41 protein-coding genes and 1 tRNA gene (1 of these 42 only partly in view) are annotated in these 42,440 nt (G+C 59.8%); 25 read left to right on the forward strand and 17 right to left on the reverse strand.

Going from position 1 to position 42,440, the window contains the following annotated elements:
• Window positions 1-58 carry the start of a tRNA glutamyl-Q(34) synthetase GluQRS gene (gene gluQRS, locus ACQZ6F_RS21265; protein WP_449093740.1) on the reverse strand. 824 nt of this gene lie to the left of the window's left edge, so 58 of the gene's 882 nt are visible here — the first part of the coding sequence; its start codon is at window positions 56-58; the stop codon falls past the left edge of the window.
• A gap of 43 nt (window positions 59-101) precedes the next feature.
• On the opposite strand from gluQRS, the gene ACQZ6F_RS21270 reads away from it, so the two are divergent.
• Window positions 102-746 carry a DNA-3-methyladenine glycosylase family protein gene (locus ACQZ6F_RS21270; RefSeq protein ID WP_449093739.1) on the forward strand — a complete coding sequence of 215 codons (645 nt, stop codon included), beginning with the start codon at window positions 102-104 and terminating at the stop codon, window positions 744-746.
• Between the two features lie 111 nt (window positions 747-857).
• Window positions 858-1,415, forward strand: coding sequence for an HNH endonuclease (locus ACQZ6F_RS21275; RefSeq protein WP_068389162.1), 558 nt, complete (start codon window positions 858-860; stop codon window positions 1,413-1,415).
• Between the two features lie 266 nt (window positions 1,416-1,681).
• Here ACQZ6F_RS21275 and ACQZ6F_RS21280 read toward each other — a convergent pair whose 3' ends face one another.
• The 7 genes from ACQZ6F_RS21280 to ACQZ6F_RS21310 form a co-directional block, all read right to left on the reverse strand.
• Window positions 1,682-2,194 (reverse strand): disulfide bond formation protein B, encoded by a 513-nt coding sequence (locus ACQZ6F_RS21280; protein WP_077471737.1) that lies wholly within the window; start codon window positions 2,192-2,194, stop codon window positions 1,682-1,684.
• Window positions 2,195-2,211: 17 nt separating this feature from the next.
• Window positions 2,212-2,805, reverse strand: a complete 594-nt coding sequence (locus ACQZ6F_RS21285; RefSeq protein WP_077471736.1) for a YqaA family protein — start codon at window positions 2,803-2,805, stop codon at window positions 2,212-2,214.
• A 227-nt stretch (window positions 2,806-3,032) separates the two neighbouring features.
• Window positions 3,033-3,200: a hypothetical protein gene (locus ACQZ6F_RS21290; protein ID WP_169055364.1), complete on the reverse strand. Its 168-nt coding sequence runs from the start codon at window positions 3,198-3,200 to the stop codon at window positions 3,033-3,035.
• A 387-nt stretch (window positions 3,201-3,587) separates the two neighbouring features.
• Window positions 3,588-4,583 (reverse strand): OmpA family protein, encoded by a 996-nt coding sequence (locus ACQZ6F_RS21295; RefSeq protein WP_449093738.1) that lies wholly within the window; start codon window positions 4,581-4,583, stop codon window positions 3,588-3,590.
• Window positions 4,584-4,812: 229 nt separating this feature from the next.
• The gene (locus ACQZ6F_RS21300) at window positions 4,813-5,169 is read right to left on the reverse strand and encodes a DUF6693 family protein (protein ID WP_449093737.1); all 357 of its coding nucleotides are present in this window, start codon (window positions 5,167-5,169) and stop codon (window positions 4,813-4,815) included.
• Between the two features lie 359 nt (window positions 5,170-5,528).
• Window positions 5,529-5,613, reverse strand: a tRNA-Leu gene (locus ACQZ6F_RS21305).
• Window positions 5,614-5,753: 140 nt separating this feature from the next.
• A complete protein-coding gene (locus tag ACQZ6F_RS21310; protein ID WP_077471734.1) occupies window positions 5,754-7,052 on the reverse strand; it encodes an MFS transporter in 1,299 nt (432 codons plus the stop codon).
• A 235-nt stretch (window positions 7,053-7,287) separates the two neighbouring features.
• Here ACQZ6F_RS21310 and ACQZ6F_RS21315 point away from each other — a divergent pair, with 235 nt between their 5' ends.
• Window positions 7,288-7,875 (forward strand): TetR/AcrR family transcriptional regulator, encoded by a 588-nt coding sequence (locus ACQZ6F_RS21315; protein ID WP_449093736.1) that lies wholly within the window; start codon window positions 7,288-7,290, stop codon window positions 7,873-7,875.
• A gap of 10 nt (window positions 7,876-7,885) precedes the next feature.
• Here the strand turns inward: ACQZ6F_RS21315 and ACQZ6F_RS21320 are convergent, their stop codons facing one another.
• Window positions 7,886-8,680, reverse strand: coding sequence for a class I SAM-dependent methyltransferase (locus ACQZ6F_RS21320; RefSeq protein WP_449093735.1), 795 nt, complete (start codon window positions 8,678-8,680; stop codon window positions 7,886-7,888).
• A gap of 179 nt (window positions 8,681-8,859) precedes the next feature.
• Entirely contained in the window at window positions 8,860-9,840 is a 981-nt protein-coding gene (locus ACQZ6F_RS21325) for an aldo/keto reductase (RefSeq protein ID WP_449093734.1), read from the reverse strand.
• Between the two features lie 324 nt (window positions 9,841-10,164).
• Here ACQZ6F_RS21325 and lepB point away from each other — a divergent pair, with 324 nt between their 5' ends.
• Together lepB and ACQZ6F_RS21335 are read left to right on the forward strand one after the other, a co-directional pair.
• Window positions 10,165-11,037 (forward strand): signal peptidase I, encoded by an 873-nt coding sequence (gene lepB, locus ACQZ6F_RS21330; RefSeq protein WP_449093733.1) that lies wholly within the window; start codon window positions 10,165-10,167, stop codon window positions 11,035-11,037.
• Between the two features lie 106 nt (window positions 11,038-11,143).
• Entirely contained in the window at window positions 11,144-12,784 is a 1,641-nt protein-coding gene (locus ACQZ6F_RS21335) for an AMP-binding protein (protein WP_449093732.1), read from the forward strand.
• On the opposite strand, the gene ACQZ6F_RS21340 is transcribed toward ACQZ6F_RS21335, so the two are convergent.
• The 3 genes from ACQZ6F_RS21340 to secA all read right to left on the reverse strand — a co-directional run bounded on the left by ACQZ6F_RS21340 (window position 12,771) and on the right by secA (window position 18,359).
• On the reverse strand, window positions 12,771-14,042 hold the full coding sequence (locus ACQZ6F_RS21340; RefSeq protein ID WP_449093731.1) for a GNAT family N-acetyltransferase: 1,272 nt from the start codon (window positions 14,040-14,042) through the stop codon (window positions 12,771-12,773). The genes ACQZ6F_RS21335 and ACQZ6F_RS21340 overlap by 14 nt on opposite strands.
• Before the next feature lie 3 nt (window positions 14,043-14,045).
• Window positions 14,046-15,473 carry an oligosaccharide flippase family protein gene (locus ACQZ6F_RS21345; protein WP_449093730.1) on the reverse strand — a complete coding sequence of 476 codons (1,428 nt, stop codon included), beginning with the start codon at window positions 15,471-15,473 and terminating at the stop codon, window positions 14,046-14,048.
• Between the two features lie 165 nt (window positions 15,474-15,638).
• Window positions 15,639-18,359: a preprotein translocase subunit SecA gene (gene secA, locus ACQZ6F_RS21350; RefSeq protein ID WP_077471728.1), complete on the reverse strand. Its 2,721-nt coding sequence runs from the start codon at window positions 18,357-18,359 to the stop codon at window positions 15,639-15,641.
• A gap of 245 nt (window positions 18,360-18,604) precedes the next feature.
• Between secA and ACQZ6F_RS21355 the strand changes: the two genes are divergently transcribed.
• The 4 genes from ACQZ6F_RS21355 (at window position 18,605) to mutT (ending at window position 22,144) form a co-directional block, all read left to right on the forward strand.
• Complete coding sequence (locus tag ACQZ6F_RS21355) at window positions 18,605-19,528, forward strand: peptidylprolyl isomerase (RefSeq protein WP_449093729.1); 924 nt, start codon at window positions 18,605-18,607, stop codon at window positions 19,526-19,528.
• A gap of 174 nt (window positions 19,529-19,702) precedes the next feature.
• Window positions 19,703-20,944 (forward strand): bifunctional glutamate N-acetyltransferase/amino-acid acetyltransferase ArgJ, encoded by a 1,242-nt coding sequence (argJ, locus tag ACQZ6F_RS21360; RefSeq protein WP_449093728.1) that lies wholly within the window; start codon window positions 19,703-19,705, stop codon window positions 20,942-20,944.
• Between the two features lie 10 nt (window positions 20,945-20,954).
• Window positions 20,955-21,734, forward strand: coding sequence for a GNAT family N-acetyltransferase (locus ACQZ6F_RS21365; protein ID WP_449093727.1), 780 nt, complete (start codon window positions 20,955-20,957; stop codon window positions 21,732-21,734).
• Window positions 21,731-22,144: an 8-oxo-dGTP diphosphatase MutT gene (gene mutT / locus ACQZ6F_RS21370; protein ID WP_449093726.1), complete on the forward strand. Its 414-nt coding sequence runs from the start codon at window positions 21,731-21,733 to the stop codon at window positions 22,142-22,144. Before ACQZ6F_RS21365 ends, mutT begins: the two co-directional genes overlap by 4 nt.
• A gap of 2 nt (window positions 22,145-22,146) precedes the next feature.
• Here the strand turns inward: mutT and ACQZ6F_RS21375 are convergent, their stop codons facing one another.
• Complete coding sequence (locus ACQZ6F_RS21375) at window positions 22,147-22,422, reverse strand: hypothetical protein (protein ID WP_449093725.1); 276 nt, start codon at window positions 22,420-22,422, stop codon at window positions 22,147-22,149.
• Between the two features lie 439 nt (window positions 22,423-22,861).
• Here ACQZ6F_RS21375 and ACQZ6F_RS21380 point away from each other — a divergent pair, with 439 nt between their 5' ends.
• On the forward strand, window positions 22,862-23,179 hold the full coding sequence (locus tag ACQZ6F_RS21380) for a hypothetical protein (protein ID WP_034481918.1): 318 nt from the start codon (window positions 22,862-22,864) through the stop codon (window positions 23,177-23,179).
• A gap of 80 nt (window positions 23,180-23,259) precedes the next feature.
• Window positions 23,260-23,442 carry a Flp family type IVb pilin gene (locus tag ACQZ6F_RS21385; RefSeq protein WP_077471723.1) on the forward strand — a complete coding sequence of 61 codons (183 nt, stop codon included), beginning with the start codon at window positions 23,260-23,262 and terminating at the stop codon, window positions 23,440-23,442.
• Between the two features lie 35 nt (window positions 23,443-23,477).
• Here ACQZ6F_RS21385 and ACQZ6F_RS21390 read toward each other — a convergent pair whose 3' ends face one another.
• Window positions 23,478-24,362 carry a class I SAM-dependent methyltransferase gene (locus ACQZ6F_RS21390; RefSeq protein ID WP_449093724.1) on the reverse strand — a complete coding sequence of 295 codons (885 nt, stop codon included), beginning with the start codon at window positions 24,360-24,362 and terminating at the stop codon, window positions 23,478-23,480.
• A 94-nt stretch (window positions 24,363-24,456) separates the two neighbouring features.
• On the opposite strand from ACQZ6F_RS21390, the gene ACQZ6F_RS21395 reads away from it, so the two are divergent.
• Genes ACQZ6F_RS21395 through ACQZ6F_RS21415 form a run of 5 tightly spaced genes read left to right on the forward strand, consistent with a single transcriptional unit; the run spans window position 24,457 to window position 27,414 of the window.
• On the forward strand, window positions 24,457-25,233 hold the full coding sequence (locus ACQZ6F_RS21395) for a ComF family protein (protein ID WP_449093723.1): 777 nt from the start codon (window positions 24,457-24,459) through the stop codon (window positions 25,231-25,233).
• A gap of 29 nt (window positions 25,234-25,262) precedes the next feature.
• Window positions 25,263-25,520: a glutaredoxin 3 gene (gene grxC, locus ACQZ6F_RS21400; protein ID WP_449093722.1), complete on the forward strand. Its 258-nt coding sequence runs from the start codon at window positions 25,263-25,265 to the stop codon at window positions 25,518-25,520.
• A gap of 24 nt (window positions 25,521-25,544) precedes the next feature.
• Window positions 25,545-26,402 carry a carbon-nitrogen hydrolase family protein gene (locus tag ACQZ6F_RS21405; protein ID WP_449093721.1) on the forward strand — a complete coding sequence of 286 codons (858 nt, stop codon included), beginning with the start codon at window positions 25,545-25,547 and terminating at the stop codon, window positions 26,400-26,402.
• Entirely contained in the window at window positions 26,399-26,827 is a 429-nt protein-coding gene (locus ACQZ6F_RS21410) for a DUF1178 family protein (protein ID WP_077471718.1), read from the forward strand. The genes ACQZ6F_RS21405 and ACQZ6F_RS21410 overlap by 4 nt, the downstream gene beginning before the upstream one ends.
• On the forward strand, window positions 26,827-27,414 hold the full coding sequence (locus ACQZ6F_RS21415) for a DUF3291 domain-containing protein (protein ID WP_449093720.1): 588 nt from the start codon (window positions 26,827-26,829) through the stop codon (window positions 27,412-27,414). The genes ACQZ6F_RS21410 and ACQZ6F_RS21415 overlap by 1 nt, the downstream gene beginning before the upstream one ends.
• 23 nt (window positions 27,415-27,437) lie before the next feature.
• Here ACQZ6F_RS21415 and ubiG read toward each other — a convergent pair whose 3' ends face one another.
• Complete coding sequence (ubiG, locus tag ACQZ6F_RS21420) at window positions 27,438-28,184, reverse strand: bifunctional 2-polyprenyl-6-hydroxyphenol methylase/3-demethylubiquinol 3-O-methyltransferase UbiG (protein ID WP_449093719.1); 747 nt, start codon at window positions 28,182-28,184, stop codon at window positions 27,438-27,440.
• A gap of 261 nt (window positions 28,185-28,445) precedes the next feature.
• On the opposite strand from ubiG, the gene ACQZ6F_RS21425 reads away from it, so the two are divergent.
• From ACQZ6F_RS21425 to ACQZ6F_RS21465, 9 genes are all read left to right on the forward strand, one after another.
• Window positions 28,446-29,072 carry a hypothetical protein gene (locus tag ACQZ6F_RS21425; protein ID WP_077471809.1) on the forward strand — a complete coding sequence of 209 codons (627 nt, stop codon included), beginning with the start codon at window positions 28,446-28,448 and terminating at the stop codon, window positions 29,070-29,072.
• A 171-nt stretch (window positions 29,073-29,243) separates the two neighbouring features.
• A complete protein-coding gene (locus tag ACQZ6F_RS21430) occupies window positions 29,244-30,518 on the forward strand; it encodes an aspartate kinase (protein ID WP_068396552.1) in 1,275 nt (424 codons plus the stop codon).
• Between the two features lie 100 nt (window positions 30,519-30,618).
• Complete coding sequence (gene ptsP, locus ACQZ6F_RS21435) at window positions 30,619-32,886, forward strand: phosphoenolpyruvate--protein phosphotransferase (protein ID WP_077471715.1); 2,268 nt, start codon at window positions 30,619-30,621, stop codon at window positions 32,884-32,886.
• A gap of 90 nt (window positions 32,887-32,976) precedes the next feature.
• Window positions 32,977-34,056: a peptide chain release factor 1 gene (prfA, locus tag ACQZ6F_RS21440; protein ID WP_449093718.1), complete on the forward strand. Its 1,080-nt coding sequence runs from the start codon at window positions 32,977-32,979 to the stop codon at window positions 34,054-34,056.
• The gene (prmC, locus tag ACQZ6F_RS21445; protein WP_449093717.1) at window positions 34,053-34,928 is read left to right on the forward strand and encodes a peptide chain release factor N(5)-glutamine methyltransferase; all 876 of its coding nucleotides are present in this window, start codon (window positions 34,053-34,055) and stop codon (window positions 34,926-34,928) included. The genes prfA and prmC overlap by 4 nt, the downstream gene beginning before the upstream one ends.
• Before the next feature lie 349 nt (window positions 34,929-35,277).
• The gene (locus ACQZ6F_RS21450) at window positions 35,278-35,976 is read left to right on the forward strand and encodes a DUF4167 domain-containing protein (RefSeq protein WP_449093716.1); all 699 of its coding nucleotides are present in this window, start codon (window positions 35,278-35,280) and stop codon (window positions 35,974-35,976) included.
• A gap of 178 nt (window positions 35,977-36,154) precedes the next feature.
• Window positions 36,155-36,532 (forward strand): HIT family protein, encoded by a 378-nt coding sequence (locus ACQZ6F_RS21455; protein WP_449093715.1) that lies wholly within the window; start codon window positions 36,155-36,157, stop codon window positions 36,530-36,532.
• Between the two features lie 246 nt (window positions 36,533-36,778).
• Window positions 36,779-39,379, forward strand: coding sequence for an ATP-dependent chaperone ClpB (clpB, locus tag ACQZ6F_RS21460; protein ID WP_449093714.1), 2,601 nt, complete (start codon window positions 36,779-36,781; stop codon window positions 39,377-39,379).
• 136 nt (window positions 39,380-39,515) lie between these two features.
• On the forward strand, window positions 39,516-40,028 hold the full coding sequence (locus ACQZ6F_RS21465) for an AAA family ATPase (RefSeq protein WP_449093713.1): 513 nt from the start codon (window positions 39,516-39,518) through the stop codon (window positions 40,026-40,028).
• A gap of 35 nt (window positions 40,029-40,063) precedes the next feature.
• On the opposite strand, the gene ACQZ6F_RS21470 is transcribed toward ACQZ6F_RS21465, so the two are convergent.
• A complete protein-coding gene (locus ACQZ6F_RS21470; protein ID WP_077471711.1) occupies window positions 40,064-42,004 on the reverse strand; it encodes a M23 family metallopeptidase in 1,941 nt (646 codons plus the stop codon).
• Window positions 42,005-42,440 lie beyond the last annotated feature (436 nt).

Consider the following 42,440-nt stretch of genomic DNA (forward strand, 5'->3'; position numbering starts at 1 on the left):
GGCCATTCGGGCTTGGGGCAAAGCGGAATTTCGGCTTTTGACGGGGAATCTCGATCATGCTTTCTTCTGCCACGAATTTGAACCGGGGACTACGAGACACCATGCAGATCATTCGAGACGAGGGCGACATCGAACGTGGGTTGGCGGCCCTGCTGGAGCTTGATCCGCGCCTGCGTCCCGTTGCCGCAGAGGCGGGGGCCATACCCCTGCGTCTGCGTCAAGCGGGCTTCGAGGGGCTCGCCCATATCATCGTTTCGCAAGTCGTGTCCCGCGCCAGTGCCGATGCGATCTGGGGGAAGATGATCGCCGGGATGGGGGAGGTGACCGCCGAGGGCTATGCCGGCCTGGAGCCGGAGGCATGGCGAAGCTTCGGCCTGTCGCGAATCAAGCACGACACTTTGGCGCGCGTGGCGGATGCCGTCGTCGGAGGCGGTCTTGATTTGCATGCGCTTAGCGCCGAATCACCTGAGAAAGCGCTGTCCGAGCTGATGGCGATCAAGGGAATCGGGCCCTGGACGGCTGAGGTCTACATGATGTTTTGCTGCGGTCACGCAGATGTGTTTCCGGTCGGCGACGTGGCGCTGCAGGCCGCGGTCGGCATGGCTTTCGGCCATGCAGAAAGGCCGCTCGCCAAGGCTTTGGCCCGGGAAGCCGCGGTTTGGGCGCCCTGGCGCTCCGTTGCGGCCCGGCTTTTCTGGGCTTATTATGCCGCGAAAACACGGCGAGATGCGCTGCCTATAGTTTAATCAGCAGCTCTTGTGGATTCGCCTTTACGTACTGAATTTATTCGACTTCACAATCCTGTAACAACCGGCCTAATATACAGGTGCAGATGCCGAATCGATCAGGAGGGTTCCTTGACGATTGCAGTCTCCCCGCAGTCCTTGCCGGCGCTCGTCCTGAACGCTGACTATAGGCCGCTGAGTTACTATCCCTTGTCGCTCTGGTCCTGGCAGGACGCGATCAAGGCGGTCTTCCTTGACCGTGTGAATATCATTGCGGAATACGATCACTCAGTGTCGTCACCGAGCTTCTCGATGCGACTGCCGAGCGTCGTTTGCCTCAAGACATATGTGCAGCCATCCCGTAATCCCGCCTTCACTCGGTTCAACGTGTTCCTACGTGACCGGTTTGAATGCCAGTATTGCGGCGCGCATGACGACCTGACCTTCGACCACGTCATCCCGCGCGCCCATGGCGGCGAGACGACCTGGGAGAACGTGGTCGCGGCCTGCTCACCGTGCAACCTGCGCAAGGGCAGCAAGCTGCCGAAGCAGGCCGGCATGTTCCCGGCGCAGAAGCCATACCAGCCGACGGTGCAGGATCTGCACAATAACGGCCGGCTCTTCCCGCCGAACTACCTGCACGACAGCTGGCTCGACTATCTCTACTGGGATTCGGAATTGCAGCCGTAAGATCATCCTGGCGATCTTGCACGAGGGGAGTGCAGCACCACCTCTGTCCCTTTCGGGACATCTCCCCCACATGGGGGAGATCGGGTAACTCGCGGTGCTCTCCCGCCTCAAGCAGACATCGGATCTGCTGAAATTGCAGCCTACAGTCTTACGAGTGCGAGCGGCATACTCCTAACGATCTCCCCCCATGTGGAGGAGATGTCCCGAAAGGGACAGAGGGGGTATCAGAGGCGCAACATGTGAGAGATGCCGCCGTTTGGCCCAGATCAGCCAGCCTTCTTCGCACCAACAAAGGCGATCGCAGCCAGGATGACGCTGGCGATGACGTTCCATCCGGCCATCGACAGACCGAGGACGCGCAGCGCTGCTTCCGTGCAGGAGGGACCCTTGATGGTCGAGAGTTCGTTCAGGAGGTCACCGGCATTCTGTGTCATGCTGCTGGCTGTTGTCGAGCAGGTCGTCGGGCCTGCCCAGAAGTGCCATTCCACGCCGGCGTGATAGACGCCGATACCGCCGCCGACAACCATCATCAGGCCAGCGATGATCAGCAGTCCGCGGGTGATCCAGGACGGCAGGCCGGCAACTGCCGTCAGCGCGGCGATGATGGCGACCGGGATGCCATAGTAATAGGGCTGGCGCTGGTCGAGGCAGAGCGCGCAGGGTATGTAGCCGCCGATATGCTGGAAGCCGAGCGCCGTGCCGATGACGATGATCATGCCGATCGTCAGGAGAGCGCTATAGCCGAGGCCGGCGCGGGAAGAGGTCGAAGTCGTGGACATGCGCGGGGGCTCCTTGGTCAACTTGCCAGGGCAAAATGGAAGATGCCGTAGAGGGCAATGAGTATGGCAGCGGCGGCCATTGCGATCTGGCCGAGGCGCTTTTCGATGAAGTGGCGGATGGATTCGCCATAGCGGCGCAGCAGGAAGGCCAGCAGGAAGAAGCGGGCGCCGCGGGCGACGATGGCCGAGATGATGAAGAGGCCGAGATCGATATGGGCGACGCCGGATAGGATCGTCACCACCTTGATCGGCGGCAGATGCGCCAGGCCGGATGTGACCAGCAGCAACAGAACCCATTCATAGGTAACGCCGGCGCTCATCTGGTTGAAGGCGTCGAGCTTGCCGTAGAATTCCAGGATCGGCTTGGCAATGGCCTCGAAGGCGTAATAGCCGAGTGCCCAGCCTGCAATGCCGCCGAGCACGGAAGCGACCGTCGCCGTCAGCGCATAGCGCCAGGCGCGCTCGGGCCTTGCTAGCGACATCGGCAGGAACAGCACGTCCGCCGGGACGAGGAAGACGGAACTCTCGACGAAGGCAATAACGGCCAACCAGATTTCCGCCGATTTGCGGCCGGCAAGCGACATGGTCCAGTCGTAAAGTCTTCGAAGCATGCGGCCCCCTATTGCTGCGTTGCAAACCTTTAGGGGGCAGGATTATGGCTGTAAATGGTCGCTGGCTGACGGAACCCGCACAAAATCAAAATTTTTCGTGATGGTGGGGCCTCAAAACGCCTATTTTGCTAACGGATTGACGGATGGTTGCTCAGGCTGGCTCACATTGCGCACAGCCTGGATACATCACAATTCTCGGCGATGGAGCGTGTTGCCCATGCTCAGGTTCAGCGTTTGGTCTGCGGACGGATGGGGCGGCCTCGCTCGATCCTGAGAGCTTTGAGAAGTCCGGACTTTTCAAGTCGCGCCGCCACGTTGCCGCTGGTGATCTCCCGGAACACCGTGTCGGTCTTCTCGCGGATCGGAGAGATGAACAGTTTCCGATGTTTGGTCATGATCACACCCCCAGGTGGAGTGTTGGAAGGCTAACCATGAGGACGGCCGCGATTCCGGCCATCAGGACGGACGTCTCTATCAATAACAACGCAAACCTGCGGCCACTGATGATGAAAAGAGAATTTTCCATCTCAACTCCTTGTTATAATTATTTTCTAAGAGATGGCCACCATATCACATAGTTTTAGAAAAATTTCATATATTATTAAAAATAGGGAATTTTTATTTTTCGGATGTGAGTGCATCCATATTAGCTCTAGCAAAGATCGTCGCAATCGATGCGACGGCTCGAATGAAGTTGGTGCCGGATCGATTCGGGACGCAAGGCCAAAGAAAAAGGCGGCTGTGAGCCGCCTTTGCCTGTCTTGCTATCCAGTGAGCGGATGCTACTGTCGATGGAGCTCCACGCGGCGGTTCTTTGCGCGTCCCTCTTCATTGTCGTTCGGTGCCACGGGCGACTGCAGGCCTTCGCCGCTTGCCTTGAGACGATCCTGCGCAACACCATAGGTGCTGACCAGATCGGCGACGACAGCGTCTGCCCGTTCCCTCGACAGTTTCAGGTTGAAATCGGCGCCGCCGATATTGTCGGTGTAGCCGACCACGGAGAGCTTCTCGTTCGGCTGATCCTTCAAGAATTTGCCGATTTCATCGAGGCTTGGACGCGAGTCCGGCTTGATCACCGCCTTGTTGAAGTCGAAGTGAATGCCGTAGAGTAGCACCTTGCCCGAGGTATCGAGCGCCTTGTTGATGTCAGACGCCGTGACCAGAACCATCTGGTTTTTCAGCTCGCCGACCTGCAGCGTGTCGAGACGAACATAGACCTGGCCCTTGACCGCTTCGAATTCCGGCACATAGCCGTCTTCGAATTCAATCACATAAAGCGCGAGATAGGTCTTGGCGCCGCCTTCTTCCTTCACGGCAGCCACATAGCGTGCCTCGTCAGGACTGAAGCCGAAAAGCTGGCCGCCGGGGCCCTTTTCTCCGAAGACATCTTCCAGCCGGCTGGTATCCTCCTGCTTTGCCTGAAACAGGATCTTGTAGCCTGCGGACTGCAGATCGTTCAGGTAGTTGCGGAACACCTCGGCCGAGGACGGTCCGGCAGGAACGGAGTAGACGTTCTGCGCCAGGCGACCTTCCAGCTCTTCCTTGCTGGCAAAGCCAGACTTGTCCGGATCATCCTCGTTCTTGACCCATTTTCCCGTCGGCAAGGTGTATTCCGCGAAGTTGCGCCCATCGCACAGCTCGATCGATGAACCTTCGAAGCGCTTGATGCCGGGAAAATCCTTGCAGCCCGCCTTGTCGGCAGCGAAGACCGATGACGAGACGGAAACCGCCGTCAACACGATGGCCGCGAAGACCCCGCTTAAGAGTTTCGATGTCATGATTACCCCCAAAATGACAGAGTGACGCGTCATCGGCGATCCAAATGCGCCAGGCCACCCGATGTCGCGATTGCTTTATAGGGGCGTAAAGTGCATCTCGCAATATGGGAAATGAGGTACAGGAAATGGCATTGCCGGCGCGTTTGGTTGACAGGTGCGGGGGTTTCGGGGCTTGGATCAACCGCGGTGGCCTCGCCTCGGTTTTAACGCAGCCCCGGAGGCGCCTGCCTCAATAATACTCGACGCGCGTCTCATTGAGCACGACGCGGATGACCCGATAGACATACAGGAAGCTGGCAAGACCAAGGGTCACGATGATCAGAATGGCCCAAAGAATGACGTGTCCTATCGAGTGACCAATATTGAAGGTGCAGTTAAAACGACCGATTGGGCGACCGGAACCATCCAGCAGTTCGGTTTTATTCAGGACAGTCCGGTTAAGGTAATAGGGAAATACGATCAGGGCCAGGCCGAGCGTGACGATCGTCAATATGATCCGGAGAACGACGCTGCCGATCGCTTCAACTATGCTGAATGTGCATCTCAGTCGGCCGATGCGAGTCGTGGCTACAGTGATTTCGGACAATTTATTCACCTTTCAAAATACTAGCGGATGCTTAGGTCAGGTTCGATAGATGCAATGAAAAACGCTATTCCGGAATGGTGCATACCATTATCGAAAATCGCGTAAAAGTGGTATTTATAAATATTTTCTACTTCGGGATTGGCATGGGTGAACCATATCCCGGCATGTTGAGTGCAATGGAAGGTGAACCAGGCGCGATCCAATATGGCGTTTAAGAATCGCCTTCATATATTTCGCAATGCGACGGTATTCGCGCCGCCGTCAAAATGACGCGCGCAGATCGAGCTTTAGATTCCCGCCGAGGCAGCACCTGCTGTTGGAGCAATGCTGGTAGCGGCGGCGATCATGCTGGTGATTGATGGTGCCCCATGCCGGAGTCGAACCAGCACTTCTTTCGAAACTCGATTTTGAGTCGAGCGCGTCTACCAATTCCGCCAATGGGGCAACGGATCATGACGAGGCGGCTGTCTAGCATGTGATCGGCGGGGCGCGCAAGCCGGGTTCGGCACATATTGCGAGTGTTTCCGCAGGGTTGCGGTTTGGCCCATGGCGTTGATGACGCCATGGGCTTTTGCTTTCTAATCTCAGTGCGCCAGGGCCGGGCCCTTGGTGGTGGAGCCGGACTTTTGCAGGGTGATCGCCAGGATCGCGGCGAGCAGGCAGAAGGCGCCGGCGACGAAGAAGGCTGGCAGGTAGGTGTTGAGCTCGGTGCGCGTCAGGCCGGCACCATAGGCGGCGGTGGCGGCGCCCAGCTGGTGGCCGGCAAAGACCCAGCCGAAGACGAGGCCGGCCTTTTCGCGGCCGAAACGGTCGGCGGCGATCTTGACGGTCGGCGGCACGGTGGCGATCCAGTCGAGGCCGTAGAAGACCGCGAAAATCGACAGGCCGTAGAAGGTGAAGTCGCTGAAGGGCAGGTAGACCAGCGACAGGCCGCGCAGGCCGTAATACCAGAAGAGCAGCCAGCGATTGTCGAAGCGGTCGGAGAGCCAGCCGGAGCCGATCGTGCCGAAGAAATCGAAGATGCCCATGACGGCGAGTACGCTGGCGGCTGCGACCGGCACGATGCCGAAATCGCCGCAGAGCGTGACGAAATGCGTCTGGATCAGGCCGTTGGTCGACAGGCCGCAGATGAAGAAGGTGGCGAACAGGATCCAGAAAGTGGAGGTGGTGGACACCTCTCTCAGGATCGACAGCGGCGAGGCGAGCGCGGCCTTCAGGTTCTTGGTGGCCGGCGGCGGCGGTGTGACGTGGATCTCACCGACCAGCGGCAGGTTGACGTCCGAAGGGCGGTCGCGCATCAAAAGCAGCACGATGAGGGCGGCAACGACGATCATGCCGCAGACGAAGATGACGGTGGTGCGCCAGCCGTAGCGCGTCGTCAGCTCGGCCATCAGCGGCAGAAACACGAGCTGCCCGGTTGCGGAGCTGGCCGACAGCATGCCGATGACGAGGCCGCGATGCTTGGTGAACCAGCGTGTCGAGACGGTCGCCGCCAGCACCATGGCGGTGAGGCCGGTGCCGAAGCCGACGATGATGCCCCAGCAAAGCAGCAACTGCCAAACCTGCGTCATGAACAATGAGCCGATGAAGCCGACGCTGATGGTCGCAAGCGCGAAGACGATGACCTTGCGGACGCCGAAATAATTCATGAAGGCGGCGGCGAAGGGTCCCATCAGGCCGAATAGCAACAGCCGGACGGCGAGTGCCGAGGAAATGGACGACGTGCTCCAGCCGAACTCGTCCTCCAGCGGCTTGATGAGCACGCCGGGTGCGCCCATGGCGCCCGCGGTGACGAGCATGGTGAGGAAGGTGGCGCCGACGACGACCCATCCGTAATGGATGTTGCGCCGGGCGAGCGTCGAAGCAAGAGCAGTCGAGACCATGGGGTGCGTTCCAATAGAGTTTCTTAATCTTGGCATCAGGAGCGGAGGGGCGATGAAAGCGCTTAATCGCGAAAGGCCAGGGGTACCGTTTCGCTTGTAGCGCCAGGCCGCTCTTCCGGCTTGAACGTTTGTGTAAAGGCGTTTAGATGATAGCGATCATATTTGTTGCATATTCATGATGGTCATCATATAAATTGTCAATACAGATTTATTGAAGCTCTGATGGAGTTTTTTGATGAGAGTGAGCCGGGAAAAATTTGCCGAGAACCGCGAGAAGATTCTTTCGGTTGCAGGGGAGCTTTTTCGCGAAAAGGGTTTTGACGGCATCGGTGTCGCCGAGATCATGAAGGCGGCCGGCCTGACGCATGGCGGTTTCTACGGCCATTTCGAATCGAAGGACGAGCTGGCTAGCGAGGCCAGCAAGGCGCTGGTATCGCGCTCGCTCGAGCGCTGGAAGGAAGTGGCGGCGAGTTCGCCGGATCAGCCACTAGAGGCGCTGCTCGCCCATTATCTCTCGCATCGCAACGTCGTGGAGCATGCGACAGGCTGCGTTTTCGCCTCGCTGACCCAGGAGGTCAGCCGTCATGGCCCGGAAATGCAATCGACCTTTACCGGCGGCCTGATGGGGCTGGTCGAAGTCCTTGAAGATATCGTTCCGGGCGAGACGGCGGAGGACCGGCGCCGTCGGGCCTTCGCCAGCCTTTCGGCCATGGTTGGCGCCGTCATCCTGGCGCGCGCAATGGACGATACGGCGCTCTCACACGAATTCCTGTCGGCAACCCGGCAGGAGCTGACGCCTCCGCCGGGCAGCGACAAGGATTGATCGATCCTTTTTAGTCGCGGAAGGCGAGCAGCCCGTTTGCCTCGACGATCTCCTTGAACTTGCCGTCGGGTGCGGCGGCAAGCAGTTCTGCCCGCAAGGCGGCTTCGAAATCGGCGGCCTTGTCGCCCAGCGCCTGTGGCGAGGTCGACGACATGGAGAAGACGCGGCCGACGATATCCTCGATATCCCTCGTATATTCCGTGACGACGCCGATGCGTTCGATATTGCGGAAGGGCGAGGCCAGCAGCATGGCTTCATGCGGCGCCCAGGCCTTGCTCTTGCGCAGCAGGCGGTCGGCATTGCGTTCCGGCGAATAGGTTTCGGCCAGCGGCTCGACGATCCCGCGCCAATCCGGCTCCGCCAAAATGCTCTTGTCGTGGAAAAGCACGACCGCGCCGCCCGGCTCGATCAGCCTGTCCAGTGCTTCAAGCGTTGCCGGCCTGTCCATCCAATGGAATGAGCGGCCCATGACGCAGAGGTGCAGCTTGCCGATTTCAGGTCCGAGATCGTAGGACGAGCCCTGCTTGACGGTGATGTCGACGCCGGCATCCTGAGCGCCGGCTTCGGCGGCGGCAAGCATTTCCGGCTCCGGATCCATGGCGATGACGGTTGCGCCCTGCAGCCGGGCGAAGGCGATGCCGAGCTGGCCGGGGCCGCAGCCAAGGTCGAGCACATGATCGCCGGCTTTCAAGCCACTGCGCTCGGCGACGCGGTCAATCAGCCTGTCCGGATAGGGGATGCGGTAGCGCAGGTAATAGGCCGCAGTCGATTGAAAGCGCCGCGCTATGAAGGGAACTGTGGTCATCGGATATCATCCTCGGGGCTAGGAACCTCGATCTGTTAAGCCTCAACTGTGACCCGTTCGTGAAGTCACTTTTGCGCGATTTGCCGCGGGGTCATTGGCTTCGGAGGGCTGGGGTGAGGGGGCCGGGCAAGTCCGATGCTGCAACGGTGAATGCGCCTGACCAGCTCCAAAAGCTCCGGTCACTTAAAGCCAGCAACGCCATGCGGGATATAAGGTGCTTCCAGCGTCTCGATTTCCTCCGGCGTTAATTTGACGGCCAGGGAAGCGACAGCATCGGTGATGTGGCCAGGCTTCGAGGCGCCGATGATCGGGGCGGTAACGGCGCTCTTCTGCAGGATCCAGGCGGTTGCGACCTGTGCGCGGGCGATGCCGCGGGCCTTGGCGATGGTGCCGACCGCATCGACGATCTTATGATCGGCGTCGACAGCCTGGGTGTAGAGCGTCTTGCCGAATTCGTCGGATTGCGTGCGTGCGGTCGCTTCGTCCCAATCGCGGGTGAGGCGGCCGCGGGCAAGCGGGCTCCAGGGGATGACGGCGATCTTCTGGTCCTCGCAGAAGGGCAGCATCTCGCGCTCTTCCTCGCGGTAGAGCAGGTTCAGATGGTCCTGCATGCTGACGAATTCGGTCCAGCCGTTGAGGCGCGAGGTGTAGATCGCCTTGGCGAATTGCCAGGCATGCATCGACGACGCGCCGATATAGCGGGCCTTGCCGGCCTTGACGACATCGTGGAGCGCCTCCAGCGTTTCCTCGATCGGTGTCGTGTAATCCCAGCGGTGGATCTGGTAGAGGTCGACATAGTCGGTGCCGAGACGGCGCAGGCTGTTGTCGATCTCGTCGAAGATCGCCTTGCGAGACAGTCCAGCGCCGTTCGGGCCCGGACGCATGCGGTTGAAGACCTTGGTGGCAAGCACGATGTCGTCGCGGCGGGCGAAATCCTTGATGGCGCGGCCGACGATTTCCTCCGACGAGCCGTTGGAATAGGTGTTGGCCGTATCGAGGAAATTGATGCCGGCCTCGATCGCCTGCCGCAGCAGTGGGCGGCTGCTCTCTTCATTCAGTGACCACGCATGGGTGCCTTGGTTGGGGTCGCCATAGGTCATGCATCCCAAGCAGATGCGAGAGACCTCAAGACCGGTTCTGCCAAGCTTCACGTATTCCATCGATATTCTCCGTCCGTTCGAGTATCCGGCGCAAGAGCGCTCCGCCGCCGAGGGGCGAACGAATGTGTGATCGACAGCAGATTAGCGGAGCGAAACGCTGTCGTGCAGATCGATAATTTACAACAGGCTTAGAGTCGGCGCCAAATAAATCGAGCTGTGATTTGTGGGGATTGTGGTGACAACTCATTTGAGGGTCGCGACAGGTTGTGTACGACTGGAAGCCCAATCAATCGGCGAGTTCTTATGCGTTTTTTCCAATTCTTCCGTAACCGCCGTCCCTTCGCTGCCGCTATCATCGGTCTTATTTTCGGGCCTGCGATCGTCATGGCCTATCTCGGCAAAGCTCGTTTGGCTGTCGGCTATTTGTTAATCGCCAATCTCGCCGTCTTTTCCCTGAACATCTTGTTTCCCCATTTCACGCCGGCACAGGCTGTCGGGATTGTTTTCGTTTGCATCAATCTGATCGGGTGTTTCCACGGTTATGTCGCTGCCCATGCCAGTCTCTATGGTGGGCGATATCCGTGGTTTTCGCGTTGGTACAATATTGCGCTTCTTTTTTGGTTCGCTCCTCTGTGCTTCGCTTTTGCTATTCGCACATTCGTCGTTCAGCCGTTCACCATACCGGCCGGTTCCATGATGCCGACGTTGATACCGGGCGACTACGCACTTGTGACCAAATTCCACTATGGCTATGGGCGTTACTCTTTCCCATATCGTCCCGGTTGGATACCCCTGAAGTTATTCGGTGCGCAGCCAAAGCGGGGAGATGTCGTTGTGTTGGCGCTCCCTCCGCAACCGGAAATCGATTACGCAGAACGCGTCATGGGATTGCCTGGCGATCACATTCAGATGAAGGCTGGGATCGTCTTCATCAACGGAAAGGCCGTGCCTCGCGACGCCGAGGGTACGATCGTGTCGAACTACGATATGCAGCCCGGCGAGCTCCCCGTTTTCGGCGAGGTACTGGACAACGGCGCCCGCTACCAGACTCTCGATATCTCAATAGATTCGCGAGGAGACAATACCCGTGAATACATCGTGCCCGGGGGACATTATTTCGTCATGGGTGACAATCGCGATAATTCCAACGACAGCCGGTTCGAGGTGGGGTTTGTGCCGGAGGCGAACATCTATGGCAAGGTCTGGTTGCTATTCCGCCGCGATGGAGTGAAGACTGGCTGGATCCTCGTACATTAGGCTGGCGGTCGCCTTTCCGTATGAATAGCGGCAATTCCAATTGTTTTCTTGAATAGCCTGCTCCGGAGGTGTTAGCTGCACCGCACCATTTTTCCGGATATTCCGCATGAAATTGCCCCCGCGTGATACTTATGAAGCCCTCTATCGTGATTTTCGTTGGGAGATTCCGGCGAAATTCAACATTGGGCATGCCGTTTGCGATGCCTGGGCCGAAGGTGAGCCGGACCGGATCTGCCTGCAGCATTTCAATCCGGACGGCAATCACCTTTCCATGACCTATGGCCAGTTGCGGGATTGCTCGGCGGCATTCGCCAATGCGCTGACGGCGCTTGGCGTGCGTGCCGGTGACCGGGTGGCGCTGTTGCTGCCGCAGAGCTTCGAAACGGTCATCGCCCATGTGGCGATCTACAAGATGGGAGCGATCGCGCTGCCGCTGGCGTTGCTGTTTGGCGCCGAGGCGCTGGAGTATCGGCTGAAGGTCTCGGGTGCATCGGTGATCGTCACCAACCGCTTCGGCCTTGAGCGATTGCGGCCGATCCGGGACCAGCTGCCGGATCTGGCGCGCGTGATCAGCATCGACGGTGCGGAGGATGGGGTCTCAGGTTTTGCCGATCTGGTGGCCGCGTATCCGTCGCTTTTCGAGATAGCCGATACCGGTCCCGACGATCCGGCATTGATGATCTTCACTTCGGGCACGACAGGGCCGCCGAAGGGCGCTCTGCACGGCCATCGCGTCCTGCCGGGGCACATTCCCGGCATGCAGTTCGCCCATGAGGGCTTTCCGCAGGCCGGTGACAGGCTCTGGACGCCATCCGACTGGGCCTGGGCAGGTGGCCTCTTGAACGCATTGCTGCCGAGCTTGATGCTTGGCGTGCCCGTCGTGTCTTCCCCGGCGCAGAAGTTCGATCCGCATATGGCATTCCGCATCATGGCGGAGATGGGCGTGCGCAATGCCTTTATCCCGCCGACAGCGCTGCGGCTGCTGAAGGCGGTCGACAATCCCCGGGCGCATTATGATCTGAGACTGCGCAGCATCGGTTCGGCCGGCGAGGCGCTCGGCCGCGAGACCTTCGAATGGGCGCGCTCAGTGCTCGACATCAACGTCAACGAGTTCTTCGGCCAGACGGAATGCAATTTCGTGCTGTCCTCCAGTGCCGCCTTCGGTGTCAGCCGCCCCGGCGCGACGGGCAAGCCGGTGCCCGGCCATCGGGTCGCGGTCGTCGATGCCGATGGCGTCGAGGTGGCCCTGGGGGAAAGCGGGCAGATCGCGATCAAGCGGCCCGATCCCGTGATGTTCCTCGGCTATTGGCAGGATGAGAAGGCGACCGAGGCGAAGTTCGCCGGCGACTGGTTGCTGACAGGCGATATCGGGCGGCAGGATGCGGAGGGCTATATTTCCTTCGTCGGCCGCGACGATGATGTCATCACGTCTTCCGGCTATCGCATCGGCCCGAGCGAGATCGAGGATTGCCTGAGCGGTCACCCGGCCGTGCAGCTTGCCGCGGCGGTGGGCAAGCCGGATGCGGTGCGCACCGAAATCGTCCGGGCCTATGTCGTCCTAGTTCCCGGCCACGAGCCGAGTGAGGCGCTGGCCGCCGAGATCCGTGATTGGGTGAAGACGCGGCTTTCCATGCATGAATATCCGCGCGAGATCGAATTCGTCGATGCCCTGCCGCTGACGACATCGGGCAAGGTGATCCGCCGTCTGCTGCGAGAGCGGGCAGCTTCCGAAATCAACGCTTCGTAAGCGACAGGATCTTTTCGCGCAGCAGTTTCGCCATGTTGCGGGTGCTGCGATACATATGCAGTTGCGCGGCGATCTGCCGGACATCGCGGTCGCCGTTCTGCGTCAGGCCGATGATCAGCGTGCCCATGTCTTCGCGCTCGTGCCAGAAGCGGCTCATGATCGGATGATCGGCGACCGCGCAGGAGTCGGAGCGGACGACGTTTGCATCGTCCAGATGCCATTCCGTCAGCTCACCCATCAGCAGTTTGCCCGGCGAATAACGGGCATAGGCCTCGTCATAGGCCGTCTTCCAGGTATAGGCCTCGCCGCCCATGATCAGCACGATCATCGAGGCGATGGCCTTGCCGTTGAGGTCGATGGTGTGGATACGGACGGCATCGACGGCCGCGAGGTTGGAGATCGCCTCGCGGGCAAAGGCGGCATGGTGGCGATCGGTGACCAGCGCGCTGCGCTTCTTGCCCTTCCAGCCACTCGCTTCGAGCGTCAGATATTCTTCCATGCGCGCGTGGATGTCGCGAGGTTGGCGGGCGACGTTGTAGGCGACATCGCCCTGCGTTTCCAGCAGCCGCCATTGCCGGCGCATTTCGCGCAGATGGGCATTGGAGATCGTTCGCTTGAGATAGGCGATCGCATCCTCGTTGCTGTGGAGCATGGGACGCTGGAAGGTGTTTGCCACGGTGATGGGCAGGTTGCGGCCGATGGCGACGATCTTGGCCATCTGTGCGAAGCGGCCGTTCAGGCGAACGTCCGGCAGCACCAGCGCTGTGGGAAGGCGCAGGTCGTGGTTCGCCAGTCCTTCGAAGAGATTGTCGAGCGTTTCGCCAGCGTCCTCGGCATCGACCAGCGGCGTGCCGAGCGGACCGAAGGAATTCGACCAGACGCGGATGATCGACGGGCCGATCGCAAAGCCGGGCTTGTCAACCGTGAAGGGCATCAGCAGGCGCATGCGGCTGCGCGTGCCGTTGTTGTCGCGCATCAGCGCCAGACGAACCTGGCGATCCTCAAGGCGCGGCATGGCCGGCGCCAGGAAGCGGCCCGAAAAGAAGACATTCGGCTCCATGGCGCGGTTGGAAAGAAAATCCAGTTCGTCCTGCAGCTCATAGCCGAGTTTGCCGGGATAGAGGCAGAGCTCACGTCCGGCCCGGCCGACCTCGACCCTGGCCTCGGCCTTCGGCGTGTCGAAATGCAGCGCTGCGAGCGTATGCGTCAGTGCATTCACCTGGCTGTCCGTCGTTTCGGTATAGGGCGGGCGCGTCATGGTCTAGAGAGCCCCGTTCGTTGCTGGTGGCGCCGTCGGACGGCGGATGAGTGCGAAGAGCGTGATGCCGAGCGCATGGCGTACGGCGAGATGCAGCAGCAAGGCCTCGACCGCCATGGCACCGGCGCCGGCAATGGCCGCGCCTTCGATGCCGAAATGCGGGATGAGGATGATGTTCAGCCCGATATTGGCGACGAGCGTGACGGCATAGAGATAGACGCAGAGCATCTGCTTGTCGGCCATGGTCAGCAGCACTTCGGCGGGGCCGACCAGCGCCTTGACGAGAATGCCGGCGAGGAGAATGGCCATGACCACCTGGCCACCGGTGAAGGCGGCACCGAAAAGCGAAAGCAGGAATTCGCCGGCGGCGAGCACCGCAAGGCCGACGGCAAGTGCTGGAAAGAAGGTCCAGCGTGTGGCTTCGGTGGCGAAGGCGGCAAGCTTGCTGCGGTCGTTTTCCGCGATAATGGTTGCGAAGCGCGGGCCGATGGCGGCTTTGACGGCGAAATAGACGAAGTGAACCAGCGCCATGGTCTTAGCGGCGGCGAAATAGACGGCCACTTCCTCCGGATCGAGGAAGATCCCGACGACGATGACATCGGCGTTGGTGAGGAGATATCCGACGCCTTCCACCAGAAATATCGGAAAGGCAACGGCGAGCCAGACGTTGAACTCGATGGTTTTTGCGCCGCTCGGGTAATGGCGGCGCAAGCGCAGCGAGACGACCAAGTATTGCAGCAAGACGCTGGTGAAGGCGCCGGCCAGTGCCGCCGTCATGGCGGTGACGGCATCTCGAGGTGCGCCGGCAAGGACGGCGCCGATCATGAAGAGCAGTATCAGCGTCGGGCGGATCAGGAAGGTCGGGCTCAAGGCCATGACCGGCCAATGCCGGGCGCGCGCCGTACCGTCGAGCACGTCCCCAAGTGCTATCATCGGCACGGCAATGAGGCCAAGGAAGATCGGCATGATGTAATAGTGCTCGATCGCGCCGCTGAAAGCATAGACGAGGGCCGCGCCGATCAGCGCCAATGTGCCGGAGACGGCAACGACAAACAGACGTGCCGTGGCATTCAGGCCGCGGACGGCATCATGATTGCCGTTGGCATCGTAGAGCGGCAGAAAACGGATGATGGCTGTCGGGAAGCCGAGGCAGGCAAGATTGCCGAACAGGATCATCAGCACCCAGACGAAGACGAAGACGCCATATTCAAATCTGCCCATCAGCCGGGCAAGGATGATCTGCGACAGGAAGGCGAGGGCTGCGCCGGCAATCCGGATGGTGAAGGCGATCAGCGCCATGCGCTGGGAGACGGCCTTTTCATCATTGCCGGTAAAGAGGCTGGCAAGTTTGCGCAGATATGGCGATAGCGCGGTCCGCAATGCGGACGGCAGCATTCTCTCCGCTGTTTGAAAGACCGCCATGATCAACACGCAATACTTTTAATATGATCCGAACCTCACGATAGTTTTGGCAGAGGAGGGTTAAGAATAGGTTCTTGCGAACCTTCGAAAACAACATAGGGGACGGCCCGCTGCTGCAATAAAAAATGCCGCCCGGAGGCGGCATCCTATTGATCTAGCAAAAAGAACGAAGCCTCAGACGACTTCCGTGCTCTCGAATGCACCGTGACAATGCTTGTATTTCTTGCCGGAGCCGCATGGGCAGGCTTCGTTGCGACCGATGCGACCCCAGGTTGCCGGATTTTGCGGATCGCGACTTTCCGGAGACACGAAGTTCTCGCTTACGAAATTCAGAGGGGCGAATTCATCTTCGCCCGTGGTGGCGTCGATGTGACGACCCTGCATCGGCGGCGTCTCCGGCTCGGCCGGCTGCTGTACGAGTTCGACGCGCGACAGCTGACCGGTGACGGCCTGGCGCAGGTTGTTCAACAGGGACTGGAACAGCTCGAAAGCTTCCGCCTTGTATTCCTGCAGCGGATCGCGCTGGGCATAGCCGCGGAAGCCGATGACCGAGCGCAGGTGGTCGAGGTTGACGATATGTTCGCGCCAGAGATTATCCAGCGTTTGCAATACGATGGACCGCTCGACATAGGTCATGATCTCTGGGCCGAAGCGCTCGGCCTTTTCGGCAGCAGCCTTTTCAGCCGCTTCGGTCAGGCGAGCCCGGATGTCGTCCTCTCCGATGCCCTCTTCCTTGACCCAGTCGTGGATCGGCAGGTCGAGGTCGAAGAAGTTGACGACCCCCGCGTTCAAGCCGTCGGCATCCCACTGCTCCGCATAGGCGCGCTCGGGAATGTGCTTGGAAACCAGATCCTCGATGACGTCATGGCGCATGTCGCCGACGGTTTCGGTGAGATCGGTTGCATCCATCAGCTCGACGCGCTGCTCGAAGATGACCTTGCGCTGGTCGTTCAGCACGTCGTCATACTTCAGAACGTTCTTGCGGATATCGAAATTGCGGGCTTCGACCTTCTTCTGCGCACGTTCCAGCGCCTTGTTGATCCAGGGATGGACGATGGCTTCGCCTTCCTTGAGACCGAGCTTCTGCAGCATGCCGTCCATACGGTCGGAGCCGAAGATGCGCATCAGGTCGTCCTGGAGCGAAAGGTAGAATTTCGAGCGGCCCGGGTCACCCTGACGGCCGGAACGGCCGCGCAGCTGGTTGTCGATGCGGCGGCTTTCATGGCGTTCGCTGGCGATGACGTAGAGGCCGCCGGCGGCAATCGACCGCTGCTTGAGTACCTTGATTTCCTCGGCAATCCGGGCGATCGCAGCATCGCGTTCCGGACCGGGCTCGACGTCGTGCAGATCGCGCTCGACGCGCATTTCGAGGTTGCCGCCGAGCTGGATGTCGGTGCCGCGGCCTGCCATGTTGGTGGCGATCGTTACCGCGCCGGGAACGCCGGCCTGGGCGACGATATAGGCTTCCTGTTCATGGTAGCGGGCGTTCAGAACCTGGAAGTTGTTGAAGCCCTGCTTGCGCATGAGATCGGCGAGGAGCTCTGACTTTTCGATCGAAGTCGTGCCGACGAGCACCGGCTGATCACGCTTATGCGCATCGAGGATCTCGGCGATGATCGCCTTGAATTTCTCTTCATGCGTACGATAGACCTCGTCGTCCTCGTCGATACGCTGGATCGGCAGGTTGGTCGGCACTTCGATCACGTCGAGGCCGTAGATGTTGCCGAATTCTTCGGCTTCTGTCGCCGCCGTACCGGTCATGCCGGCAAGCTTGCCGTACATGCGGAAATAATTCTGGAAGGTGATCTGCGCCAGCGTCTGGTTTTCCGGCTGGATCTGTACCCGTTCCTTGGCTTCCAGAGCCTGGTGCTGGCCATCCGAATAGCGGCGGCCCGGCATCATGCGGCCGGTGAATTCGTCGATGATGACGACTTCATCGTTGCGGACGATATAGTCCTTGTCGCGCTGGAAGAGCTTGTGAGCCTTGAGCGCATTGTTGATGTGGTGAACGATCGCGACGTTCTCGACGTCGTAAAGCGATTCACCCTTCAACAGGCCGGCTTCGGTCAGCATGTTTTCCAGCTTCTCGGTGCCTTCTTCGGAGAAATTGGCCGAGCGCTGCTTTTCGTCGATCTCGTAGTCATCCTTGGTCAGGCCGGGGATGAAGGCGTCGATCGTGATGTAGAGATCGGAACGGTCGTCGAGCGGGCCGGAAATGATCAGCGGCGTACGGGCTTCGTCGACCAGGATCGAGTCCACTTCGTCGACGATGGCAAAGCTGTGGCCGCGCTGAACCATCTGGGCGCGGTCATATTTCATATTGTCGCGCAGATAGTCGAAGCCGAGCTCGTTGTTGGTGCCGTAGGTGATGTCGCAGGCATAGGCTTCGCGGCGTTCGTCATCGGACAGGCCGTGAACGATGACGCCGGTGCGCATGCCGAGGAATTCATAGAGACGACCCATGGTGGCGCTGTCGCGCTGTGCCAAGTAGTCGTTGACCGTGACGACATGAACGCCCTTGCCGGCAAGCGCGTTCAGATAGACCGGCAGCGTTCCGACCAGCGTCTTGCCTTCACCGGTCTTCATTTCGGCGATGGCGTTGGAATGAAGGATCATGCCGCCGACGAGCTGTACGTCAAATGGTCGCATGCCGAGAACGCGGCGCGAAGCCTCACGGGCCACCGCGAAGGCGGGAACGAGGAGGTCGTCGAGGGTCTTGCCATCGGCGAGCTGCTGGCGGAACTCAACCGTCTTGGCGGCCAAAGCTTCGTCGGACAGCGCACGCATCTCTTGTTCGAGAGCGTTGATGGCAACGACATTCGGCTGGAACGACTTAACGCGACGGTCGTTGGACGAGCCGAACAACTTGCGGGCAATTCCACCTAGGCTGACCATGTCACTGGTCCTTTCTGAGATTTCATCCGGCCGTTCCCTGCTTTATCCATTCCCAAAAAAACGGGAGTATAGCACAAAACGGCCGGAAACTGTTCTGGACGCGAGGTTGCGTGACAGATAAGAGGGGGGTCGATTGATGTCAACGGGATTTGGCCGATACACAAAGGCCACATTCTCCTGCTGAAGGCTTTTTCACGCCGGAATCATATCTATCGAGCCGGTCGAGATCACCGAAGGGTTATTTTATGTTGAAGTACAACAAACTTGCTGCGGTTGCTTTCGCAACAGTCTTTACCTTCCACGGGCCGGTTTTTGCGGCTGACGCCAAGGATGCGGTTGTCGCCAAGGTCGGCGATGTCGAAATCCATCAGTCCGAACTCGATCTGGCGATCGCCAATCTCGATCCGCAGCTCGGTCAGCTGCCGGACGATCAGAAGAAGGTCGCCGCGCTTTCCGCTTCGATCGATGTGAAGCTGCTTTCGCAGAAGGCTGCTGCCGAGAAGCTCGACCAGACGCCGGATTTCCAGGCTCACATGGCCTATCTGCGTGACCGCGAGCTGCACAATGCCTATTTCAAGGCGCATGTTGCCGACGCCATCACGGATGCCGAAGTCAAGGCTCGCTACGACAAGGAAGTCGCCGCACTTCCGAAGCAGGAAGAAGTGCATGCCCGTCACATCCTGGTGAAAACCGAGGATGAAGCCAAGGCAGTCATCAAGGAGCTCGATGGCGGCAAGGACTTCGCAGAACTTGCCAAGGAAAAGTCCACCGACCCGAACAAGGCTGACGGCGGCGATCTCGGCTATTTCGGCCATGGCCGCATGGTCAAGGAATTCGAAGACGCTGCCTTTGCCCTGCCGGTCGGCACCTACACGAAGACCCCGGTCAAGAGCGATTTCGGCTGGCACGTCATCAAGGTCGAAGACAAGCGCGTTGCTCCGCCACCGCCGTTCGACCAGGTCAAGGACCAGGTTCGTCAGCTCGTCATGCGCGACAAGTATCTTGAGCTTCTGAACAAGGCCAAGCAGGACAGCAAGGTTGCCATCAGCGACCCGGCGCTCAGCAAGGCCTATGAAGACGCGCAGAAGCAGCAGGATGCGGCACCGGCGGATGACGCCATCGCTCCTGCCGACGGTGCGGCAGCGCCCGACACGCAGCCGCAGCAGTAATTGATAGCAGTCAAGCAATCAGGGCCCGGTTTTCCGGGCCCTTCACTGGAGCCGGATGATTTTAGGTCGCATTGACCTAAAATCTGAATCCGCTCCAGAATCAAAGAAGCAGAGCATGATGTTGTCCGAAAACCGCCTACACTTTTCGGCATCATGCTCGTTCAGGTGGCTCTCATGTCCGGTTCCGTTTCTCCACTCGCTCCCAAAAGCTTCGTTTCCATGCCGGCCCTTCGCGGCGTTCGCATGACCACGGCGTCTGCCGGTATCAAGTACAAGAACCGGACCGACGTCCTGCTGATGGTTTTCGATAAGCCCGCAGCCGTCGCCGGCGTGTTCACCCGCTCGAAATGCCCTTCGGCTCCTGTCGATTTTTGCCGGACGAACCTGGCGCATGGCAGCGCCCGCGCCGTTGTCGTCAATTCCGGCAATGCCAATGCCTTTACCGGGTTGAAGGGCCGCCAGGCGACAGAACTGACCGCCAAATCTGCCGCCGCCGCTGTCGGCTGCGGTGAAAACGAAGTCTACCTCGCCTCGACAGGCGTGATCGGCGAGCCCCTGGACGCGACCAAGTTTGCCGGCGTGCTCGACACGATGGCCAAGGATGCTGTCAGCGATTTCTGGTTCGAAGCGGCAAAAGCGATCATGACGACGGATACTTATCCGAAGGTCGCGACCCGCAGCGCCGAGATCGGTGGCGTCAAGGTTACCATCAACGGCATCGCCAAGGGTGCCGGCATGATCGCGCCTGATATGGCGACGATGCTTTCCTTCGTCGTCACGGATGCGGATATTTCGTCTTCCGCACTGCAAACGCTGCTGTCCGAAGGCGTCGGCCCGAGCTTCAATTCCATGACGGTCGACAGCGATACCTCGACCTCGGATACCCTGATGCTGTTTGCCACCGGCGCCGCCTCGGCTGACGGACAGGAGCATATCGACAGCGCCAGCGATCCGAAGCTTGCGGCTTTCCGCATAGCGCTCAACGAACTCCTCAAGGATCTTGCGATCCAGGTCGTCCGTGACGGCGAGGGTGCCACCAAAATGCTCGAGATCACCGTGACCGGTGCCGAGAATGATAGCGCCGCCAAGCGCATCGCGCTTTCGATCGCCAATTCGCCGCTGGTCAAGACCGCGGCTGCCGGCGAAGACGCCAACTGGGGTCGCATCGTCATGGCGGTCGGCAAGGCCGGCGAAATGGCCGATCGCGACAAGCTTGCCATCTGGTTCGGCGATGTCCGCGTTGCCGTCAACGGCGAGCGCGACGCTTCCTATTCCGAAGAAGCGGCCTCGAACGTGATGAAACAGCAGGATATCCCCGTGAAGGTCGATCTCGGCCTCGGCAATGGCCGCGCGACGGTCTGGACCTGCGACCTCACTAAGGAATATGTTGCCATCAATGGCGACTATCGGAGCTGATACCTAGCTGATGCATGCGCAGTCCACGATAAACAAGCTGCCGCTGGTGCGCAGGCTCGAAGCCGTTGGCTTTCGGGCCTGGCCTGCCTCATCCGTGCAGTATGACGGCAGCTGGCAAGTTCGGCTGACGGCGGGTCACCCTTCCAAGCGGCTCAATTCGGTGGTGCCGCTCGATCCTTCCGATCATCGCGATCTCGAAATCCGGCTGACGAAGGCGCAGCGCAAGTTCGAAGCCTATGGCAGGCCGATGGTTGTGCGCGAAACGCCGCTTGCCTCGCCACAATTCATCGATCTGCTGCGTGGGCGCGGCTGGACGCGGTTTGAAGAAACGCTTGTTATGACCGCCGATCTGATCGACCTCGAACTGCCTGACATGCTGGACCATCTGCCGAGCCACGATGTCGGCCGTTACGTCGATGCCAGTCTGTTGGTCGACGCGGCCGATCCTGCATTGAAGCCCGCGCTGGCGGAAGTGGTCAGCAGCATCAAGCCGCCTTCCGGCCTTTTCGTCATCGAGAATGATGATGCCGGGCCGGTGGCGACGACGCTCTGCGTGCAGGACAATGATCTTGCCGGCATCATGTCGGTTGCGGTCTCGCCGCAGCATCGGCGCAAGGGGCTGGGTGCGGAGATCCTGACCTCGGCCCTGCGCTGGGCGCGGATGCGCAGCGCCAAGACGGCTTGGCTTCAGGTGGGCGCCGACAACGCACCCGCTCTGGCGCTTTACGAGCGTTTCGGATTTCGCGAGGCCTATCGCTACTGCTACTGGCGTTCCTCGGAGGAAGCATGAGCGAGGCCGGCCGCAAGATCATTCTCGTTGCTGCCTGCGCGCTCATCGATACGGATGGCCGCATCCTTCTCGCGCAACGCCCCGAGGGCAAGTCGCTGGCCGGCCTCTGGGAGTTTCCAGGCGGCAAGGTCGAGGCCGGCGAGACGCCGGAGGAGACATTGGTGCGCGAGCTTGAGGAAGAGCTCGGTATCCAGACCAAGATTGCTTGCCTGGCGCCGCTGACTTTCGCCAGCCACACCTATGAAACCTTCCATCTGCTGATGCCGCTCTACATCTGCCGGCGTTACGAAGGCATCCCGCATGGTCGGGAAGGGCAGGCGCTGAAGTGGGTGCGGCCGCAGGCCCTGCGCGACTACCCGATGCCGCCGGCCGACGAGCCGTTGATCCCCTTCTTGCAAGATCTGCTGTAAGCTCAAATTTCCTTGAAGCGGAAGTTCGATTTCACGAGCTGATCGAGATTGTTCGCCATAGCCTCTCGATGGGAAGGCTCTGTCTTCGGTGTTCTCCGTAGCAACTCCGTCAACATTTCGGATTGTCTGGCTGAATCCCGGCGGATTGCCTCGAGATGTTCGAGCATCAATCCGAAGGTAAAAATCACGGCACCGCAAAATGCATACATAAGGGTGACGACCAGCCCCGGAACCAAACCGCCGATGCCTCCGAGGAAAAGCATCCAGATGCCGATCATGATCGCAACGGCTATGACGATGCCGCCGACGGCTTTAAACAGAACCACCATATATTAGCCTTTATGCAACTTATGATAACAATTTGCCTTCATAGGTTGCATCAAGGTATGTGTAGGTCAATCTCAATTTATTGGTGTTTGCGAGATTTACTTGTTCTTTTACGTGTTGCTGCCGGAGATGTTTGAAGTCCGATGATGTGTGGGATTTCTTTTGGGCTCTCGAAGCAAGCGTTTAGTGCGTCCGGGGACGGCACATCGCAAACAGGGTTAACGAAAATTAGCCATTTAATATCAGGCCTGTAACCCGAATCGGCCGGTGTCCCAGAATTTTACGTCTCATTAATTTGCATGTGGATATTAAGGGATCGTTTATGACCTTCTGGCATTCAATGCTCTCAATCAAGCAGGTTGTTGGGTGCGTTAAAGAAGGCTTGACATAATGGACGACGATTTCTGGAAAGCTGTTCAGGAAAAAGAGCAGTCCTATTCCACGTCGCGCAAGACGGGCGCGTTGAATATCGCTTTGCTGTTCGGTACGGCGGCGGTGGCGCTTTCGCTTATCCTGACGCCAATGCTCTCCGACAAATCCAAGTCGCGCGTGCTTGCAAGTGCACCCGATCTCGACAATATTACCACCGGGTCGATCCCGCAGACTGAAAACGGCAAGCGTTATACCATCCGCCGCAGCGTGCTGCAGCATGAGCCGGGTTCGGTCTGCATCGTTCAGGGGTACGGCGCGGATAGCGGCTGCCAATAAAGCTTAAGCATAGCCTGCCAGATGCCATGACAGCATCGGATTCACGAGATGTTGATGTCCAATGCTGGAGCTTTGAGCGTATGCGTTCCGTACGGCGTTTTTTTAATGACAAGACCGGTGCAACGGTCATCGAATATGGGCTGATTGCTGCCCTCATGTCGGCAGCGATCATCAGCGGTGTCGGCGCCTTTGGCGGCAGCCTCGCGAATACGTTTAGCCTATTGTCCAATACGGTTCAGAATTCCACCGCCAACCAGAACTGAGGCGATTGCGAGCTGCATTCGCTTCAGTCGACTGATTATTGCTTGAGTTTGTGCTCCTCGACCTTCAGGGCATCGGCGAGCCGTGCCTTTGCCGAGCCCGGCCGCTGCGGCTTCTGCTGGCTCTCATGCGGTGTCCAGCCGGATACATAGATGATCGAGAACGTCGCCCTGATCCTGCCATCCGCATCGGAATAGCGCTCGGCATAGAGTTCGGCCGCGCGCAGGAAGAAGGCGCGCGTCAGCGGCTTGCGGCTGCGATCGGCAAGCGGGTTGGTCATGCCCATGGCTCGCAGATCGCGCATCAAGGCGAACAGATTGTCGTACCGTACCGTATAGGTCTCCGCATCTATGACAGGCAGGGTGAAGCCGGCCCGTTGCAGCAGGCTGCCGACATCGCGAACATCGGCGAAAGGGATCACGCGCGGGCTGGCGCCGCCCGTCAGTTCGATCTCGGTTGCCAGCAGCACGTCGCGCAATTCCTGCAGGGTTCCCAGGCCGGGGATGGCTGCCAGGAAGAGGCCATCGGCCTTCAATGCCCGGCGGATCTGGATGAAAACGCCTGGAGTATCGTTGGTCAGATGCAGGCTGAGCGGCGACAGGACGAGATTGACGGAGTCCGTCGCCAGCGGCAACTCCTCCAGCGGTGCCTCGATGATTGTCTCGTCTGGCTGGGCAAAACCGGTCTCGTTTTCGATCCTGCGGAGATTGCCGATCTTGCCGGTGGCCAATGCCAGCCGCGCTGCGATACCGGTTGCGCCATGAAGCTCCACGGCCTCGTCGAAATGCCGCTCCGTGACGCCAAGTCGCTCGGCCAATTCTTGCGCCGCGATATCGAGAAGAAACGCCGCCTTCGTATCTCCCTGCCTCAGCGCCCGGCGCTTGCGGACAGCGAGCAGCGATTGGTCGAACACAGTTTCCATGGCGGTTTCCTGCAATCTCATCAGTTAGGCGAGGTGTGGCGGGTACGGGCGTTTTCCTTCGCAAAGCCTGCGGGAAAAAGCTAGTGTCAATCATATGGGGATGATGGTGCGTGAAATCACGTTGTCGATGCTGCGGTTCGGGCTCACACGGCCCTGGCTGGCTTTGGCCGATCTGGTCTACCCGCCGGCCTGTCCCGGCTGTGGGGTTTCCGTCGGGGCGCATCGCGGTCTTTGCGCTGCCTGCTGGTCCCGCATCCGTTTCATCGAGCGGCCCTATTGCGAGGTTCTCGGCAGCCCGTTTTCGCATGATCTTGGCGCGGGCATCCTCAGTGCCGAGGCGATCGCCGATCCCCCGGTTTTCGACCGGTTGCGCTCCGCTGCCGTCCATGACGGTATCGTCCGCGATCTCGTTCTCAGTCTGAAATATCGCGATCGTTCCGATCTCGCGCCGATGATGGCCGGCTGGATGCTGCGCGCCAGCGATGGGACGGTCGCTGCCTGCGACGCCATCATTCCGGTGCCGCTGCATCGGGCGCGGCTGTTTACGCGCAAGTATAATCAGGCAGCCGAGCTTGCCCGCCATATCGCCCGCCTTTCCGGAAAACCGCTGCTCGCCGCGACGCTGCTGCGTGTCAAGCGCACGACCCAGCAGGTCGGTCTCGGCGCCAAGGCGCGGCAGGACAATGTGCGTGGGGCTTTTGCTCTTTCCGAGCATCGGGCTGCCGATGTGTTCGGCCGGCGTATCGTGCTGGTTGACGACGTCTATACCACGGGCGCAACGGTGGCTGCGGCAACCCGCGCTCTTAAGAAAGCCGGTGCGGCGGATGTGACTGTTTTGACCTTTGCAAGGGTCGTCGGCCATCTTATATGACAGTAAATTTAAGTTTTCCGGAGTGAATCATGGCATCCGTGGTTATTTATACGCGTGAGTTTTGCGGCTTCTGCTCTCGGGCCAAGTCGTTGCTCGATTCCAAGGGCGTCGACTATGTCGAGCACAACGCCACCTATTCGCCCGACATGCGCCAGGAAATGATCTCGAAGTCGAACGGCCGCTCGACCTTCCCGCAGATATTCATCAATGGCGAGCATGTCGGCGGTTGCGATGATCTCCATGCGCTTGAACGGGCCGGCAAGCTCGATCCGATGCTGGCCGCCTGAACCGCTTTCGCAAGGGAAACGACGATGAGTTTCAAAGCCGCCGCCATTCAGATGTGTTCCGGTGTCGATCCGGTGAAGAACGCGGCCGACATGGCGCGTCTGGTCCGTGATGCCGCCTCGCAGGGCGCTGTCTATGTGCAGACGCCGGAGATGACTGGCGCCGTGCAGAAGGATCGCCCGGGCCTGCGCGCCGTGTTGCGCGACGAGCCGAATGATATCATCGTCAAGACGGCATCCGAGCTGGCCAAGGAGCTTGGCATCCACCTGCATATCGGCTCGACGGCTATCGCGCTCGACGACGGCAAGATTGCCAATCGCGGCTTCCTCTTTGGTCCTGACGGCAAGCTCATCAACCGTTACGACAAGATCCACATGTTCGACGTCGATCTCGACAATGGCGAGAGCTGGCGCGAGAGTGCCGTCTACCGGCCGGGATCGGAAGCGCGCATCGCCTCGCTGCCCTTTGCCGAACTTGGCTTTTCAATCTGTTATGACGTGCGCTTTCCGCAGCTCTTCCGCGCCCAGGCCGTTGCCGGCGTCGAGGTGATGACGGTGCCTGCCGCCTTTACCCGGCAGACCGGCGAGGCGCATTGGGAAATCCTGCTGCGCGCCCGCGCCATCGAAAACGGCATGTTCGTCATCGCCGCGGCTCAAGCCGGCAAGCATGAAGACGGCCGCGAGACCTTCGGTCACTCGATGATCATCGATCCCTGGGGCAAGGTGCTGGCGTCGGCCGGCGGCACGGGCGAAGCGGTTATTGTCGCCGAGATCGATGTCGCGGCGGTGAAATCTGCCCATGACAAGATTCCAAACCTGAAGAATGCGCGCGAATTTTCGCTGGAAAAGATCGCGACGCCGGCGGCTGGAGGCGTCGCTGCTTGATCCGTTATTCTCTTAGCTGTGACAATGCCCATGAGTTCGAGGGCTGGTTTTCGGAAAGTGCCGATTTCGACCGTCAGATCGAAAGCGGCTTTCTGACCTGTCCTGTCTGCAATTCCTCGGCGATTTCGAAGCTGCTGATGGCGCCATCGGTGTCGACTGCGCGCAAGAAGGACGAGATGCAGACGCTCGCCATGGATGCCGCCCGCAAGGACGTGATGGTCAAGCTCAAGGAAGCGGTCGAGGCGATCAAGGCCAATGCCGAGGATGTCGGCGCGAAGTTTCCGGAAGAGGCTCGCAAGATCCATTATGGCGAGGCGGATGCGCGCGGGATCATCGGCAAGGCCACGCCGGACGAGGCTCAGGCCCTTGTCGACGAAGGCATCGAAATCGCCGCCATTCCCGTTTTACCAGACGATATCAACTGATGCCGGCAGGCGTCGGCAAACATCTGGCCATGTATAATTTCGGGCTGCATGTCGCAGCCTATGAAAGCGCTGCGGTCGAAGGATTTCGCCTGCGGGAAGCGGCGAATTTCGAGGCTGCGTCTCGTGCCCGTGGCTTTATCGGCCGCTCCGGCTATACGGGCGAGCCGGGTACTCCCTGTTGGGGCGAACAGGTCTTTCCGCGTTTCATCGAAGGCAGCGGCTTTGCGACCGCGCCATCATCACTGTCACTCTGGGTCGATATCGAGTCGCTGATGGCGTTCAGCTATAGCGGCGTGCATGCCGATGCGTTGAAACATGCGCGGCACTGGAATGTCAGGCAAAGCTGGCCGCCGCTGGTTCTCTGGTGGGTGGATGCCGGTGTTGTTCCGGAATGGAAAGACGGCGTCGAACGGCTGGAATATCTTCACGACAATGGGCCAAGCGCCGCTGCCTTCTCGTTCAAGCATCCCTATTGCCCCGACGGCAATCCTGCGGAGATCGGCCGTGGCCGGGTGAAGGAAATCGCAGCGCTCAATGCTGCAGGTCAGGGCGATCTGTTGGCGCATGTGCTGACTTTGAAAATCTAGGCCAGAATGGACCGCTTGCGGCTTCAGACAGCCCTTTTCGCCAGCAGCATGTAGTTCACGTCCATATCTTTCGACAGGTTCCAACGGTCCTGCAGCGGCGAATAGAACACGCCGGTCCGGGCGATGATCTCCATCCCGTCGGCGGCAAGCGGCTTCTCGATCTCTTCCGGACGAACGAGCTTTTCATATTGATGCGTGCCGCGCGGCAGCCAGCGCAAGACATTTTCAGCGGCAAAGATGGCCAGCGCCGCCGCCTTCATCGTGCGGTTGATGGTAGCGACGAACATGAGGCCGCCCGGCCGCACCATCTTCGCGCATGTGGACATGAAGAACTCGACATCGGCGACATGCTCGACCACTTCCATATTCAGCACGATATCGAAGGTTTCGCCGGCTTGGGCCAGTTGCTCGGCGGTGACCGCGCGATAATCGACGGGAACGCCTGACGCCTTGGCATGCGTCGAGGCGATGCCGATATTCTTTTCGGACGGATCGGCGCCGATGACAGAGGCGCCCATGCGCGCCATCGGCTCGGAGAGCAAGCCGCCGCCGCAGCCGATATCGAGCACGCGCAGGCCTTCCAGCGGCCGGCTGCTTTTCGGGTCGCGGCCGAAGTTTTCGCTGGCATGATCACGGATATAGGCAAGGCGCACCGGGTTGAACTTGTGCAGCGGCTTGAACTTGCCCGTCGGGCTCCACCATTCAGCCGCCATGGCGGAGAAACGGTCGACTTCGCTCTGGTCGATCGTGCTTTTCGCCGTTTCGGTCATGGTTCACTCCTTGGTCTGCACCGTGCAATCCGCGCGCATCGTCGCGCGGCATAATTCCATTAGATGTGAAGTCGGACGATCGGAGGCTGATGTCAAGGGCTGCGCCCGTTGCTGCGTCCCCATGTCATCTGGGCGGCATCGGCGGATATTGGAGGAAGGTTGACAAAGAACCGTCTCATGGCCGATCAATCGCCCTGGCTTTCAAATGGACTTTCAAAACCGGGGATTGGTTTGATCCGCCGGCCTGCGGAGGAGTTCTTCATGAGACCATTTCGCCTTGCGACTGTGATTGCCATAGGCTGTCTCACAGTCGGTCACGCGAATGCCGGAGACGGAAAGGGATTTCGTCTGACGGTCGACGGCGTTGAGGTGGGTATCAATCCCGGCGATAGTCTCGATGTCACCATGAAGGACGGTCGCGAGGTTTCAGTGGAGCTGCAGCGCAGCGAAACCGTGACGTTCAGCGGCGGCAAGTTTTCCTTCGATCACGACGGCAAGTTCACGGTCGCGAAAACGGACCTTGGCGGCGGGGTGGAGCAGTATGCGTTGATGACACCGATCGGCACGGGGATCATCGTCCAGGAATACAAAGGTCTCAATCCTTCCAGCATCACCGATTTCGTCTTGCAGCAGATGATTCAGGAAAGCATCAGCGGCGGCGCCAAGCTGAAGAAGGAGGCCGCGCAGCGGATGCTTCCTGGCGGCGTTCTGCTGAAAGGCGTCAAGGCGGAGACCACCACGGACAATGATGTCATGGATTATGAGATCGTGGCGGCCGGCCGGCCGGATGGCGGCGTGCTCGTTGCCACCTTCCTCAACAAGGAAAACATCCCCAAGGAAGGGACGATCCTCGACAAGATGTGGTCGAGCCTAAAAGTGGAGTTTTAAAGTAAACTATTGATGGCGTCGGCCGCGCCAAGCTATTGCACCCGCCTGCCAAACTCGCTAAGAGACGCCCCCATTGATATGGGCTTTTCCGGCTAATGGACCGGAAGGGTGATTTCGCATGCCGGGCTTATCGCATTTCGGCCGCCCGGCGCTGGGTACTGGTAGAGGCACATGGCACGCATCGTGATGAAATTCGGCGGAACTTCCGTCGCGGATCTGGACCGTATCAAGAATGTCGCACGCCATGTGAAACGGGAAGTCGACGCCGGCCACGAGGTCGCGGTCGTCGTTTCCGCCATGTCCGGCAAGACCAACGAGCTGGTCGGCTGGGTCCAGAACATGCCGAAAGTCGCCGGTGCCGATCATTCGATCTATGACGCGCGCGAGTATGACGCGATCGTTGCTTCCGGTGAGCAGGTGACTTCAGGCCTGCTGGCGATCGCGCTGCAGGCGATGGGCATCAACGCCCGCTCCTGGCAGGGCTGGCAGATCCCGATCCGCACCGACAACGCCCATGGCGCGGCGCGCATTCTTGAAATCGACGGCAGCGAGATGATCCGCCGCATGGGCGAGGGCCAGGTGGCAGTCGTCGCCGGTTTCCAGGGGCTTGGCCCCGACAATCGCATCTCCACGCTCGGCCGTGGTGGTTCCGATACATCTGCAGTGGCCATCGCCGCTGCCGTCAAGGCTGACCGTTGCGACATCTATACCGACGTTGATGGCGTCTACACGACCGATCCGCGCATCGAGCCGAAGGCCCGCCGCCTGAAGAAGATCGCCTTCGAGGAAATGCTCGAAATGGCGTCTCTCGGCGCCAAGGTACTGCAGGTGCGCTCGGTCGAGCTGGCCATGGTCTTTAAGGTTCGCACCTTCGTGCGCTCCTCTTTCGAAGATCCCGATGCTCCGGGCATGGGCGATCTGCTCAACCCGCCCGGAACGCTGATTTGTGACGAGGAAGAAATCGTGGAACAGGAAGTAGTCACCGGCATCGCCTATGCCAAGGATGAGGCCCAGATCTCGCTGCGTCGTCTTGCCGACCGGCCGGGCGTTTCTGCCGCGATCTTCGGACCGCTGGCTGAAAACCACATCAACGTCGACATGATCGTCCAGAATATTTCCGAGGACGGCTCCAAGACCGACATGACCTTCACGGTTCCTTCGGGCGATGTCGACAAAGCACTGCGCGTGCTGGGCGAGAACAAGGAAAAGATCGGCTACGACGTGATTCAAAACGAATCAGGTCTCGTCAAGGTTTCGGTCATCGGCATCGGCATGCGTTCGCATGCCGGCGTGGCCGCGACCGCTTTCCGGGCACTTGCCGAAAAAGGTATCAACATCAAGGCTATTACGACGTCAGAAATCAAGATTTCCATCCTGATCGACGGTCCTTATGCAGAACTCGCAGTCAGGACTTTGCATTCCTGCTACGGTCTGGATAAGAGTTGATTCAGGACTGCTGACGACGGACCGTAACGGAGGCGAGTTTCGGCCGGCCCTGACGTGGGCAAGAATGGCGTGATATCTTGATTCGGGAGCTAGAGACGCAATGAGAGACCTATCCGGCGGTCCACGCGTTCTGCTCAAGCGGCTGCGCGAATTGATGGCGGAGCCGCTGGAGCCGCAGGAGCGTCTTGACCGGATCGTCCGCCAGATTGCCAGCAACATGGTCGCCGAAGTGTGCTCCGTTTACGTGCTGCGCGCAGACGGCGTCCTCGAACTTTACGCGACCGAGGGCCTCAACAAGGAAGCCGTCCACCTTTCGCAATTGAAGATGGGACAGGGCCTGGTCGGCACGATCGCCGCCTCCGCCCAGCCGCTCAACCTCTCCGACGCGCAATCGCATCCCGCCTTCCGCTACCTGCCGGAAACCGGCGAAGAGATCTACCATTCCTTCCTCGGCGTGCCGATCCTGCGCACGGGCCGTTCGCTCGGGGTTCTCGTCGTGCAGAACAAGGCGAGCCGGACCTACCGCGAGGAAGAGCTCGAAGCGCTTGAGACGACGGCTATGGTGCTGGCCGAAATGATCGCCACCGGCGAGCTGAAGAAGATCACCAAGCCCGGCCTGGAACTCGATCTCACCCGCTCGGTCACCATCGACGGCGACAGCTACAATGAAGGCATCGGGCTCGGTTATGTCGTGCTGCATGAGCCACGCATCGTCGTCACCAATCTGCTGAACGAAGACACCGACAAGGAAATCGGCCGCCTGGCCGAGGCGCTCGGCTCGCTGCGCATCTCGATCGACGACATGCTGTCGCGCCGCGACGTCTCGATGGAGGGCGAGCATCGCGAGGTGCTGGAAACCTACCGCATGTTCGCGCATGACCAGGGCTGGGTGCGCAAGCTGGAAGAAGCTGTCCGCAACGGCCTGACTGCAGAAGCGGCCGTCGAAAAGGTGCAGAGCGATACCAAGGCGCGGATGATGCGCCTGACCGACCCATATCTTCGCGAGCGCATGCACGATTTCGAGGATCTGGCGAACCGGCTGCTGCGGCAGCTTATCGGCTATTCGGGCCGCACGGCCGCCGAAGGCTTCCCGAACGATGCGATCATCTTCGCGCGTGCCATGGGCGCTGCCGAACTGCTCGACTATCCCCGCGCCAATATTCGCGGCCTGGTGCTGGAGGAAGGCGCCGTCACGAGCCATGTCGTCATCGTCGCGCGTGCAATGGGCATTCCGGTCATCGGTCAGGCGACCGGCATCGTCGCCCTTGCCGAGAATGGCGATTCGGTCATCATCGATGGCGATGGCGGCCATGTGCATCTCCGGCCGATGGCCGACCATCAGCGTTCCTACGAGGAAAAGGTGCGGTTCCGCGCCCGCCGGCAGGAGCAGTTTCGTGCACTGCGCGCGGTCGAGCCGGTCACCAAGGACGGGCAGCGCATCTCGTTGCAGATGAATGCCGGCCTGCTTGTGGATTTGCCGCAGCTTGCCGAATCCGGCGCCGAAGGCATCGGCCTGTTCCGCACCGAGCTGCAGTTCATGATCGCCTCGACCATGCCGAAGGCGGATGAGCAGGAGGCGTTCTACCGCAACGTGCTGAAGCAGGCGGACGGGCGCGTCGTCACCTTCCGGACGCTCGATATCGGCGGCGACAAGGTCGTCTCCTATTTCCGCGCGCATGAGGAAGAGAACCCGGCGCTGGGCTGGCGTGCCATTCGCCTGTCGCTGGATCGCCCGGGCCTGCTGCGCACGCAGCTTAGGGCCATGCTGAAAGCGGCCGCCGATGGCGAGCTGAAGATGATGGTGCCGATGGTCACGGAAGTCTCCGAGATCAAGGCGGTGCGCGAGCTGTTGCAGAAGGAAGTTCAGCATCTGTCCCGCTTCGGCCATGGTCTGCCGCGCAAGCTGCAATTCGGCGCCATGCTGGAAGTACCGGCGCTGCTCTGGCAGCTGGACGAGCTGATGGCGGCGGTCGATTTCGTTTCGGTCGGCTCGAACGACCTGTTCCAGTTCTCGATGGCTGTCGATCGCGGCAATGCCCGCGTGTCGGATCGCTTCGACCCGCTCGAGCGGCCGTTCCTGCGCATCCTTCGGGATATCGTGCGGGCCGGTGAGCGTAACAAGACGCCGGTGACGCTCTGCGGCGAACTCGCCGGCAAGACGATCTCGGCAATGGCGCTGCTCGGCCTCGGCTTCCGCTCGGTTTCGATGTCTCCGGCGTCGATCGGCCCGGTCAAGGCCATGCTTCTGGGGCTCGATCTCAAGGCCCTGTCGGATGTCATGGAGGAGGCGTTGAACGACACGCGCGCGACCTCCTCGATGCGTGATATCCTTGTTCGCTTTGCCGAGAGCCACAATATTCCGCTTTAGCGCGTGATCCACGAAAACGATAAATGGTTTCCGGGCAGGATCATGCGCATCACGTCACAGCAGAGATAATAAGAAGAATTGGAGTAAAGGGTGGCCAAGCTTCCCGTTGAAAAAATGCGCGAACTGGAGCGCCGCTTCGGCGAGATCGAGGCGCGCATGTCCGCTGGCCCTGCCGCGGATGTCTATGTGAAGCTTGCTTCCGAGTATTCCGAATTGCAGCCGGTCGTCGCCAAGATCCGCGACTATGAGCGCGTCCTTGCCGAGGCGGCCGATCTCGACACCATGCTCGCCGACAAGTCCGTCGATCGCGAGATGCGCGATCTCGCCGAAATGGAGTTGCCTGAGGTCAAGGAGCGGATCGAAGTCCTCGAGAAGGAAATCCAGGTTCTGCTGCTGCCGAAGGATGCCGCCGACGAGAAGAGCGCCATCCTTGAAATCCGCGCCGGCACGGGCGGCTCGGAAGCAGCGCTTTTTGGTGGCGACCTCTTCCGCATGTATGAGCGCTTCGCTGCCAATAACGGCTGGAAGGTCGAGATCCTGTCCTCAAGCGATGGTGAAGCTGGCGGCTACAAGGAAATTATCGCCACGATCACCGGCAAGGGCGTGTTCTCGCGTTTGAAGTTCGAATCTGGCGTGCACCGCGTGCAGCGCGTACCGGAAACCGAAGCGGGCGGCCGCATCCATACCTCGGCGGCAACCGTTGCCGTACTGCCGGAGGCCGAGGAGATCGATATCGAGATTCGGGCCGAGGATATCCGTATCGACACCATGCGGTCTTCGGGCGCCGGCGGCCAGCACGTCAACACCACGGACTCGGCTGTGCGCATTACCCATATTCCTTCGGGGATCGTGGTGACGAGTTCGGAGAAGTCACAGCACCAGAACCGCGCCAAGGCGATGCAGGTGCTGCGCTCGCGTTTGTTCGACATGGAGCGCCAGCGCGCGGACAATGAACGCTCGGCCGACCGCAAGAGCCAGGTCGGCTCCGGCGACCGGTCCGAGCGTATCCGTACCTATAATTTCCCGCAGGGACGTGTCACCGATCATCGCATCAACCTGACGCTCTACAAGCTCGACCGGATGATGATCGGCGAGATCGACGAGGTGGTCGATGCGCTTCTGGCGGATTACCAAGCGAGCCAGCTCGCCCAGCTTGGCGAACAGGCATGAGCAGCGGGCAGGGGTCGACCGTAGCCGGGCTCCTCCAAGAGGTGCGTGCCCGTTTTGCCGACGCCGATCTTGATGACCCCGCCACCGAGGCACGTATCCTTGTCGGCGGGCTCCTCCATCTCTCTTCCACCGAGCTTGTGACGCGGGGTTCGGAAGCGGTATCGCCCGATGATGTCGGCACGGCGCGGGCGGCGATCGATCGCCGTCTCAACCATGAGCCGGTCCACCGTATTCTTGGCGAACGCGAATTCTATGGCTTGCCCTTGCGGCTATCGCCGGCAACGCTGGAGCCTCGGCCCGACACGGAAATACTGGTCGATACGATGCTTCCGCACGTGCGGCGCCTTGAATCCGAGCTCGGGAATGTCCACTTACTTGATCTGGGAACGGGAACCGGGGCCATTTGTCTGGCTCTGCTTCATGAATGTCCACAAGCGACGGGCGTTGGTTCCGACATATCCGGCGAGGCGCTGGAGACCGCACGCGGCAATGCGGAGCGAAATGGCCTGGCGGCACGGTTCGATACCGTGCAAGGAAGCTGGTTTGATGCCATCCACGAACGATTTCATGTGATTGTCTCAAATCCGCCCTATATTGCCTCCAGTGTCATTTCCACTCTCGCTCCAGAAGTAAAGGATTTCGATCCTCCCGCGGCCCTTGACGGGGGCCTTGATGGGCTGGATGCATATAGAGCGATCGCAAAGGATGCGGCGCGGTTTCTACACCCGAATGGCATGGTGGGAGTGGAGATCGGTTATGATCAGCGTGAAACGGTGACTTCTGTCTTTGAAGGAGCAGAATTTCTCCTTGTCGAAGCGGTTCGTGACTACGGCCAGAACGACCGGGTGCTTGTGTTTAGATTGCATCATTAACGCGACATTTTGCTGCGGATTTGTGGGATCTCTATTGTTATCGCGAAGAAAAAGCTTGGATTTCCTGAGGAAGCGATATAGGTTGCGCTCACGCGTTGGGCGGCTGGGAATAGGCGAGACGATTCGCCTGTCTTGGACAGGCTCGGGGATCCGCTCTTTGGTAAGAGTGTCAAAGGTTGAAGATAACCCAATGCGTGATCAGTTAATCTGACGTAGTCGAGCGGCAGACCGGCGCTTAAAGCGCAGTTTGCTTGCGGCACGCAGGCCTTGGTTCGGAAGGGTCCGAACCTCGGCGGCAGGTGTCGTGTATGAATTTTATCCCAACGAAGAGAATTCAGGTGAAGGATCTATGAGGCCAGGACAGCAGAATAAGCGCGGTCGGGGGCGTGGTAACAACAACGGCGGCGGTGGTGGTGGAAATAACAACAATAACAATTTCAACCGCAAAGGCTCTAACCCGCTGACCAGGACTTACGACAGCTCCGGTCCCGATGTGAAAATTCGCGGAACGGCACAGCATATCGCCGAAAAATACGCGACTCTGGCGCGTGACGCTCAAAGTTCCGGCGATCGGGTCATGGCTGAAAACTATCTTCAGCACGCCGAGCACTACTATCGCATCATTGCCAGCGCCCAGGCTCAGATGCAGGAACGCTTCCAGCGCGACGATCAGCACAATTACAATGAGCGCGACGGCGGCGACCGTGACGGCGACGATATGGATGCGCAGGAGATGGACGACCAGCCGCAGCTGGCTCCACCCCAGGTGCGCCATCAGAGGCCTGCTCCGGTTGTTGCCGCAGCTCCCGCTGCCGAACCGGAAGTCATCGATGGCACCGGCCCGCAGCCGGTGATCGAAGGCATTCCGGCCGAAGTTGCGATCGAGGAAGAGACCCCTGCCGTCGCAGCGACGGAGCGTCAGCCGCGCCGCCGTAACGCCGGCGGCAGCCGCCCGCGTCGCCAGCCACGCCGCAGCGCTGATGCGGAAGGCGAGGGCGAAGCTGGGTCGGGCGAAGCTCCGGCTTTGGCGGACGCTGCTTCGGAATAATGCGCTCTCTCTCGTGAGGGAACGATCGAATATTCAAATAAAAACGGCAGTGCTCAACGCACTGCCGTTTTTGTTTTTTGCCATGCCAGTTTTGGGATGAGAGGAAACTGCTAGGACTGTCATCATTCGTTTGCGAAGCGGAATCCATATGTGCAGATATGGTGAGTGAGATTGTTCGATGCTTTTGAATGATGAAGCCGGTTGTCGTTTTTGTCTCGAAAACGAATTGCTTATCGATAAACTACTGGGTGAGAACCGTTCCTTCTACATGCTTGGCAGCGTCGATCCGGAGATGCCGCACGCCGTCATGGTCATCTTGCGCCGGCATGCGGAAAGCCCTTTCGAGATTCACTCCCACGAATGGATTGATATGGCGGAAATGTTGACGATGGCCAAAGCTTATCTGGCGTCTTCCAACCCGGATGGCTTCACTCTCGGCTGGAATGTCGGTGCCGTTGGCGGACAGCACGTATTTCACGTTCATCTGCACGTGATCGCCCGTTTTGCCAATGAACGCAACGCGGGTCGGGGAATCCGTGCTGTCATTCGCGGATGACATACCTCTTTCCTGGCATTACCATCTATGTGTATTTTCGATCGCCGGGGTTGGGATTTTTCGACAAAACGTTCTGCTTTTTCTGCTTTTTCCGCCCTTTAAACTCGGCGATAACCCTCCCATATTCTGCTCAGTTGCTTTGCCGCAAATCTCAACGGCGACAGAGCGGGGTCTGCCTCTTGAGGGGGCCCAATCTCAATCATCGATCTGCGCCGCTCAGGGCAGGTTGATCCATGGAGGTCCATTATGAATATTGAAAAATACTCCGAGCGGGTGCGCGGTTTCCTGCAATCCGCCCAAACCTATGCGCTTGCGCAGGGTAATCAGCAATTCACGCCTGAACATGTTCTGAAAGTGCTGCTGGACGACGACCAGGGCATGGCTGCATCGTTGATCGAACGTGCCGGCGGCGACGCCAAGGCTGCCCGTCTTGCCAATGACGCCGCACTGGCCAAACTGCCGAAGGTTTCCGGTGGTGATGGGCAGGTCTATCTTGCACAGCCGCTCGCCAAGGTATTCGCCACGGCCGAAGAGGCCGCGAAGAAGGCCGGCGACAGCTTTGTGACTGTCGAGCGTCTTTTGCAGGCGCTGGCGATGGAATCGTCCGCCTCGACATCAGCGACGCTGAAGAAGGCCGGCGTTACCCCCGTCGGGCTCAATCAGGTCATCAATGATATCCGCAAGGGTCGCACCGCTGATTCCGCCAATGCGGAGCAGGGGTTCGATTCCCTGAAGAAATATGCCCGCGACCTCACCGCCGAGGCTCGCGAAGGCAAGCTCGACCCGGTCATTGGCCGCGATGACGAAATCCGCCGCACCATTCAGGTCCTTTCCCGCCGCACGAAGAACAATCCCGTGCTGATCGGCGAGCCCGGCGTCGGCAAGACGGCGATCGTCGAAGGCCTGGCCTTGCGTATCGTCAATGGTGACGTTCCGGAATCGCTGAAGGACAAGAAGCTGATGGCGCTCGACCTGGGCGCTCTGATTGCCGGCGCGAAATTCCGCGGCGAGTTCGAAGAGCGGCTGAAGGCCGTGCTCAACGAAGTCCAGGCGGAAAATGGCGAGATCATCCTGTTCATCGACGAAATGCACACGCTAGTCGGCGCGGGCAAGGCCGATGGCGCCATGGATGCGTCCAATCTGCTGAAGCCGGCGCTCGCCCGCGGCGAGCTGCATTGCGTCGGCGCGACCACGCTCGATGAATATCGCAAGCATGTCGAGAAGGATCCGGCCCTTGCACGCCGTTTCCAGCCCGTCATGGTCGAAGAGCCGACAGTCGAGGATACGATTTCTATCCTGCGTGGCCTGAAGGAAAAATACGAGCAGCACCACAAGGTCCGCATCGCTGATGCCGCCCTGGTCGCCGCCGCAACCTTGTCGAACCGCTACATCACCGATCGCTTCCTGCCGGACAAGGCCATCGACCTGATGGACGAAGCCGCGGCCCGTCTGCGTATGCAGGTGGATTCAAAGCCGGAAGAACTCGACGAACTCGATCGCCGCATCATCCAGCTGAAGATCGAGCGCGAGGCGCTGAAGAAGGAAACCGACCAGGCCTCGGCTGACCGGCTGGTCCGGTTGGAGACAGAGCTTACCTCTCTCGAAGAGGAGGCCGATGCGCTGACCGCGCGCTGGCAAGCTGAAAAGCAGAAGTTGGGTCTGGCCGCCGATTTGAAAAAGCAGCTTGATGACGCTCGCAACGAATTGGCGATCTCCCAGCGCAAGGGTGAATTCCAGCGCGCCGGCGAACTTGCCTATGGCGTGATCCCGAAGCTGGAGACAGAACTCCACGCCGCGGAAGAGCAGGATAATGCCCGCGATTCCATGGTGCAGGAAGTGGTCACCGCCGACAACATCGCCCAGATCGTCTCGCGCTGGACCGGGATTCCGGTCGACAAGATGCTGGAAGGCGAACGCGACAAGCTGCTGCGGATGGAAGACGAACTGGCAAAGTGGGTCGTCGGCCAGGGCGATGCCGTTCAGGCGGTCTCGCGCGCCGTTCGCCGTTCGCGCGCCGGGCTTCAGGATCCGAACAGGCCGATCGGCTCGTTCATCTTCCTCGGCCCGACCGGCGTCGGTAAGACGGAGCTGACCAAGGCGCTTGCCCGCTTCCTCTTTGACGACGACACGGCCATGGTGCGCATCGATATGTCCGAATACATGGAGAAGCATTCCGTGGCCCGGCTGATCGGTGCTCCTCCCGGCTATGTCGGCTATGAAGAGGGCGGCGCGCTCACGGAAGCCGTTCGCCGCAGGCCCTATCAGGTCGTGCTGTTCGATGAGATCGAGAAGGCGCATCCCGATGTCTTCAACGTCCTGCTCCAGGTTCTGGACGACGGGCGCCTGACGGATGGTCAGGGCCGTACGGTCGACTTCCGCAACACGATGATCATCATGACGTCGAATCTGGGCGCGGAATATCTGACCCAGCTGAAGGACGGCGATGATAGCGATGTGGTGCGCGAGCAGGTGATGGATGTCGTCCGGTCGCATTTCCGGCCGGAATTCCTGAACCGTATCGACGAGATTATCCTGTTCCATCGCCTGAAGCGCGATGAGATGGGCGCGATCGTCGATATCCAGCTGGAGCGGCTGCTGAAGCTGCTGTCGGAGCGCAAGATCAAGCTCGAACTCGACGAGGATGCCCGCAACTGGCTTGCCAACAAGGGTTATGATCCCGTCTATGGTGCGAGACCGCTGAAGCGGGTGATCCAGAAATATGTTCAGGATCCGCTCGCCGAACAGATCCTTTCCGGGCAGGTTCCGGATGGTTCACTGGTCAAGGTCACCAGCGGATCGGACAGGCTGCTGTTCCGCCCGCGTCAGGCCGTAAACGAAGCGGCCTAAGGCTGGTAATGTTGTGATATCAGCGGATGGCGGCCTTCGGGTCGCCATTTTGCTTTCGGAGGCTCGCTCGGAAAATATCTTGCCGAGCAGCGCCGGGTCTGTGACGCTTGCACGGGTTCAGAGGATCGAGGGAAACATGCTTGTCATCTTTGGCGGCCTGCCGGGCAGCGGCAAAACCACGATTGCACGGGCACTGGCCAAAAGGCTGGGAGCTACTTATGTCCGGCTCGACACGATCGAGCAGGCGCTGCGGAATTCCGGCATGTTGAGAGACGAGGTCGGGCCTGCCGGTTACATGGTTGCCTATGGGATTGCCGGAGACAATCTCAAACTGGGAAACACTGTTATTGCCGATTCCGTCAATCCGATTTCGATAACGCGCGAGGCCTGGAGGCAGGTTGCACGGCGTGCGGCCGTATCCGCAATCGAAGTGGAGGTCATCTGTTCCGACAAAGTGGAGCACCGCCGGCGCGTGGAAACGCGCCAGACCGACATCGAAGGTCATGTGAACCCGACATGGGACGAGGTCGTCACCCTAAGCTACGACAATTGGGGTCCGGGACCGGTCGTCGTCGATACGGCCTTGAAGGCCGTAGATGATATCGTCACCGAACTGGTCGATCGGCTGAGAGCTACCGGGCCTAGATAGCGGCCTGATAGTCGGGATCCGCTCGATCTCGATCGCTACTTGCTTGCGACCTGTTTCGACTTTTCGTCGCTCAGCAAGGTATCGATGCGCTTGCGCTCATCCTGGAACTTGGCAAGCGCGTCGCCCTCGAGCGATTTGCCGCCGGGGAGGCGGATGCGTAGCGGATCGACCTTGGTGCCGTTGACGATCAGCTCGTAGTGCAGATGCGGTCCGGTTGCGAGACCCGTCGAGCCGATGAAGCCGATGACCTGCCCCTGAACCACCTTTGCGCCGGGGACGACGCCCTTGGCGATGGCGCTCTGGTGATTGTAGGAGGAGACATAGCCATTTGCATGGCGGATCAGCGTCTGGTTGCCGAAACCGCCGGAATCCCAGCCAGCCTTTTCGACGATACCATTGCCGGCCGAAATGATCGGCGTGCCGCGTGGCGCGGCCCAGTCGACGCCGGTATGCATGCGGGCAAAGCCGAGGATCGGGTGGCGGCGCATGCCGAAGCCCGATTTGAAAATGCCTGTCGGAACGGGGTTGCGCAGCAGGAACTGGCGGATGCTCTTGCCGGCCTCATCGAAATAATCGATCGAATGATCAGTCGGGTCTTCAAAGCGATAGAAACGGGTGACCGTGTCGCCGAACTTGGCGTTGACGTAAAGCAGCTCGGAATCGGCCGTCGCCTGACCCTTGTCGTCGGCTACCGAGAAGAAGGCCTCCAGCGAATCCGTCGGTTTCAGCTGCGCCTGGAAATCGACGTTGCTGGCGAGCAGCTTGACGATCTGCGCCACCATTTCCTTGCTCATGCCGTAGGAGAGCGCCGCGCGATAGATGCCGTCATAGACGCTGGGCAGATCGCGGCCGGCGGCAACGACGGGAGCATCATTGTCGAAGGCGGTGGCGATGGCATCGAGCATCGGCGGCGCGCTGCCGGCGATGAAATCACCATGGTCGTTCTGCGCGATGGTCAGCAGGTGCTTGGTGCCACGATAGATGCTGGCACGGATGATCTTGGCCTGCTCGCCCTTCTGCAGGATGCCGATGCGAAGCACATCGCCCGTGGAAACATCGGATGAGCCGAAGACAGGCTGAATCTTTGAGGTGATGTCGTCTGCATCGGCCTTGAGATAGCCGGCATTGGTGAGTGCCGTGGCGATCGGCATGTTTTCCCGAATGGGAATGATATCGTCGGCGAATTCTTCCGTCTGCGCGGTCACGGCTTCGGAGGCGGAGACCGACATATTCTCCTCGACGATTCGAGCGGCAAGGCCCGCCGTCAGATCGACATCGGCGTCATCATTGGCGAAGCGGCGCGGGTCGACATAGTAAAGCGCTGAAAGCTGGGTGTTGCTGTCGGCGAGGATCGAGCCGTTGGAGCGCACATTCTCCTCGACTTCGTCCAGCGACATGGAACCGGCGAGCGGGAAGGGGATGTCCTTGCTCGGAAAGGATATGGTCTTGAGGCTGACTTCGGATTCCACATCGGAGCCATAGATCGCCCCGGTCCGGTTGGCGGGCGGCGGTATGTTCTCGTCTGCGGAAAAGATCGCCAGCGGATCGAAGGGCGGATAGCTTTCGCCGGCGACGCGGTTGGTGGCGAGCGCGATCTTCACATGGGCGAAGGGCTGGCGGCGCACCACTTCCTTGTCGCCGTCCCGCACCACGGTCGATACTTCGAGAATGTTGCGGTCGGATGGTTTGGAAGCAATCGCCGTGGAGATCAGCCGGCCGCCGCGCGTCACTTGGTCGTCGGAGGCGTCGTGGCTGTCCGTTGTCGCATAGGCTTCGGCTGGAATGGCGAGCTGCTGCCGCCCGTCAAGTGCCGCAAACAGGGCGACGCCCATCAATATGCTTGAGGTAAGGCCGGTGAGGAACGTACCGGAAAGCCATCGCAAGGAAACCTCGCGCCGGTCCGGAGCTCGCCTGCCGTCGGCCAGGATTGGCGGCTCGTTGCCGAGCGATCGGAGCATCATTTTGTCCGTTATCATGCCAATCGAGATCCGCTTCCTTATATGCGAGCCGCAGGCTGGGGGCGAAGATGTGCATATTTATGACAAGGGTGTCAAATGAAGCGGTCGGCTTCAGGCCCTCCGCAGGCCTGTTTCCCATGAAATCTGTAGCCGCGGGACGCGTGGTTTGTGGGGTTTGGCCGCTAACAGCACATCTTTTCACCTTCAGGCGCGGCCATTCGGGTCAACCCGGGGCCGCGGCAGGCGCTATATAATGCCGTTCTGGCCTATCGCTCCCACAGATATGAAGAGTGTTCATAATTTCATCATGAGAATCAATCAGTTATATGTTTTTTGATTTTTTTCAAAATGGGCCTGTTGACTTGGTTCGGAGGTAGGGTCTATAAGCCCGATCACTGAACGAGGGCGGCGGCGCTGCTGGCGACGAAGTCCTTCGCTCTAGTGTTTCCTGGAT

The sequence above is a fragment of the Rhizobium sp. A22-96 genome (assembly GCF_053521805.1).

Excerpts from the sequence above, each read along its gene's own strand:
- ACQZ6F_RS21335 (WP_449093732.1), top strand. The coding sequence starts at position 11,144 with ATGAAATTGCCCCCGCGTGATACTTATGAAGCCCTCTATCGTGATTTT.
- ptsP (WP_077471715.1), top strand. The coding sequence starts at position 30,619 with ATGAGAGACCTATCCGGCGGTCCACGCGTTCTGCTCAAGCGGCTGCGC.
- ACQZ6F_RS21465 (WP_449093713.1), top strand. The coding sequence starts at position 39,516 with ATGCTTGTCATCTTTGGCGGCCTGCCGGGCAGCGGCAAAACCACGATT.
- ACQZ6F_RS21455 (WP_449093715.1), top strand. The coding sequence starts at position 36,155 with ATGCTTTTGAATGATGAAGCCGGTTGTCGTTTTTGTCTCGAAAACGAA.
- secA (WP_077471728.1), bottom strand. The coding sequence starts at position 18,359 with ATGGTCAGCCTAGGTGGAATTGCCCGCAAGTTGTTCGGCTCGTCCAAC.
- ACQZ6F_RS21365 (WP_449093727.1), top strand. The coding sequence starts at position 20,955 with ATGCATGCGCAGTCCACGATAAACAAGCTGCCGCTGGTGCGCAGGCTC.
- ACQZ6F_RS21390 (WP_449093724.1), bottom strand. The coding sequence starts at position 24,362 with ATGGAAACTGTGTTCGACCAATCGCTGCTCGCTGTCCGCAAGCGCCGG.
- ACQZ6F_RS21415 (WP_449093720.1), top strand. The coding sequence starts at position 26,827 with ATGCCGGCAGGCGTCGGCAAACATCTGGCCATGTATAATTTCGGGCTG.
- ACQZ6F_RS21295 (WP_449093738.1), bottom strand. The coding sequence starts at position 4,583 with ATGACATCGAAACTCTTAAGCGGGGTCTTCGCGGCCATCGTGTTGACG.
- ACQZ6F_RS21375 (WP_449093725.1), bottom strand. The coding sequence starts at position 22,422 with ATGATCGGCATCTGGATGCTTTTCCTCGGAGGCATCGGCGGTTTGGTT.
- ACQZ6F_RS21430 (WP_068396552.1), top strand. The coding sequence starts at position 29,244 with ATGGCACGCATCGTGATGAAATTCGGCGGAACTTCCGTCGCGGATCTG.
- ACQZ6F_RS21320 (WP_449093735.1), bottom strand. The coding sequence starts at position 8,680 with ATGACCACAGTTCCCTTCATAGCGCGGCGCTTTCAATCGACTGCGGCC.
- ACQZ6F_RS21340 (WP_449093731.1), bottom strand. The coding sequence starts at position 14,042 with ATGACGCGCCCGCCCTATACCGAAACGACGGACAGCCAGGTGAATGCA.
- ACQZ6F_RS21380 (WP_034481918.1), top strand. The coding sequence starts at position 22,862 with ATGGACGACGATTTCTGGAAAGCTGTTCAGGAAAAAGAGCAGTCCTAT.
- ACQZ6F_RS21315 (WP_449093736.1), top strand. The coding sequence starts at position 7,288 with ATGAGAGTGAGCCGGGAAAAATTTGCCGAGAACCGCGAGAAGATTCTT.
- ACQZ6F_RS21355 (WP_449093729.1), top strand. The coding sequence starts at position 18,605 with ATGTTGAAGTACAACAAACTTGCTGCGGTTGCTTTCGCAACAGTCTTT.
- mutT (WP_449093726.1), top strand. The coding sequence starts at position 21,731 with ATGAGCGAGGCCGGCCGCAAGATCATTCTCGTTGCTGCCTGCGCGCTC.
- lepB (WP_449093733.1), top strand. The coding sequence starts at position 10,165 with ATGGCCTATCTCGGCAAAGCTCGTTTGGCTGTCGGCTATTTGTTAATC.
- argJ (WP_449093728.1), top strand. The coding sequence starts at position 19,703 with ATGTCCGGTTCCGTTTCTCCACTCGCTCCCAAAAGCTTCGTTTCCATG.
- ACQZ6F_RS21385 (WP_077471723.1), top strand. The coding sequence starts at position 23,260 with ATGCGTTCCGTACGGCGTTTTTTTAATGACAAGACCGGTGCAACGGTC.
- ACQZ6F_RS21310 (WP_077471734.1), bottom strand. The coding sequence starts at position 7,052 with ATGGTCTCGACTGCTCTTGCTTCGACGCTCGCCCGGCGCAACATCCAT.
- ACQZ6F_RS21405 (WP_449093721.1), top strand. The coding sequence starts at position 25,545 with ATGAGTTTCAAAGCCGCCGCCATTCAGATGTGTTCCGGTGTCGATCCG.
- ACQZ6F_RS21425 (WP_077471809.1), top strand. The coding sequence starts at position 28,446 with ATGAGACCATTTCGCCTTGCGACTGTGATTGCCATAGGCTGTCTCACA.
- ACQZ6F_RS21395 (WP_449093723.1), top strand. The coding sequence starts at position 24,457 with ATGGGGATGATGGTGCGTGAAATCACGTTGTCGATGCTGCGGTTCGGG.
- ACQZ6F_RS21270 (WP_449093739.1), top strand. The coding sequence starts at position 102 with ATGCAGATCATTCGAGACGAGGGCGACATCGAACGTGGGTTGGCGGCC.
- ACQZ6F_RS21470 (WP_077471711.1), bottom strand. The coding sequence starts at position 42,004 with ATGATAACGGACAAAATGATGCTCCGATCGCTCGGCAACGAGCCGCCA.
- ACQZ6F_RS21290 (WP_169055364.1), bottom strand. The coding sequence starts at position 3,200 with ATGACCAAACATCGGAAACTGTTCATCTCTCCGATCCGCGAGAAGACC.
- ACQZ6F_RS21325 (WP_449093734.1), bottom strand. The coding sequence starts at position 9,840 with ATGGAATACGTGAAGCTTGGCAGAACCGGTCTTGAGGTCTCTCGCATC.
- ubiG (WP_449093719.1), bottom strand. The coding sequence starts at position 28,184 with ATGACCGAAACGGCGAAAAGCACGATCGACCAGAGCGAAGTCGACCGT.
- grxC (WP_449093722.1), top strand. The coding sequence starts at position 25,263 with ATGGCATCCGTGGTTATTTATACGCGTGAGTTTTGCGGCTTCTGCTCT.
- ACQZ6F_RS21285 (WP_077471736.1), bottom strand. The coding sequence starts at position 2,805 with ATGCTTCGAAGACTTTACGACTGGACCATGTCGCTTGCCGGCCGCAAA.
- clpB (WP_449093714.1), top strand. The coding sequence starts at position 36,779 with ATGAATATTGAAAAATACTCCGAGCGGGTGCGCGGTTTCCTGCAATCC.
- prmC (WP_449093717.1), top strand. The coding sequence starts at position 34,053 with ATGAGCAGCGGGCAGGGGTCGACCGTAGCCGGGCTCCTCCAAGAGGTG.
- ACQZ6F_RS21280 (WP_077471737.1), bottom strand. The coding sequence starts at position 2,194 with ATGTCCACGACTTCGACCTCTTCCCGCGCCGGCCTCGGCTATAGCGCT.
- ACQZ6F_RS21450 (WP_449093716.1), top strand. The coding sequence starts at position 35,278 with ATGAGGCCAGGACAGCAGAATAAGCGCGGTCGGGGGCGTGGTAACAAC.